Origin of the sequence: Amycolatopsis sp. La24, assembly GCF_029087445.1 — a bacterium.
Classification (GTDB): Bacteria; Actinomycetota; Actinomycetes; order Mycobacteriales; family Pseudonocardiaceae; genus Amycolatopsis; species Amycolatopsis nivea.
The window spans coordinates 1-57,671 of sequence record NZ_JARACH010000012.1; the positions used below are offsets into that span (position 1 = coordinate 1).

Genomic DNA, 57,671 nt, shown 5'->3' on the forward strand with positions numbered 1-57,671 from the left:
CGCCGACCCAGCCCACCACCGACCGGAGAACCCACAGTGGACACGCTGGTGCGACGCCAGCCACACCAACGCGCCCACCCAACAAACACCACCCGCACACCCACCACCAAGATCAGCAAAACCTCAACTCGGTGGATCCAGGCCAGATTCCCTCAAGGAGTCCTTCACGGACCTGCAGGGCTCAGGACAGCGCGAACCGGATGCCGAAGTGGTTGAGCGTCGCGGGGAGCCGTCCTGGCTGGAGGTCGGCGGCGGTGCCTCGCGGCGCGAAACCCGCTTGCTGCAACAGGGCGGCGAGCAGCGTTGACGCGGTGAAGAGCACGACGTCGCGGCCCGGGCACACGCCCGGCCCGGCGCTGAACGGCACGAGCGCGGGATTGGCTTTGGCGCGGCCGTCCAGCCAGATGTCCGGGACGAAGGAATCCGCGTACGGCAACGTTTCCGGGTCGCGGTGGAAGAACGGCGTGTAGATCAGGAACGACGTGCCCTCGGGGCCCCACGCGGTGTCCTCCGTGCTTTCGCGCAGCAGGGCGGGCGTCGTCGGCCAGAGCCGGATGGACTCCAGGACACAGGCGCGCAAGTACGGAAGCTGTTGCGGCTTCGAGAGATCCGCTTCGGCGACTTCCCGGCGGGCCTCGGCGAGCTCGTCGGGATGCGTTGCGAGCAAGGCAAGTGCGCGCAGGGTGGCGATCGCGGCGGCGTCGAAGGCGAACAGCCAGTGCGGCACCTGCCCGGTCGGATCGTCCTCCGCATCGGCCGGCTGGTTCGCCATCGCCGCGCCGAGGCTGCCCGGGCGGTCCAGGCCGAGCTGACGGTCGAGCAGAGACTGGAACTGGCGGCGCTGGTCCTCGCGGCGCGGGTGCGCGAAGGCCCAGTTGGCGTTGAGCCGCAGCTGGTCCAGCAGATCGGTGACGCGCCGGTCGGCCGTGGTGTCGCCGCCGAGCACGATCTTGCGGATGATCGTCCAGAAGTGCTCGGTGAACTGGGTCGCGTCGAGGTCCGGGAAGCCGGAAAGCATTTCGTGCGCTTCGGTGCGGATGGTCTCCGCCCAGGTGCCCGCGAGTTCGTGTGCGGCCCGGCCCGGTTCGAGGACGGTTTCGTTGAGCTTCCGCCGCCGCGCGCGGTTGGCGCCGCCGGAGATCAGGACGCCGTGCGGCTGGAAATGGCGCAGGGCCGCGTCTTTTTCGGTGGTGTCCGGACTGAACGGGCTCGGCGTGCCCGCCAGCAGCGAGCCGACGTGGTTCGCCTCGAGCACCAGGCGGAACGAGCGGCCCGGGACCGGCAGGTCGAGCGGGCCGGGTCCGTAGCGGGCGCGCAGGTCGTGCAGCAGGCGGATGCCCGAGCGGTCGACGTGCAGTTTCTGCGCCGCGGCCATCGCGCGGGGACGGCGTTTGATCAGTCTGATGCCGACGGTGGGGGCGACCACCCGCGCGAGGATGCGTCCGGTGTCGCGGGCCGACGCCCGCTGCGGGCGGATGTCGGCCGGGGGCAGTTCGGACAAGTCCGGGCTCGCGGTCGCGTGGATGGTCGCCATGCTGTTCGGGTACCCGGGCCGGTCCGGGCGAAACCTCGCGCTGCTGGAGTCCATTGTGGACGATCGGAACCGCCAGGTGCGGAACGGTTCCACGGGCGAGGGCGAGGCCCGGACCGTCCACAGTGCCGCCGGCGGGGCCGGGTTCGGGCTGGTCGCGGGCACTGCGCTGCGGTACGGTCGGTTCAGGAGCGGTTCAGCCCACGTGCCGTCGCCTGACCCAAGCGGCCCGTTCGATTCGGGCCCGGGGCCGGGCCGCACTGATTCGGCCCGGTCTCGCATCCGCGAGGAGGGCTCGATGCACGAAACGTTTGCTTGCCTGCCGGGCGCACCGGCGAGAATCGCGATCACCGCCACCGCCGGCGAAACCGTCGTCGCGGTGTCCGACGAACTGGACCGGCGCTCCACCGACCGGCTCCGCGACGTGCTGGCCGAGGAGACCGCGCTGGGCCCGCCGAAGGTGGTCGTCGACGTCTCCGGCCTCACGTTCTGTTCGGTCAGCGGCCTGGAAGTACTGGTCGAAGCCGCGCGGGAGGCGTCCCTGGCGGGCGTCGCGTTCGTCGTGGTCGCCGCACAGCACGCCGTCCTGCGGCCGCTGCGCGTTCTCGGGCTCGACCGGGAGCTGCGGGTGGTCGAACGCCTCTCCGACGCCCTCGCGCCGAGCGCTGCCCCGAGCACGCTGGCGGCTGACGTCCGTTAACCCCGTTCGCCCGGCCCGGCCCGCTCAGCGGGCCGGGCTCGAACTGTGCCCGTGAGCTGGGCGGAGCCGAGCGAGGACCCTGCCGCGCGCCCGAGATCCGAGTACCGTGGCAAGCGCTGGAGAACGTCCGGGCCGAAGGGAGGTAACCGTGGAGGGCGGAACGGTCGATTGCTCGGCCGTGGTGCGGCTGAGCGGCGACCCCACGGGGTTGCGCGGAGAGGTGGGCAAGGCGCTGGCCGCGGAGCCGCGGACGGTGGTTTTCGAGCTGAGCGAGCTGACCTCGTTCTCCCGCGAAGACCTCGCAGCGCTGCGCGAGACCGCCCAGCCGAGCGAAGCGGTCTTCGCCTGCCAGGAGGGCGGGGTGGCCCGCCAGGTGCTCGAGGAGGAGGGCGTCCTGTTCTCCGATTCGGCGTCCGAGGCGCTGGCGTACGACGACAAATCGCTGCGGCCGTCCGGCGAGCGGTTCCGGACTCTCACGGAGATGCTTCTGGCGGCGCGGAGCGTCGGCGATGTCCTGCAGCTGATCGTGGACGCGACGGCTTCGCTGGTGCCCGCCGCCGATCTGGTGTCGATCACGCTGCGCGCGCCGGACGGCAACTTCCACACCGCGGCCTACACCGATCCGGCGGCCGCCGACCTGGACCTGCTGCAGTACAAGCTCGAGGAAGGCCCGTGCCACGACGCGGCGGTGCCGGACCGCCCCGAGTTCCTGGAAGCCGCTGAACTGCGCCGGGACGCACAGTGGCCGCGGTGGTCCCCGGCGGTAGCCGAGCTGGGCTGGCGCGCGGTGCTGGCGACCGCACTGGCCGACGACGCCGTGGCGCGGTTCTCCGGCGCGCTCAACCTCTACTCGCGCACTCCCGGCGGCCTGACCGATGCCGACCGCGACGTCGTGCTGCTCCTGGCCAGCCACGCGACCCTCGCGGTGGCCGAAACGGACGCGGTGACCCGCAACGAGCTGAACCAGGCCCAGTTGCGGCGCGCGCTGGACAGCCGCGACGTGATCGGCCAGGCGAAAGGCATCATCATGGCGCGCCGGGGGCTCGACGCGCAGCAGGCGTTCGACCTGCTGCGCCGGACCTCGCAGCAGCTGAACGTGAAGCTGGTCCACCTGGCGGGCACGCTCGCCGCCCGGCACGAGGAATTGGACGGGCCGATCGCGGAGATGGGGGAGCCCGACCCGGTGTGACGGCCGGAGCGTCGCGGGCGCTGACCGGGCGATCGCGTGGCGGCGATGGGTTTTGCCCGTTGAGCAGCGGCTGGCTTCCGCCTCTCGGCGCGCGGAACGGCCTGGGCCGTGGAGCCGGGTGATCGGGAGTCGAGCACGGGTTTCGTTCGCTGAGCAGCGGTTGGGGCTTTCGGCCCACGTCGCGGGGAACGGGCCTGGTTGTTCGCGTGTCGGCCACGGCTCCTTGCCTGCTGAGCTCCGGCACGGTTTCCCCTGAGCAGCAGACGCACGATGCGGAGCGTGGGCTCGGTTTCCCCGCGCGGGCAGCGGGGCTGGCTGCCGGATCCGACGTGTCCGGAGCCGCTCCGCCGGGTAGCCGGGGACGGAGGATTCGACCGAGGAAGGAGCCCGTCATGGTGCACCCCGTGCCGCCTGGACCGGAGCCCGTCCCGTCGCCGCCGGAGCCGGTGCCGCCGTTCCCGCCGGAGCCCGCCCCGCCGCCGCGTCCCGGGCCGGGGCCGTTGCCGCCGCCGGAGCCGCCCGTCCCGCCGAAGCCGCGGTGACGGGGTAGCCAGCTCGGGGCGGGGCCCGATTGCCGGGCGAGGCGACCGGGTACCTCCCGGGAAAGCGCCGCACGGGAACGGAGGCCGGTGATGGACGAAGCGGACCGGGCCGAACCGGGAGTCGTGGTCGGGGACGACGGATCCGACGGCGCCCGCCTGGCCGTCGACTGGGCGGCCGCCGAGGCGGAGGCACTCGGGACCTGTCTCGTGCTCGTCCGGACGATGATGCTGCCGATGCCGAACGTGGACTTCGTGCCCGGCGTGATCACGCCGGTGGCGGGCGAGATCGTGGCCGATCAGTCCGTGGTGGACTACGCGGAGAAGGAGCTGGCCGAGGTCGCCGCCGAGATCGGCCGGAAACGGCCGGGGCTGCCGGTGCGCACGCGGGTGCGGTTCGGGCGGGCGAGCTGGGAACTGGCGGACATCGGACGGCAGGCGGAGCTGATCGTGGTCGGCGCGTCCGGGCGCGGCGGGCTGCCCCGGCTGCTGCTCGGGTCGACCGCCTCGCAGGTGGTGCACACGAGTGCGCGTCCGGTCGTCGTGGTCCGTCCGTCGGGGAAGAAGACCGGACGCGTGGTGGTCGGCGTGGACGGATCGCCGGCGAGCGTCGCGGCGGTGCGGTACGCGTACGACTTCGCCGACCGCCACGGTTGCGCCTTGCACGCGGTGCACGTGTGGTCGGAACCGCCGGAGGACGTCTTCGGCCCGGCCCGTTCCGGCGGCGAGGGGCAGCAGACCCCGGAGGACGAGGGCGAACGGCTGCTCGCGGAATCGCTCACCGGTCTCGGCGAGCGGCATCCGGACGTCGTGGTGCGGCGGGAGGTCGCGCTCGGCAGCGTGGCCGAGGTGCTGCTGGACCACGCGGAGTCGGCGACGCTGCTGGTGGTCGGCGGGCACGGTCGCGGTGCGTTGCGGGGTGCGTTCCTCGGTTCGGTGAGCCACGCGATGGCCTATCACGCACCGTGTCCGGTCGCGATTGTCCGGGAGGGCGTCGAGGAACACCCGGGCTAGCGCTGCAAGCTCCGCCGCACCAGCGCTGCCGCCAGCCGGGCCGAATCTTCGCCAGGCACCAGTTTCGCCAGACGTTTCGGATCGGTGGACAGACCGGCTTTCTTCGCGCCGGCCAAGGCTTTTCGGTCGAAGTACGGACGCAGCCACGGCCACACCGCCTGTGCCTCGCGGCAGAAGATCTGCGCGCCGGTCGGGCCGATCCGAGGGAACTCGGCGAGGAGCTTTTCCAGCTGTCGCGGGTCGCCGTCGGCGGCGTCGGCCATGCGGCGCAGGTCGTCGCGATACTGGTCGCGGATGAACTCGGTGCCTTCGCCGAGGTGGTGCGAAGTGCTTTCGTCGTAACGGACGTAGTGGGCGCGGCCGAGTGCGTCAACGCGTTGCTGCCACGTGGAATCGCGCATCGCGGCCGGGGACCGCCAGCCCGAACGGGAGAGTTCGCGTGCGGCGGCGACCGCGATGCCGGCGCTGATCCGCGTCGACAGCAGGGTGGCGAGGACCAGCAACCGGTACAGCGGCTGCGGTTTGTCGGCCAGCTTGATCCCGGCTTCCTCGGCGAACGTCGTGCCGTGTTCGGCGAGGAGTTCGTCCACTCGGCGCATGCGGGCCGGTTTCCCGTTCGGGCGGAAGCAAAACTCAGCGCTGGTCAGGGAACGGTTCCTTGGCGAACTCGACGCACAGCCGCCAGCCGTCCGTGCCGGGCGCGGGTTCGGTCCAGGCGTCGAGCGCGTCGGTCAGCGCGCGCAGGATGTGCCAGCCGACCTCGTCCGGTCCAGGCGGGAACGCCCACGACGACGTGGTGGCGACGGTGACTGTCATCCGGCCGGCGCAGCGGAACGCGCATTCGAGAACCGCGCCGTCGTCCGCCCGGCGCGCCTGCGCCGCGACCGCCTCGTCCACGGCCAGCCGGAGATCGGCCACCTCGTCGACGGTGAACTCCGCCGAGGCGGCGACGTCCTCGGCCACCAGCCGGGCCAGGAAGAGCAGTTCCCCGTGTGCCGGCAGACGCAGCTCGACCACGGGAGAAGCCGCGGTCAGCACGCCCGTTCCGTCCGTGTCGCGCTGAACCATGCGTTTCGGGTTACCCCGCCCCGCGCGCCGCCAATCATCCCCGTCCGGCGGCACCCGAACGGCCCGTTTCCGGCGCGGCACGGCGGGTAACCGGGGGATCGGAGCACGCAGGGAAAGGAGTACCCGGCATGAGCACCAACGCATACCTCTCGTTCCTCGCGATCGGGATCGCGCTGGTCCTGGTGGACGGCCAGATCATCTACCGCAGCGGCCGCCGTTACCTCGCGAACGCCTACGGGGACCCCGGAGCCGGCGCGTCGATGACCCGGCTGGTGACCGTGTTGTTCCACCTCGTGACCCTGGGCGTCCTGGCCCTGGTGTCGCTCGTCGACCTCGGCGGCAGCGACTTGCCGGGCGTGGTCGGCCGGGTGGGCGTGCTGTTGCTGATCCTGGCGTTGGCGCACGCGGCGACGCTGGGTGCGCTGGCGCGGATTCGCGGGGAGCAGGACGTGGCGGACGCGATCGCGCATCGGGACGAGCGGCGGGCGCGCCGGTCGGAGACGGACCTGCAGGCTCCGACGGTGACGCCGGTGCCGGGTCAGGAGGGCCGGCATCCGGATGTGAGCCCGTCGTTGGAGCAGCGGTCGCCGTATACGGCTTGAGTTCGAGTGCGCAGCGACCGGTGCGTTTCCGCGGAACACCGCGGGAACGCACCGGTCTCTCTGCGTCGCACTGTCTACAAGCGAGGGTCGACCGGCTCCGATTCCAAGGCCAGCACGGCGAAAACGCACTCGTGCACGCGCCACATCGGCTCGTCGCGGGCGAGGCGGTCCAAGGCTTCGAGGCCGAGGCCGTACTCCCGGAGCGCCAGTGATCGCTTGTGGCCGAGGCCTCGCTGCCGCAGCCGGGTCAGGTGCCGTTCCTCGGTGTAGTCGGGGCCGTAGATGATCCGCAGGTACTCCCGTCCGCGGACCTTCAGCCCCGGCTGCACCAGCCCGCGCGAGCCGCGGACCAGGTTGGCGGCCGGTTTGACCACCATGCCCTCGCCGCCGTTCGCGGTGAGTTCGGTCCACCAGTCGACGGCCGCCGCGACTGAGGCGGGGTCGGTGGTGTTGACCGGCAACCGTCCCGTCGGGGTCAGGAAACCGTCGCTGCTTTCGACGAGCCGGTCGGCCAGGGCGAGGTGCCAATCGTGCGGCCGCTTGTGGTGGGCCTGGCCCGCCGACGCCAGCACCTGGAACGGCGCGAAGCGCACGCCGTCGAGGCCGTCGGTCGGCCAGCAATAGCGTCGGTACGACTCGGCGAACGCGTCCGCGTTGGTGGCGCGGGAACGCGTGCGCTCCAACAAAGCGGACACGTCGAGGCCGGACGTCTCAGCGGCGGCCAGTGCGCTCACGGCAGCCGGGAGCGCCGAGCGGGCAGCAGCGCCGACCGCCGCGTACTGCTCGCGCAGCAACTGCTCGGCCTTCACGCTCCACGGCAGCAGTTCGCCGTCGAGCAGCAGCCAGTCCGAGCCGAGTTCGTCGAACAGACCGGCCTTCTCCGCGGCCGCGCGGATGCGGTCGACCGCTTCGGCCGTCAGCGTTTCGGGGAAGAAATGCCGTCCGGTTCGCGTCCACACCGCGCCGAGGGCGTCGCCGGGTGCGCCGAAGCGGGCGCGGGCCGCGTCGAGCGAGCGGCACACGAGGGCGACGGCGCGCGAACCCATGTGCTTTTCCTCGCACACCACGGAATCCACGCCTTCCGCGCGGAAATAGTCGAACGCCTGCGAAGGGTGTTCCAGCAGCCCGTCGGCCGTCGCGGTGGCGACCGGCGACATCGTCGGCGGCAGGTAGACCAGCCAGCGCGGGTCGATCGCGAACCGCGACATCACCTCCAAAGCCGCCGCGGCGTTCTCTTCGCGGACACCGACCCGCTTCTGGTAGGCAGTCTCGATCACGCGGCGGCCCAGGACGTCGGTGAGGTCGAGAACGCCCGGGTCGCGCCGTGCGACCGGCTCCGCGGCGGCCGGGTTGGCGGGGAACGGCTTGGCGGGCTCGTAATAAACCTCGGCCGCCGGGACGGAGACGATCTCCTTTTCCGGATACCGCAAGGCAGTGAGCGTTCCGCCGAACACGCAACCGGTGTCCAGGCACAGGGTGTTGTTCACCCATTCCGCGGAGGGCACCGGGGTGTGGCCGTAGACGACCATCGCGCGGCCGCGGTACTCGTTCGCCCACGGATAGCGCACGGGCAGGCCGAATTCGTCGGTCTCGCCGGTGCTCTGCCCGTACATGCAGAAGCTCCGCACCCGCCCGGACGCGCGGCCCTGGAAGCGTTCGGTGATCCCCGCGTGCGCGACGACCAGCTTGCCGCCGTCCAGGACGTAGTGGCTGATCAAGCCGTCCATGAATTCCTGTGCTTCGGCCCGGAATTCGGCCGTCTCCGCCGCGAGCTGCTCGATCGACTCCGCGAGCCCGTGCGTGACCTGCACGTTCCGGCCGCGCAGCGCACGCAGCAGCTTGTGCTCGTGGTTTCCGGTGACACAGAAGGCATTTCCGGCGCGGACCATGCCCATGACGAGCCGCAGCACGCCCGGCGTGTCCGGGCCGCGGTCGACGAGATCGCCGACGAACACCGCCCGCCGCTCCGGATGCCGCGCCCCGATCGCACGGCCCTCGTCGTCGCGCTCGACGGCATAGCCGAGTTCGCCGAGCAGCGCTTCAAGCTCTACGCGGCAGCCGTGGATGTCGCCGACGATGTCGAACGGCCCGGTCTCGTGCCGCAAGTCGTTGTACAGCGGGACGCGCGTGATCGTCGCCTCGGCGGTCTCCTCCGGCGTGCGCAAGACGTGCACTGTCCGGAAGCCTTCCTTCTGCAGACTCCGCAACCCGCGGCGCAGCTGATCTCGCTGCCGCCGGACCACGTGCGCGCCGAAGGTCCGGTCCGGGCGCTCGGCGTTGCGCGCGACGCACAGCGATTCCGGCGGGTCCAAGACGATCGCCACCGGCAGGACGTCGTGTTCCTTCGCCAGCGCGACCAGCGATTTGCGCGAGTCGGGCTGCACGTTGGTGGCGTCGATCACGGTCAGCCGTCCGGCGGCGAGCCGCTTGCCGGCGATGTAGTGCAGGACGTCGAAGGCGTCGTTGGTCGCCGACTGGTCGTTCTCGTCGTCGGACACCAGCCCGCGGCAGAAGTCCGACGAAATCACCTCGGTCGGCTTGAAATGCGTGCGGCCGAACGTCGATTTGCCGGACCCGCTCGCGCCGACGAGCACGACGAGGCACAAATCGGGGATTTCAAGCGTGCTCATGCCGCGTCTCCTTTCGTGAACAGAGCCAGTTGCGTCGCCGGACCGACCTCGGGGTCGTCGGAACCGACCGGCAGCATCCGCACGCCGTAGCCGTGACTGCTCGCGACCCGCTCCGCCCACACGCGGAACTCGGCGCGCGTCCACTCGAAACGGTGGTCGCGGTGGCGCAGCTTGCCCGCGGGCAGCGACTCGAAACGCACGTTGTACTCGCGGTTGGGCGTGGTCACGATGACCGCGCGCGGCGCGGCGAACTCGAACACCGTGCGCTCCAGCGCTTCGAGCCGCGGCGGGTCGACGTGCTCGACGACCTCCATCAGCACCGCCGCGTCGAGCCCGGCGAGCCGGTCGTCGCGGTAGGTGAGCGAGGACTGCAGCATTTCCAGCCTCGAACGCTCCATTTCGGACCTGCGCTCCAGCCGCAGCTTCCGCGCCGCGACCTGCAGCGCGCGAGCCGAGACGTCCGTGGCCACGATCCGCTCCACCGACTTCTCGGCCAGCAGGTCGCGCACCAGCGCGCCCTCGCCGCAGCCGAAGTCGCCGACCGAACGCGCTTGCAGAGACCGGAGGACGGCCATGATCGTGCCGCGCCGCTGCTCGGCCAACGGCACCGGACGGTCCGGCGCTTCGAGGATGGCGGGTGCAGCGAGCGCGTTGTCGATTTCCTCGGGCTCGGAATCGTCCACTTCGGCCAGCCGCGTCAACGCAGCGGTCGTCAATGCCCGGCGATGCGCGAGGTAGCGGCGGGTGATCAGCTCCTTCTCGGGATGCCCGGCGAGCCAGTCGCCGCCGGCGCGCAGAAGCTTGTCGATCTCCTCTTCGCTGACCCAGTAATGCTTCGCGTTGTCGAGGACCGGGAGCAGCACGTAGACGTGGTTGAGCGCGTCGGCCAGCCGGAACTCGCCGGTGAGCCGCAGGTCGACATAGCGTGAATCGCCCCACTGCGGGAACTGCGGATCCAGCGGAAGCACGGCGGCCTCGACCGTCCAGCCGAGCGGTTCGAACATCCGGCGCACCAGGTCGGCGCCGCCCGGACAGGCGGGCACCCGGATGTCGAGCGGGATCGCAGCGGCCGCCAGCTCCGGATGCGACTTGCACCGCCCGGCGAGCGCGGTGCGGAAAACTTCCTTGAGCGCCACGGAAAGCAGGCTCGACGCCGCGTAGGGACGGTCGTTGACGTACTGGCCGAGCGTGAACCCGTCGCCGGCACCGGTCTTGCCGCGCACCAGCGCCACGGGGTCGACCTCGAGCATGAGCGCGGCGGTGCACCGCTCGTCGGACGTCTCGGGGTAGAAGACGTGCGCTTGCCCGGCGGAAAGCTCGAACGACTGCACCCGGCCCGGGTGCTTGTGCAGCAGGTACCCCAGGTCGGACGCGGGCTGGTGGGTGGTGGTGACTGTCAGGAACACCAGGGGAGTATTCCGGATGGCATTCGCCCGTGTCGCGGGAGTTTCCGGCGCTTCGTTTCCGCTCGCCCGGACCGCGTCGCGGTGCTGATGGTCGTGAGGGGGCCCCTGAGGGAATCAGATTCCCTCAGGGGCCCCCTCACGAACGGCACCGAGGGCAGGCGGGCGGACAGTCCACGGAGCAGCGAGCACGGCTCCGCTCCGCACACAGCCAATCACCGGGAATAAACTTCCCATTAACTGGGAAAAGCGGCTAGGAACCCGCCCGTCCGCGACGTAGCGTGCCCGCCATGACAAGCGCGGATGCCAACCGGAGAGCCGGGACCAGGGCGGCGCGGATCCTGGCGGTGTTCGCCGAGCGGGAGAGCGCCACGGCGGAGGAGATCTCCGTCGGCACCGGGATCCCGTCCAGTGCCGTGTACCGCTACCTGACGACGTTCGTCGAGACCGGCCTCGTGCACCAGTCGCGCACCCGCGGCCGGTACTGCGCGGGCTCGCTCACCGTCCAGATGGCCGAGAACTACCGCCGCGAGGCGCTCGGCCAGGGCGGCGTCAAGCGGCGGCTCCGGCAGCTCGCCGCGGACACCGACGAGCTCGCCGCGTTCCTCATCGCGCGCGACAACGACGTGCTCTGCGTCGAAGCGGCCGAGGGGACCCGCGTCATCCGGTGCAGTTTCTCGCCAGGGCTGAGCAAGCCGCTCGTCTTCGGGGCGAGTGCGCAGGCGTTGCTGGCGCACCTGCCGGAGGACCGGGTCGCGGATTCGGCGAAGGCGCACGGGCTGAGCGGGGAGCAGGTTGCGAAGCTCGAAACGGAACTGCGCCGGGTCCGGGACCAGGGCTTCGCGGAGAGCGTAGGCCAGGTCGACCCGGGGGTGTGGGGCGTGAGCGTGCCGGTGCTGGACCGGCACCGCAAGCTCGTCGGCGCGGTGAGCACGATGGCCCCCGACTTTCGCGTGCGCCCTCGCCGCGATTCCCTCGTCACGCTCACCCACGCCGCCGCGCAGGACATCAGCCGATTGCAGGAGCACGTGTGAGCACCAGGAAGTGGACCGGACGCGAGGACGGCAGCGGTCCGGAACACCGCCGATGGCACCACGCCGTCAACGAATTCTCCAGCGGCCCCGGGGTTTCGCTGATCGGGTTCGCCAGCGACGCCGGGGTCCGGCGCAACGGCGGACGGCCGGGAGCACGAGGCGGACCGGAAGCGATCCGGCAGGCGCTGGCGTCGTTCGCGATCCGGCCGGAGTTCGTGCTCAGCGACGCGGGGGACGTCGTCGTCGAAGGCGACGAGCTGGAAGCGGGGCAGGAAAACCTCGGCGAGCTGGTCGCGAAGCAGCTCAGCGACGGAAACCTCCCGCTGGTGCTCGGCGGCGGCCACGAAACGGCGTACGGCTCCTACCTCGGCCTCGTCCGCAGCGGCCTGCTGGACGGCCGCCGCCTCGGCATCCTCAACCTCGACGCGCATTTCGACCTGCGGACGGCCGACCGGGCGTCCTCAGGCACCCCGTTCCGGCAGATCGCCGCCGCGGAAGCCGAACGCGGCGCGGAATTCGCCTACGCCGTGGTCGGAATCAGCGAACCCGGCAACACCGCCGCGTTGTTCGAGACGGCCGCCGGGCTGAACGTCCGCCACCTCCTGGACCTCGACTGCCAGGAACGCAGTCTGGAAAGAGTTCTCGACTTCGTCCGGGCCTTCGTCGCGGACGTCGACGCGCTGTATCTGTCGATCGATCTCGACGTCCTCCCCGCCGCGCAGGCGCCGGGCGTCAGCGCTCCCTCGACCCTCGGCGTACCCGCCGCGGTCGTCCTCGAGGTGTGCCGGCTGGTCGCGAGCGACCCGAAGCTCGCCCTCGCCGACCTCACCGAACTGAACCCCGTCTACGACGTCGACCACCGCACAGCCCGGATCGCGGCCCGCCTCGCGCACACGCTCGTGACGAGCCGTCCGGTCCCGGAAGGACAGTGACCATGCCCCCTCAGCGAATCTGGCCGCGGCTCGGCGCCGTGCTGCTGGCCTGCCTGCTCGCGTTCCTGCCCGTGAGCGCGGCGAGCGCGGCCGAGCCGCAGGGCGGGAAGCTCGCCGCGCTGCGGTCCGGGCAGACCGCGCTCCGGGTCGGCACCGACGCCACGTTCCCGCCGTTCGAGTTCACCGACGCGAAGGGCGGTCAGCTCGGCTTCGACATCGACCTGGTCCGGGCGCTCGCGCAGCGCGCGGGCATCAAGAAGGTCGACTTCGTCCAGATGCCGTTCGGGAACATCGTCCCGGCGCTGCAGGCGAACCAGATCGACGTCGGCGCGTCGGCGATCTACATCAGCCCCGCGCGGGAGAAGGCCGTCGACTTCTCGGACATCTATTATCCGGGCGGGCTCGCGGTTTTCGTGTCCGACAAGGACAACTCCGTCACCTCGCTCAAGGATCTCGCCGGCAAGCGGGTCGCGGTCCAGGTGGGCACGAAGTCGGTCGACTGGCTCACCCAGCACCAGCCCGCCGCGCAGCTGATCACGGCGCAGACCAACGAGCAGATGTTCTCGTCGGTGAAACTCGGCCAGGCCGACGCGGTCGTCACCGGGGCTCCCGCCGGGAAGTACTTCATCGCGCAGCAGGGCGGCCTCAAGCAGGTCGGCGACCGGCTGACCGAGGAGAACTACGGCTACGCCTTCCAGAAGGCCGACACCGAACTGCGGACCGCGTTCAACACGGCGCTCAAGCAGATGCGCGACGACGGCACTTACAAGCAGTCCACCGAAAAGTGGTTCGGCGCGGAAAGCACCGCTGCGAAGTCGGGCGGGCACTCGCTGTTCAACTTCTCCACCATCGTCGACTCCTCGGGACAGCTCTGGCAGGGCCTGCTGGTCAGCCTCCAAGTGATCCTGCTCGCGCTGGCGCTGAGCCTGCTGCTCGGCACGCTCGGCGGATTCGCCAAGCTCAGCAAGATCGCGCCGGTCCGGTGGATCGGCAACGTCTACGTGTCGGTGATCCGCGGGACGCCGTTCGTGGTGCAGCTGTTCTTCATCTACTTCGGACTGCCGCAGCTCGGCCTGCAGCTCCCGCCGATGACCGCGGGCATCATCTCGCTCGGGCTCTACAGCGGCTCGTACGTGACCGAAATCTTCCGCGGGGCCGTGCAGTCGATCGACCGCGGACAGCTGGAAGCGGCGCGGTCGTGCGGCATGTCGCAGGCCTCGGCGATGCGGCACGTGATCATCCCGCAGGCGTTTCTGCGGATGCTTCCGCCGCTGGGCAACGAATTCGTGTCGCTGACGAAGAACTCGGCGCTGGTGTCCTTCGTGACCATCCACGAGCTGTTCCTGGTCGGGCAGACCATCATCTCCCGCACCTTCGACGCGCTGACCGTGTACCTGTTCATCGGCCTGCTGTATTACCTGCTCACCAACCTGATCAGCGGCACCACGCGCACCCTCGAGAAGAAGATGGCGGTGTACATCTGATGGCACTGTTGGAAGTTCACGGCCTCGCCAAGTCCTACGGGGACGTCCAGGTGCTCGACGGGATCGACTTCGCGATCGAACCCGGTCAGGTCGTCGCGGTGATCGGGCCCAGCGGCGGCGGGAAGTCCACCTTCCTGCGCTGCCTCAACCTCCTGGAGACCCCGACGTCGGGCCGCGTCTCGTTCGACGGCGAGGAACTGACCGGGCGCGGCGTCGATCTCGACCGGCTGCGGTCCCGGATGGGCATGGTGTTCCAGCACTTCAACCTGTTCCCGAACATGACAGTGCTGCGCAATGTCGTGCTGCCACAGATGAACGTGCTCAAACGGTCCAAAGAGGAGGCCGAGGCGAAGGCGCGCGCCTTGCTGGAACGCGTCGGCATGCTCGACCGCGCCGGCGCGTACCCGAACCGGTTGTCCGGCGGGCAGAAACAGCGCGTCGCGATCGTCCGCGCGGCCGCGATGGACCCGAAGCTGATGCTCTTCGACGAACCGACCTCGGCGCTGGATCCCGAGGTGGTGCAGGACGTCCTCGACATCATGTCCGAGCTCGCCAAGGACGGCATGACGATGCTCGTGGTCACCCACGAGATGGGGTTCGCCCGCAAGGTCGCCGACCGCGTGGTCTTCGTCGACGGCGGGAAGATCGCCGCCGACCTGCCGCCTGCCGAGTTCTTCTCCGCGGGCAACGCGAATCCGCGCGCCCAGGCCTTCCTGGAAAAGGTGCTCTGACCGACGCGTGCTCGCGGGCCGCTTGACGCCCGCGAGCACGCCGCTTAATCTTGCGTTCTCAGACAGGCACAGACGAAGAGCCACTGTCAGCGGTCTTCGTCGTGTCTGTTTTTTGTATGCCGGGATCGCTGACAGCCAGCGCAGAAAGTTGGCGGTCCATGAGTTCACCCACGGTCGCAACGCCGCGATCGATCGCGAATGTTTCGCAGGTCACCGCGCTGATCAACACGTTGTCGAAGTTGCCGCGCAAGGCGAACCTGCTGTGGTACCTGGTCCTGGGCGGGCTGTTCCTCGACGCCTACTCGAACGCCGCGCTCGGCGCCGGCCTCGCTCCGATGACCAAGGAACTGGGGCTCAGCGCGGGCCAGGTCGGCCTGCTCACCGCGACCGCGCCCGCGGTCGCCATCCTGTTCAACCCGGCGGGCGGCTGGCTGGCCGCCCGGATCGGCCGGGTCAAACCGCTGATCGCGGCGAAAGCGATCGCCGGGCTCGGCGCGGTGCTCACCGCGACCGGCGGCAGTTTCGAGGCGGTCTGGGCCGGTCGCGCGCTGGTCGGCGTCGCCTACGGCATCGACTTCGCGGTCGCGATGGCCCTGCTCGCCGAGTACACCCCGGCGAAGCTGCGCGGACGGCTGAACCTGTGGCAGTCCGTCTGGTACGTCGCCACCACGGTGAACCTCGCCCTGACGCTGCTTTTCTACCAAGCCGGCGTTTCGGTGGAGATCTGGCGCTGGTCGGTCGGCTCGGCCGGGGTCTTCGCGCTCGCGCTGCTGGTGCTGCAGATCGCGTTCCTCACCGAAAGCCCGTCCTGGCTCGCGTCCAAGGGCCGCTTGGCCGAAGCGGCGCGCAGCCTCCGCCGGATTTACGGTTTCGACGTGGAGCCGGGAACGGCCAGCGGCGGCGACGTCGCGGCCGAGGAGCGCAAGATCGGGTTCCGGCACGCGGGCGTGCTGTTCCGGAAGCCGTACCTGCAGCGCACCTTCCTGTCCACGGCGATCTCGCTGACCCAGGCGATGCAGTACTTCGCGATCGGCTGGTACCTGCCGGTGATCAGCCTCGCGATCTTCGGCAACGAATTCGAGACGGCCACGCTCGGGTCGATGGTGTTCAACGTCGCCGGGATCGTCGGCGGCGCGCTGTCGGCGTGGTTCGGCCGGAAGATCGGGCTGCGGGTCAGCTCGGCGGTCGGCTACGCCTTCGCGTTCGCCATCCTGCTGGTGATGGGGCTGGGCTTCGGGAAGCTGCCGATCGCGATCGGGTTCCTGCTGCCGTTCCTGTTCATCTTCTTCCATTCCGCCGGCCCCGGCGCGAACGGCAAGTCGATCGCGGCGCTGTCCTACCGCAGCGACGTGCGCACCCTAGGCACCGGCGTGACCGGCATGCTCGGCAGCTTCGGCAGCGTCATCGGGCTGTACGTGTTCCCGCAGATCAAGGAGGCGATCGGCCTCGGCCCGACGATCGCGCTGCTCGCCGCGGTGCCCGCGCTCGGCCTGGTGTCCTGCCTGGTCGTGCGCTGGGACCCGACCCGCAGCGGCGTCGACCCGGACGACGAGGAGATCTCGCTGCCGGGGAGGACGGCGTGACGCGGCGCGGAATCCTGGCGGTCGACGAGGGTTCGACCGGCACGCGGGCAGCGGTGGTCGGCGAGGACGGGATGTCCGGCCCGTCGTTCTACACCGCCGTCGACGTCGTCCATCCGGAACCTTCGCGAGTGGAGCAGGACGCGGCGCAACTGCTGGAGCGCACCGTCGACGTCGCCCGTCAGGCGATCGCGTGGGCGGGGGAGAACGGCGTCGAGATCGTCGGGATGTCGGTGTGCACGCAGCGCGCCACCGCGATCCTGTGGGACCGCGAGACCGGGCGGCCGCTGGCTCCGGCCGTGGTATGGCAGGACACCCGGTACGCGGACGAGCTGGCGAAGCTCGCTCCGGAGTGGGATCCGGTGCTGTGGGAGCGGACCGGCCGCCCGGTCGGCACCCGCGCGCCGTTCCTCTGGGCGGCGCGGCAGCTCGACCAGCTCGACGTGCCCGCCGACCGCGTGCTGTTCGGTTCGGTCGACACGTGGCTCGTGTGGCATCTCAGCGGCCGCACCAGGTATGTCATGTCGGCGACCAACGCCGTCGCGTTCGGCGGGTACCGGCTGCGCGAGCACGCGTGGGACCGGGAATGGCTGGCCGCACTGGGTTTCCCGGCCGAGCTGGCCCCGCCGCCGGTCGACGACGACGGCGATTTCGGGCGCACCGACCCGGGTCTGCTCGGCATCGAGGTGCCGATCGCCGCGGTGATGGGCGACCAGCACGCCTCGCTGATCGCGCTCGGCGCGCTGACCCCGGGCCAGGGCACCTGCGTGCACGGCACCGGCACGTTCGTCGGCGCGCTGGCCGGGGACGAACCGCCGGACGGGCTCGGCCAGGTCGACGGCGTGCTGTGCCTCGTCGGCTGGCGCAGCGCGGGACACAGCCGGTTCAGCCTGGAGGCCTACACCTCCACCACCGGTTCCGCCTTGCGGTGGCTCACCGAGGATCTCGGGCTGTTCCGTTCCGCCGCCGAGATCAGCGAACTGGCGGCGGCCCAGCCGGGAAGCACCTCGACCTGGTTCGTGCCGACGCTGGCCGGGCTGCGCACGCCGGTGCAGCGGCCCGGTGCGCGCGGATTGCTGACCGGGCTGAGCCTGGCCACCACCCGCGACGTGGTGGCGCGGGCGGTGCTCGACGGGATCGCGCACGCGGTGAGCGACACCGTCGACGCGCTGCGGACGACGATGAACCGGCCGGTGACCCGCCTGCGTGCCGGCGGCGGATTGGCCGCCAGCGACGTCTTGTTGCAAAGCCAAGCCGATTTCGCCGGAGTCGAGATCGAGCGAGTGGCCGATTCGGCGACCGCCAGCCTTCGGGGCGCCGCGTATCTCGCGGGCGTCCGGCTCGGCGTGTGGCCGTCGTTGGCCGAAGCCGTTGCGAACCTGGGGAACGGCGAGGTCTTCGAGCCTCGGCTGCCCGAGGACGAACGGCGCGAACTGCGTGCCCGCTGGCAGAGCGTGCTCGCGGCTTCGCTGTCCTGACCGTCCTCTGTGGACGCTTTCAACTGTTGAGTGGAGAGACAAGCTCATGTTCACACTGCCGTCCCGACGGCCGAACGCCGTCGCCGCGAGGGCGACCCTGTCCGCGCCGTTGCGGCTGGACCGCCGCACCGCGCTGACCGACCTCGAAACCGGCACGTTCGACGTGCTGGTGATCGGCGGCGGCGTCACCGGCGCCTACACCGCGCTCGACGCCGCCTCCCGCGGCCTCAAAGTGGCGCTGGTGGAGCGCGACGACTTCGCGTCCGGAACCTCGTCGAAGTCGTCCAAAATGGTGCACGGCGGGCTGCGCTACATCGAGCAGGGCAACCTCGACCTGGTCCGGCATTCGCTGCTGGAACGGCAGCGGTTCCGCCGCAACGCCCCGCATCTGGTGCAGCGGCTGCCTTTCCTGTTCCCGATCCTGGCCAAGGACGGTGTTTTCGACGCGCGCATCGCCAAGGCGTTCGAGAGTCTCTTGTGGACCTACGACCTCGCGGGCGGCTGGCGGATCGGCAAGCTGCACCAGCGGTTGACCGTGGACGAGGTGCTCGCGCACGCGCCCACGTTGCGCGCGGAAAACCTCAAGGGCGGGCTGATGTATTACGACAGCCGCGCTGACGACGCACGGCTGACGCTGGCGATCGTCCGCAGTGCCGCCCGGCTCGGCGCGGTGGTGGTCAACGGCGCCGAGGTGACCGGATTGCGCACCGCGGGCGGGCGGGTCACCGGCGCGACCGTGCAGGCTGACGGCGAGCAGATCGACATCCGGGCGCGCGTCGTGGTCAACGCGACCGGCGTGTGGGCGGACCGGGTCGAGGGCATGGCCGACAGCGGGCACCAGCCGCAGGTCCGTCCGGCCAAGGGCGTGCACATCGTGCTGCCGTGGTCGAAGATCCGCAACGACTGCACGGTCACCGTGCCGATCCCGGGCCGCGCGCGGCGGGCCACCTGCACGCGCTGGGGCGACGTCGTCGTGGTCGGTACGACTGACACCGACTACACCGGCTCGACCGACGACGTGCACTGCACCCGCGAGGAAATGGACTTCCTCCTCGAAGGCGCCCAGATCGCCTTCGACACCAAGCTCGACGCCAGCGACGTGCTGGGCAGCTACGCGGGCCTGCGTCCGCTCGTCGGCGGCAAGGAGGGCGCGACGCTGGACATGCGCCGCGACCACCACATCACCGTGTCCGCGGGGATGGTCACGGTGACCGGCGGCAAGCTCACCACGAGCAGGCACATGGGCGAGCTGGTCGTGGACAAGGCGCTCGGGCTGCTGGGCCGGAAAGCCAAGTGCCGCACCAAGAATCTGCCGCTGATCGGCGGTGCCGGATACGACGCGGAGGCGACGGCCGCGACAGGTGGCGTCGCCGCGCACCTCGGCGGCCGGTACGGCACCGAGGCGCGGTTCGTGAGCGCGCTGGTCGACGAGAACCCGGCGCTGGGGGAGCCGCTCATCGAGGGGCAGCCGTTCCTCAAGGCGGAGGTCGTGTTCGCGGCGCGCTCGGAGATGGCGCGCTCCGTGGACGACGTGCTGTCGCGGCGGACCCGGCTGCGGCTGTTCGCGCGGGACGCGTCGGTCGAGGCCGCTCCGCTTGTCGGCGAACTGCTCGGTGCGGAACTCGGCCTGAGCCCGGAAACCGTTGCGGCGCAAGTGGAGCAGTACCGGGCGGACGTCGCCCGGGAGAAGTCGATCCTGTTCGGAGACAACCTGTTGGGAGCCAACGCATGATCAGCCGTCAGACCGTCACGCACCCGTTCAACCGGGGCAATTACGTGGTCGGCGCGCCGACGCCGCCGCGCTGGGGCGGACGCACCGAACCTGGCAAGGGCGACGCGTCGCTGCAGACCGCCGCGGTGGCCGTGCCCGCCGCGCTGACCGAGGCGCTGCGCGAGCTGGCGGACGCGGTGCACACCGAACGCGACGAGGTCGTGCTGCGCACCCGCGACTGGTGGGCGGGCTCGATGATCGGCGAGACCGCGGGCGCCCCGGCGACCCCGGACGCGGTGATCGCCGAGGTGAGCACCGTGGAGCAGATCCAGGCCGCGGTGCGGCTGTGCGCCGAGCACCGGGTGCCGCTGACCGTGTCGGCGGGCCGCAGCAATGTCACCGGGGCCGCGCTGCCGGTGTACGGCGGGGTCGTGCTGGATGTGTGCGGTCTCGACAAGATCGTGTCGTTCGACGCCGAATCGCAGATCGTCGAAGTGCAGGCGGGCATGTTCGGCGACCTGTTCGAGAAGGAACTGCAGGAGACGCACGGCGCGACCACCGGGCACTGGCCGTCCGCGTTCGCGATCTCCACCGTCGGCGGCTGGGTGGCCTGCCGCGGCGCGGGCCAGCTGTCCACCCGGTACGGGAAAATCGAGGACATGGTCGTCGGCCTCGACGTCGTCCTCGCCGACGGCTCCCTGGCCCGCTTCGGCGACTACCCGCGCGCCGCGACCGGCCCCGACCTGCGGCAGCTGTTCGTCGGCTCGGAAGGCACCCTCGGCGTGATCACCGCGGTGCGGCTGCGCACGCACCCGCTGCCGACGTACTCGAAGGCCATCGCGTACGGCTTCGAGACCTTCGCCGCCGGGCTCGACGCCTGCCGCCGGATCATGCAGCGCGGCGCCACCCCGGCCGCGATGCGGCTGTACGACAAGCACGAGAGCGGCACGCACTTCGGGCAGCCGGACACCAACCTGCTGCTCATCGCCGACGAGGGCGACCCGGTGCTGGTCGACGCGATGATCCAGGTGAGCGCCGAGGAATGCGCCGCGACGGGGTCCGAATTGGACGGTCAGCCGGTGTTCGACCGCTGGCTGGACGAGCGGATGCTGGTCGGCAAGTCCGCCGACGGGTTCACCCAGGGTCCGGGCTTCGTCGCCGACACCCTCGAGATGGCCGGTGCGTGGTCCGCGCTCCCGGCGATCTACGACGAGGTGGTGGCCGCGATCCAGGCGGTGCCGGGGACTTTGGCGGCGTCGGCGCACCAGTCGCACGCTTACACCGACGGGGCCTGCCTGTACTTCTCGCTGCGCGGCGACGTGGAGCCGGAGAAGCGGCGGCACTGGTACCGGTCGGCGTGGGATGCCGCGAACGCGGTGCTGGTACGGCACGGGGCGGCGCTGAGCCACCACCACGGGTCGGGGCTGCTGCGCGGGCCGTACCTGGAGGATGCGCTCGGCAGCGGGTTCGGGACGTTCGTCGAGGTGAAGCGGGCGCTGGACCCGGCCGGGCTGCTGAACCCGGGGAAGCTCGGCCTGCCCACCGACCTCGGCCCGAACCCACTGGACTCGGCCAGCTGACCCGGGCTTGAGGTCCGTGAAGGACTCCTTGCGGGAATCAGATTCCCTCAAGGAGTCCTTCACGGACAGTGGCGGGGCGCGAGTCCAGCGGGTCCCGCGAGCTGACCGCCGCGGCTGACGGGGCTGTGCCGGTCCGTGAGGGAACCCTCACGGACCTTCGAGGCGGCGGGGACGGGGGAGCGGCAGCGGGCATGAAACGGTGGAGGCCATGAACGAGAAGATCACGGCGGCGTTCGAGGACGTCCCGGTGTGCGCGTCGGTCGTCGGCGTCGCGAAGGTGCCGGATTTCGTGGCCGCGGCGTCCCGGGTCGGGATCCTGGCGTCGGTTCCGGTCGGGCAGCTGCCGAAGATCGTGGCGGCGCTCGCCGGGCGGGACAAGCTCGTGTTCGTCAACATCGATTCGTGCCCCGGGCTCGCCACCGACCGCGCGGGCGTGGACTTCCTCCAGGAGATCGGGGCGGCCGGGGTGGTCAGCACGCGGGTCGCGCCGATCGAACGGGCCCGGGCGCTGTCGATGCTGACCATGCACAAGGTGTTCGTCACCGACCGCTCGAACCTGAACCGGAGCCTGGAGGCGGTCAAGCGCAGCGGGCCGGATCTGGTGGAGCTGATGCCCGCCCCGATCATCCCGTGGATGTCCGAGTCCGCGAGGGAAGTCATGTCGCCGTTCGTCGCGGCCGGTTTCGTCACCGACCGCGACGGGGTGGCGCATTCGTTGGCGATGGGCGCGGCGGCTGCCGCGTCCTCCGATCCGGGGCTGTGGTCGCTGACCCGGTCCCGGCTGCGTACAGGAGAAGAATGAGTTTCGTAGTGGTGGCCCGGTATGTAACCGCGGAGCGGGACCGGGTCGTCGAACTGCTCGGCCCGATGGCGGAAGCGTCGCGGCGCGAGCCCGGGTGCCTGCGGTACACCGTCCACACGGGAATCGAGGACGGCGTCGTGGTGATCGTCGAGGAATACGACGGCGAGGCGGACTTCACCGCGCACTGCGCGTCGGAGCACTTCACCCGGATCGTGCTCGGCGAGGTCGTGCCGCTGCTGTCCGACCGGCAGGTCACCCGCTGCGTCCCGGTCGGCGCGTGATGGAGGTCCGCGGCGCGGTCCTGCGCGAGGTCGGGAAACCGCTGGAGATCGAGACGCTGACGCTGGCCCCGCCCGGTCCCGGCGAACTGCTGGTGCGGGTGCGCGCGGCCGGGCTGTGCCATTCGGACCTGTCGGTGATCGACGGGTCGAGGCCGCGTCCGGTGCCGATGGTGCTCGGCCACGAGGCCGCCGGCGAGGTCGTCGAAGCCGGTCCGGGCAGCGACTTCCGGCCCGGCGAACACGTAGTCCTGACGTTCGTGCCCTCCTGCGGCGACTGCGCCCCGTGCACGGCCGGCCGCCCCGCGCTGTGCGGTCCCGCCGCGGCGGCCAACCGCGAGGGCACACTGCTGGGCGGCGACGTCCGGTGGTCGTCGCCGGCCGGGAACCCGTTGCACCACCTCGGGGTTTCGGCGTTCGCCTCGCACGTGGTCGTGTCCGACCGGTCGGCGGTGCGGATCGACGAAGCACTGCCGTTCGACATCGCGGCATTGTTCGGCTGCGCGGTGCTGACCGGCGCCGGAGCGGTGTTCAACGCGGCGGACGTGCGTCCCGGCGACAGCGTGGCCGTGTTCGGTCTCGGCGGGGTCGGCCTCTCCGCGCTGCTCGCCGCGAAGGCAGCCGGTGCCAGCACGCTGCTCGCGATCGATCCGGTCGCGAGCAAGCGGGAATTGGCGCGTTCGCTGGGTGCCACGGTGCTGAGTGACGTCGCGGAGATCCGCGAGCGGACCGATGGCGGGGTGGATTACGCCGTCGACACCACCGGCGTGGTCGCCGCGCTGAGCCAGGCTTACGACGCGACCCGGCCCGGCGGGACGACCGTCACCGTGGGCCTGCCGGACCCGTCCGCCGGACTGACCCTGCCCGCGCAAAGCCTGGTAGCCGAGGAGAAAACCCTGCGGGGGAGCTACCTCGGTTCGTGCGTGCCGCGGCGGGATGTGCCCCGGTTCATCGCGCTGTACCAGGCGGGGTTGCTGCCGGTGGAGGCGTTGCTGACGCATTCGATCGCGCTGGACGAGATCAACGCCGGTTTCGCCCGGCTGCGGGACGGGGGCGCGGTCCGTCAGGTGATCACCTTCTGAACCGCGCCCCCTGTGCCGCTACGAGTTGCCGCGCAGCGAAGCCGTCGCGATGGTCGCCGCGTCGATCGCGGTCTCGGCGGCCTGGGTGGACGAGTTGGCGTCGAGTTCGGTGAGCGATTCCTTGTTCAACGCGTGCACGGCCCACTCGTAGGTGTGGTTCGTCGTGCACGGCCCCTGGTATCCGAAGAAGTTCGCGCTGCCGCGGTAGTAGGCCTGCCGTGACCCGGCAGGAACCGAGGGCTGGTACGCGTGGTCGACGTTCTGCGGCAGTCCGGCGGCGGTCGCCGGGATGTCGTAGATGACCCAGTGGATGATGCCGTTGTCGAGGTCGTGCATGACGATCGCGTAGCTCTTCGCCTGCTCCGGCGCCCCGGACCAGGCCAGCGGCGGCGACTCGTCCTTCTTCTCGGGGTCGCCGTCGCCGCTGCTGGCGCAGTCGTGGACCTTGGGGATCATCCCGCCGTCGGCGAAGGCGGTGCTGGAGAGCGCGAAAGCGGCGCGCCCCGGACTCGCCGACGCGGCGGCGGGGCTCGCGGCGCAGAGGACGAGCAGGGCGAAGAGAGCGATTCTGGTGCGTCTCACTGGAAGCTCCCGAGGCGGCTGGTGGTCTCTTGTCCTTTCGTGGGAAGAGTGTGCGCCGCAATCGGCGAGGACCGGCACGCCAGCGGCAGGGAGTACCACGTTTCCCGCCAAGAGTGACATGCGGCGCGGCGGTAGGGTGCGAAAGTGAGCGAACCCCGGGGGAGGCTCGGCCGTCACGACCTGGCCGAGGTGGCGCGCGCGGCGTTCGGCGCCCGCGAATTGGTGTCAGCGGAACGATTGCGCGGCGGTTCGAAGAAGGGCGTCTACCGGCTGACGCTCGACGACCGCACGTCCAGCGTCGCCTACGTCTGGAACGCTGACGAGGACTACTGGCCGGACGCGGCATCGCCCGACCACAGCGATCCCTTCGGGCACAGCACGGGAATCGGGTTGTTCGAGGCCGCGCACGCCGCGCTGTCCGGGGCTGGCGTCCGGGTGCCCCGGATCCTCCTGCTCGACCGCAGCAAAACCCTCCTCGCCGGTGACGTCGCGGTGGTCGAGGACGTGCGCGGCGGCACGCTGGAAACCCTCGGGGACCGCCCGCGCGTGCTGGCCCGCCTCGGCGACGCGGTCCGGTCCCTGCACCGCACCCGGCGTGCTCACTACGGCCGTCCGGGCGCCGATAAGCCTGGCTTGCCGGTGCAAGACGTTGTGCTGCGCCGCGCATTGGATCACCTCGCCCAGGCCGCCGCCCGGGTGCCGGAGATCGCGGCCGTCGAACACCTCCTCGCCTCGCTGCTCGGGGAACGGCACGCAGCAGTGGAGCCACGCACCGAGTACGGGTTGATCCACGGCGAACTAGGCCCTGACCATGTCCTCGTCGACGAGCACGACCAGCCGGTGCTCATCGACATCGAGGGCGCGATGTTCTTCGACGTCGAATGGGAACACGTTTTCCTGGAATTGCGCTTCGGCGAAAACTATCGCTATTTCCATGTTGCGAGCCTGGACGACCGCCGAATGCGGTTCTATCGCCTCGCGATGTATTTGTCCCTCGTCGCAGGCCCATTGCAGTTGCTCGACGGCGACTTCCCGCACCGGGAAGCGATGCTGGACATCGTGGACCAGAACGTCGTCCGCACTCTCGGCCAGCTTGGCTGACGGCGCAGACATTATTGTGGTGCCCCACAATCCGGCCTTCTCCCGCCCTTCGCGCAGGTATCGTAAGACGACCGGCCGATCCCGGTGACTTCCCGTCAGACGATCAAGCGGAGGACAGGTGCCGGTGGCGACCTCGGCCGCAGCCGCGCGCTCGTTCGACGGCGGCGAATGGTGGCATGCCGGCCGGGTCGCGGCCGGGCTGCTGATTCCCGGGCTGGCGCTGCTCGCGGCGGGCCGTCCGGACTTGATCATTTTCGCCGCGTTCGGTTCGTTCGCCGGGATGTACGGCCGCGCCGAGTCGCGCGCACTCCGCTTCCGGCACCAGCTCCAGGCGGGTGCGGTGCTCCTGAGCGGCGTCTCACTGGGTGTGCTGCTGTCCGCCTGTCACGCGCCGCCTTGGCTGTTGGTCGTCACCGAGGCCACGTTCTCGTTCGGCTGCGCCCTGGTGACGAATCGCCTCGACTTGAGCCCGCGCGGACCGTTCTTCGGCATCTTCGCGCTGGGCGCGATCGCGTTGGTGCCCGCCGGGCGGGTCGAACCGTGGGTCGGAATCGCCTTGTGCGCGGGCACAATCGCCGGTTGTGTCCTCATTGGACTGACCGGTCCGGAACGCCCGCCCACGCCGGGGACGCCCACGTGCGCCCCGGAATGCGGTGCCGCCTGTGCGGTCGTGCACGCCGCCCGGTACGCGCTGGCGATCGCCGCCGCGGGCGCGGTCGGTCTGCTGCTCGGCGTGGATCACGCGAACTGGGCGATGGCGTCGGCGGCGGTCCCGCTGGCAGCGACGGACCCGCGCAGCCGGTTGCATCCCGGCCTGCGCAGCGTGCTGGACCGCAGCGCGCACCGGGTCGTCGGGACGCTCGCCGGACTGGTCGTCACGGCCTTGCTGCTCTTGCCGGGATTCGCGGCCGCGCCGCTGGCGTTGGCGGTGGTCGTGCTGCTGTTCCCGACGGAGCTGTTCATGTCCCGGCATTACGGGATCGCGCTGGGGTTCTTCACGCCGCTGATCCTGGTGATGACGGAACTGGCCGCCCCCGCCGCCCCCGCGACGCTGCTGACGGCGCGGGTGGCGGACACCCTGGTAGGCGTGGCGGCGGGCATCGGGGCGGCGGTGCTGGTCCGCGCCCCGTGCCGGACCGCGGCGGTCAGGCGGAGCGTTCGACCGTGACGTTGCTGTGTTCGCCGGTGGCGCACAACACGTTCATCTCCGGCCGCGCAGCTGCCCGCCACTCGGGCGCGGTGCTGGTCCGTGCCCCGTGCCGGACCGCGGCGCTCAGGCGGAGCGTTCGACCGTGACCTTCAGATGCTTCATCAACGGCTGATCGCTCTGCGTGCTGTAATCACCAATCGCGCACAACACGTTCATCTCCGGCATATACCCCGCCGCGCAGCCGCGCGGGATGTCGTACGGGATCGCCCGATAGCGCTGCACCGAACGCGTCGTCCCGTCCTTCGCCGTGGCCGTGATGTCCACCTCGTCGAACTCGCTCAACCCCCGGTCCCGCATGTCCTCGGCGTTCAAAAACACCAGCGTGCGGAGGTTCTTGATGCCGCGATACCGATCGTCGTCCGAATAAATCGTCGTGTTCCACTGGTCGTGCGAGCGCATCGTGCCCAGCGCCAGCGTCCCGGCGGCGGGGACCACGTCCGGCAACTCCGCGGTGGAGAACTCGGCGCGTTCGGACGGCGTGTGGAAGACCCGTTCGCGCGCGGCCTGGTGGATGCGGAAGCCCAGAGGCTGCCGGACCCGCGTGTTGAAGTCCTCGAAACCGTCCAGCACCCGCGCCATGGTGTCGCGGATCCGGTCGTAGTCGCCGACGTAATCATCCCACGGCGTCGGGCTTTCCGGCAGCGTCGCGCTCGCCATCCCGGCGATGATCGCGGGCTCGGACAGCAAGTGCGGCGAGGCGGGCTTCTTCATGCCGGTAGACAGGTGGACCATGCTCATCGCGTCCTCGACGGACGTCGACTGCAGCCCGGCCGTCTGGAAGTCTTTTTCGGTCCGGCCCAGGCAGGGCAGGATCAGCGCCTGCTTGCCGTGTTCGAGGTGGCTGCGGTTGAGTTTGGTGCTGACCTGCACGGTCAGCTCGCACTTGCGCAGCCCGGCCGCGGTGTAGGGCGTGTCGGGTGCGGCGAGGGCGAAGTTGCCGCCCATGCCGACGAATACGCGCACGTCGCCGCGGTGCATCGCTTCGATGGTGCCGACCGTGTCGAGCCCGTGGTGGCGCGGCGGGTCGATGCCGCAGACCTCGGCGAGCTTGTCGAGGAACTCCGGCGCCGGGCGGTGGTCGATGCCGCAGGTGCGGTTGCCCTGCACGTTGCTGTGCCCGCGCACCGGCGACGGGCCGGTCCCGGGGCGGCCGATGTTTCCGCGCAGCAGCAACAGGTTCACGATCTCGCGGACGGTGTCCACGCCGTGCTCGTGCTGGGTCACGCCGAGGCACCAGCTGATGACCGACCGGTCGGCGTCGCGGTAGATCTTCGCCGCCGCGCGGATTTCGGATTCGGTCAGCCCGGACTGCCGCTCCAGTTCGGCCCAGGACGTGGTTTCGCAGACGACCCGGTACTTCTCGACGCCGCTGGTGTAGGTCTCGAGGAACTCCGAGTCGATTGCCCCGGGATCGGTCTCCGCCATCTCGAGCAGGGCTTTCGCCATGCCGCGGATGAACGCCAGGTCGCCGCCGATGCGCGGCTGGAGGTTGAGCGTGGACGTCGGGGTCGCCTGGAAGGTCGCCATCCGGACGAAGTCGTGCGGGATGATCGTGCGCGTGGCCCCGGCCTCGACCAGCGGGTTGACGTGCACGATCTGCGCGCCGCGCCGGTGCGCTTCGGCGAGCGCGGTGAGCATCCGGGGCGCGTTCGACGCCGCGTTCACGCCCATGATGAACAGCGCGTCGGCGGCTTCCCAGTCGTGGATGTCCGCGGTGCCCTTGCCGGTGCCGAGGGCGGCCTGCAGCGCGCGGCCGCTCGCCTCGTGGCACATGTTCGAGCAGTCCGGCAGGTTGTTCGTGCCGAACTCCCGCGCCCACAGCTGGTACAGGAAAGTCGCCTCGTTGCCGAGCCGCCCGGAGGTGTAGAACGCCGCCTGGTCCGGGGAGTCGAGACCGCGCAGCGTCGCGCCGACCAGCTCGAACGCCTTGGCCCACGAGATCGGCACGTACCGGTCGGTCTTCTCGTCGTAGCGCAGCGGCTCGGTGAGCCTGCCCTGCGCCTCCAGCGCGGTGTCGCTCCAGCCGTCCAGTTCGGACACGGTGTGCGCGGCGAAGAATTCCGCGCCGACGCGTTTCCGCGTCATCTCCCAGGTGACGTGCTTGATCCCGTTTTCGCAAATGTCGAGATGCAGGCCCTTGGTGTCGTCCGGCCACGCGCAGCCCGGGCAGTCGAAGCCGCCGTTCTCGTGGTTCATCTTCACGATCGCGCGCGGTCCGGCGACGAGTTCCCGTTCCCGGACGAGGAACTGCGTCACGCTTTTCGCCGCGCCCCAGCCCGCGGCCGGGTGGTGGTATGGCTTGAACTCCGGCTGGCCCTCGCGCTGCTCGTCCACCGTAACCCTCTCGACCGCGTCTGTGCTTCCCTGTCGATTCAAGCACGACGGCCCGCTCCGGGCATCCGGGCGGGGAATGCGAACAGGCTTATTGTGGAGCGCGACAAACATTTCTGTGCCGGTCCACAAAATGCGCGGGAAAACGGAGAACGTTTCCCCGGGAGGGAAATCCGCGTGGGCGGCCGCTCCGGGACGCGGGTACGATCCCGGACGTGGCCGACCGGGAGGAAAACGCTGTGCGGACCGCCGCCCTGACCGAACTCGTCGCCTGGGCCGACGAGAGGCTGCCCCGGCTGATCGACGACGTCTGCGCGGCGAGCTGCGAGCGGATCGGGATGTACCGGGACGAGAAGATCGTCCCGCGCGCCGACCTGCACCGCTCGATCGCGGTGAACCTCCGGTTCATGGTCGACGCGCTCGGCGGCGGCGAGGCCCCGGACCAGCGCGCGCCGAAGGAGACCGGCCGCCGCCGGGCGCACCAAGGCGCGCCGCTGCCCGAGGTGCTGCAGGTGTACCGGATCGCCTGCGCGATGCTGTGGGACCTGCTCGTGGGCCGCGCCCGCGAAACCGGGAGCACCGACGTGCTGATCGACGTCGCGAGCCTGTTATGGCAGGTCACCGACGAGCACGCGGTCCGCGTCACCGAGGCGTACCGGGCGGCGAGCGCGGAACTGCTGGTCGCGCAGCAGCGGCGGCGGTCCGCGCTGGCCGAGGCGCTGCTGACCGGCGCGCGCGGGTCCGATTCCGGGCCGTGGGAGGCGGGACGGCTGCTCGGCCTCTCGCTGGACGGCAAGCTGACCGTGGTCGCCGCCGAGACGCGCGGGCTGGCCGAAGAAAGCCTGGTCGGCGTCGAGCGGCGGCTCGGCCAGCTCGGCATCGTGTCGGCGTGGCATCTGTCGCCGACGCTGCAGGCCGGCGTGGTGTCGCTGCGCGAGGAGCAGTACGACACGATGCTCGGCCTGCTTCGCGAACTGGCGCTGGCCCGCACCGGCGTCAGCCCGCTGTTCCGCTCGCTGACCGAAACCCCGCGCGCGGTCCACCTGGCGCGCACGGCGCTGTCCGGCATCCCGCCCGAGCGGGGCGAGGTCCGCGCGTTCGACCCGAGCCCGCTGGCCGCGTTCGTCGCCTACGACCCGGACGAGGGCCGCCGGCTGGGGGAGCAGGTCTTCGGGGCGGTGCTGGAACTGCCCGCCGAGGAACGCGACGTGCTGCTGGAGACGCTCGACGCGTACTTCGCGCACGGCGGCTCCTCCGAACGCGCCGGGCAGGTGCTGCACTGCCACGCCAACACCGTCCGGTACCGGTTGCGCCGGATCCGGGAACTGACCGACCGGACGCTGACCGATCCGCGGGACCTGGCCGAACTGGTCACGGCGATGCAGGCGCTGCGGGTCGATTCGGTGCGCTCGATCGATTCTCTTGGGAGCTGACGATGTCTGAAGAGTGGTATTACAACACCCGCACGAACGAGGTCGAGCGCGGCCGCCAAGCGCGCGGCGTCGACCGGCTCGGCCCGTACCCGGACGAGGCCACCGCGCGGCGGGCGCTGGAGCTGGCGCGCGAACGCACGAAGGCGGAGGACCAGGCTGACGCGGAGTGGAACAACCCGCAGTGACGGAACCGGATTTCCGCGGCGCGTCGACCGTCGGCGAGGCGATGCTCCGGACGCCGAAGGTGCTCGACGCGTCGGCGACGGTCGGCGAGGTGCGCGCGCTCTTCGAGGACGATCACGTGCACGCCGCACTGGTCGTTTCCGGGGGAACGCTGCTGAGCGTCGTGGAACGGCCGGATCTGGACGGGCAGCCGGACGCGCTTCCGGCGTACCGGGCGGGCCAGCTGACCGGCCGGGTCGTGGCTCCGGAGGCGGACCTGTACGCGACGTGGCTGGGAATGTCGCGGCGCAGGCTGGCGGTGGTGGACGCGAGCGGCCGGTTGCTGGGGCTGCTGTGTTTGAAGCGCAGCAGCCGCGGCTTCTGCTCGGACGCCGACGTGGCGGCCCGCGCGCAAGACCGGGAGAGCGGCTGCCGGGGCGGCCCGTCGCGGACCGCCCCGGTCAGTTTCAGCGCCAGTCCACTTTGAACACCCACGCGTGCTTCCCGGCCGCACGCGCCGCCGCCGGAACGTCGATGACCAGCCGGCCGTCGCTCTGACTCCAGTGCAGCGGACCGCCGTAACCGAGCATGCTCACGCGGTCGCCGCGGCGGATCGGGACCGGGGCGTCGACCACGAGCTGCGAGCCGGGCGCGACGAGCGACATGACGTAGAACGCCGAACCGGGCCGCACGGTGAACCGCAGGTCGCCGAGCTGCGCCATGCGCGACCAGTAGGTGGTGCCATAGATCGCTTCCCCGTTCGTGCGCAGCCAAGCCCCGGTCTCGCGCAGCCGCTGCTGCATCACCGCCGGGATGGTGCCGTCGAAATCGGGGCCGATGTCCAGCAGGAAGTTGCCGTTCTTCGACACCACGTCGACCAGCGTGTGCACCACGTCGTCGGTGGTCATGTACTTGTCGTCCGGCGTCGCGCGGTTGTAGCCGTAGGAGAACGGGTCCAGGCCCCGGCTCGACTCCCACTTCGCGACGACGGTGTTCGGGTACGTCGTGTACTCCGGCGTGGTGAAGTCGTGGTCCGGGATGCCGCCGCGGTCGTTGTACGTGACGTCCTTGGGGCGACGTCGGTTCTTGGCTCGGTTGAAGTACTCGGTGAGCACTTCGCGGCTGTCGTTCACGCCGCCGATGTCGAACCACAGCACGTCCGGGTCGAAGCCGGAGATCAGCTCCAGCACCTGCGGCGCCTGCAAGTCCTTCACGAAATCGCGTCCGGCGGTGTACCCGGTGTAGGGCAGCGGCGCGCCGGTGTACGGATTGCGCGGCGCGTGGCCCATCCACGGGTTGTCCGGGTTGAACCATTCCGGCAGCGAGAAATACAGGCCGTTGCGCAGGCCCGGCGTGTACTTGCGCGAGGCGGCGAACAGGTCGGCGACGAGGTCGCGGCGCGGGCCGAGCTTCTTCGCGTTGCGGCCGCTGACTTTGGTGTCCCACAAGGCAAAACCGTCGTGATGCTTGGACGTGAGCACGTAGTACTGCGCGCCCGCGTCCTCGATCAGGCGCACCCACGAACGCGGATCGAACCGGGCGGCGGTGAACTTCGGGATGAAGTCGTCGTAGACGAACGATTCGCCGTAGGTCTTCGCGTGATAGGCGTAGGTCGCTCCGTGGGGATCTTGCTGGTTGTTCCAGTACCACTCGGCGTACTGCTGCCCGACCGGAGCCCACGCGGGCACCGAGTACACGCCCCAGTGGATGAAGATGCCGAATTTGGCGTCGCAGAACCAATACGGCGCGCGGTGCGTGGACAGCGACGCGTCGGTCGGCCGGAAATCCGGGATGCCGAGCGGCACCGGCAGGGTCCGGGTGGCGATCGTCGACCGGTCGGCGAGCACCCGGATCCGGCCGGTCGCCGGAGTCCCCGCGGGCAGGCCGCGGTCAGCGGTGAGGCCGAGCCGCACCGTGGTCTGTTCGCCGGGCGCGAGGCGGGGGATCGGCGCGGGCGTGCGCACCCGGCCGCCGGGTACGTCGAGCGTGACGGTGATCCGGTCGCGTGTTTCGAGCCAGACGGTGCCGGTGTTGACGATCGTCGCCTCGACCGCCTGCGGACCGCCGTCCTGCAGCAGGTTCGCGGTCGCCCGGGCGTCGAGGACCGTCGCCGAACGGCCTTGCGCGATCGGCTGCAGCGTCAAAGCGAACACGTGCAGGCTCGCCACGTTCACCGCCGGTGCGGCGGTCTTGGGCAGAGTCAGCGCGACCGCCTCGCGCGCCGGGTCGATCCACACCTGCGCGGTGCTGATCGACACCGGGTTCTGGTCGGTGACGCCGCCCGGGCCGTAGCGGAAGGTCGAGACGACAGCGCCGCCGGAGCCCCACCAGTCGGAGCCGGACAGGGTGGCGGTGCTGGTGCTGCCGTCGGCGTAGTGGACGGTCGCGTCGCCTCCGGTGCTGCCGTAACTGCACGCGACGAGGAACGCGGCGCCGTAGTACCGGCCTTTCGGCAGGTCGATGCGCTGGCCGAGCGCGATGACGTTGTTCTTCGCCCCGGCGGCCGCCGAGCCGAGCAGATACGGCACGCCGCCCGCGGTGACCGTGCTGCCCGGCGGGATCTGCTCCGCCGGGAAGGTGTAGCCGGAGCCGTCGAAGTTCCCGTCGTGCGCGCTCGCGGAGTCGATGCCGTCGTTGTCGAACCACGCGTCGAGCGGGACGGGGACCGGCGGAGGCGGCGGCACGACCGGCGTGCCCGTCGCGTCCGTCAACACCGGCTGCGCCGGCCCGCCCGCCGCTGCCGCGGTGCTCGGCAGTCCGAGCAGCACCGCGCCGCCGAGTGCCATGCCGAGTGCGTGCCGACGAGGATAGGTCGTCATGGAACCTCCACAGTGAAGTCCAGTGGTCCGATGCCTAGCGCGGAATTTCGCGATCATCCGGGGAATCAGGGCAAGCGAGTGGCCGATACATCTGATGAATCATCGTCGGCGCGCACTGGAGTGCTGTCAAGGAGATCCCGCTCAGCGGAGCACCGCGAAAAGCCGACCACCGCAGGGGTGATCGGCTTTTCGCGAGCGAGGGTCAGGAGCGCAGCCAGACCGCCGTGTCCGTCGGCAGTTCGGCGGTCACCGGGTCGCTGGCCAGCAGGATTTCCGCGTGCGGCGGCAGCGGGACCGGGGAACTGGAGAAGTTGAGGACGAACGTGAATCCCGGTCCCCGGCGGAAAGCCAGCACGCCGTCACCGAGCGAAAGCCACTCGAGCTCTCCGCTGAGATTCGCGCGCAGCCGCAGTCCGGCGCGGTACAGGCTGAGCATCGACGCCGGGTCGCCCGCCTGCGCTTCCGCTGTGTACGCCTGCCATTCCGCGGGCTGCGGCAGCCACGCGCCGCCGGGGCCGAAGCCGAACGGCGGCGCGTCGCCGGACCACGGCAGCGGCACCCGGCAGCCGTCCCGGCCGGGATCGGCGCCGTTCGTGCGCGTCCACACCGGGTCCTGCCGTAGTTCGGCGGGAATGTCCTCGACCTCCCACAGCCCCAGCTCTTCGCCCTGGTAGACGTACATCCCGCCGGGCAGCGCCATGGTCAGCAACGCCGCCGCGCGGGCGCGCCGGGTGCCCAGCACCAGGTCCACCGAACTGCCGTGCAGCCGGTCCGCGAACGAGAACCCGGTGTCGCCCGCTCGCCCGTACCGCGTGACGTGCCGGGTGACGTCGTGGTTCGACAGGACCCAGGCGGGCGGCGCGCCGACGGCGTCGTGCGCGTCCAGCGTCCGCTCGATGACCTCCCGGAAGCGCGCGGAGTCCCACGGGCAGACCAGGAAATCGAAGTTGAACGCCGAATGCAGTTCGTCGCGGCGCAGGTACCGCGCGGTGCGGGACATGTCCGGCAGCCACATCTCGCCGACCAGCACGCGCTCGCCCGGGTAGCTGTCGGCGATCTTGCGCCACGACCGGTAGATCTCGTGCAGCCCCTCCTGATCGGAGAACGGCGTCTCGTCGCCCGCCTCGACGTCCGGCAGCCGCGCGTCCTTCACCAGCCCGTCGGCGACGTCGATGCGGAAGCCGTCCGCGCCGCGGTCGAACCAGAACCGCAGGACGTCCTCGAACTCCGCGCGCACGTCCTGGTTGTCCCAGTTGAAATCCGGCTGCCGCGAGCTGTAGAGGTGCAGGTACCACTCGCCGTCCGGCACCCGCGTCCAGGCGGATCCGCCGAAGCGCGACTTCCAGTTGTTCGGCGGCTCGGCGCCGTCCGGACCGCGGCCCGGACGGAACCAGAACCGTTGCCGCTCAAGCGAACCCGGACCGGCGGCGAGTGCCTCGCGGAACCAGCGGTGCTCGTCGGAACAGTGGTTCGGCACGATGTCGATGATCACCCGCAAGCCGCGTCCGTGCGCCTCGGCGATCAATGCCTCGGCCTCGGCGAGCGAACCGAAAAGCGGGTCGATGTCGCGGAAATCGGCGACGTCGTAGCCGCCGTCGTCCATCGGCGACGGGTACCACGGGGTGAACCAGAGCGTGTCGACGCCGAGCGCGGCCAGGTGGTCGAGCCGGGCGCGGACGCCGGCGAGATCGCCGATGCCGTCGCCGTTGCCGTCGGCGAAACTGCGGACGTAGATCTGGTAGATCGCCGCGGTGCGCCACCAGCTGTCTTGTCTTCGCGATGCGGTCACGGAAAAAACCCTCCTCGTGGTGGGGGAAAGCGAGAGGTGCGGGACGGGCTCAGCCCTTGAGCCCGCCCGCGGTGAGCCCGGACAGGATCTGCCGCTGGAACACCAGGAACAGCGCCACCATCGGCAGGCTGGCGAGCACCATCCCGGCGGTCAGCACGTTGAGCGGCATGTCGATCGCGACTCGTTGCAGCATCACCGAAAGCGTCTGCTTGCCGCTGTCCGGGAACACCAGCAGCGGCCAAATGAAGTCCTTCCACGCGGTGACCACCGCGAGGATCGACACCACGGCCAGGATCGGCCGCGAGATCGGCAGCACGATCCGCCACAGCGTGCGCACCGGTCCGGCGCCGTCGAGCCGCGCGGCCTCGATCAGCTCGTCCGGGATCCGGTCGAAGAACCGTTTCAGCACGTAGACGTTGAACGCGTTCGCGGCGGCAGGCAGCCAGACCGCGGCGGGCGAGTCGATCAGGTTCAGGTGCAGCAGCGGCAGATCGGTGATGGTGACGTAGGTCGGCACCAGCAACGCGGCCGCGGGCAGCATCAGGGTGGCGAGCATGATCCCGAGGACGGCGTTGCCGAACTTCGGCCGCAGCTTCGACAGCGCGAAGGCGGCGGGCACGTCGATGGCCATCTGCGCCAGCCACGCGCCGCCCGCGACGACCAGGGTGTTGAGGAAGTACTTGCCGAGGTTCAGCTGGTCCCAGGCCTCGCCGAAGGTCTCCGGATGCCACTCGTGCGGGACGAGGGTCGCCGGGGTCTGCGCCAGTTCCTGGGGCGTCTTCATCGCCCCGGTCACCGCCCAGTACAGCGGGAACAGGAAGGCGAGCACGAACACCAGGAGCGTGCAGGCGAAAACGACGCCGTAGACCACCTTGCCGCGGCGGCTGCGCAGCGCGCCGGGCGAGACGAGCGTCCTCATGCCTGGTCCGCCTTCCTGGTCAGCCGGACGTACAGCGCCGAGAACACGCCGAGCGCCAGGAACAGCAGCAGGCTCATCGCGCTCGCCGAGCCGAAGTCGTTGTAGACGAAGGCATAGCGGTAGAGCAGCAGGAGCACGGTCACCGTCGAATCGTCCGGGCCGCCGCCGGTCATCACGTACGGTTCGGTGAACACCTGCATGGTCGCGACGATCTGCAGCAGCAGGAGCATCAGCAGGACGAACCGGGTCTGCGGGAACGTCACGTGCCGCAGCCGTTTCCACATCCCGGCCCCGTCGAGTTCCGCGGCCTCGTACAGTTCGCCGGGGATCGTGCCGAGCGCGGCCAGGTAGATCAGCGTGGTGCTGCCCATGTTCGCCCAGGTCGACACGAACACCAGCGACAGCATCGCGGTGCCGCTCGAATCGAGCCACTGCGGCCCGGACAGGCCCAGCGCGCCGAGCGCGGAGTTGAACAGGCCGGAACCCGGGTCGTAGAACCACTTCCACATCAGCGCGGTCACCACCGGCGGCAGCATCACCGGCAGGTACACCGCGAGCCGGAAGAACGCGCGGGCGTGCCGCATCTCGTTGAGCAGCACCGCGGTCAGGAACGGGACCGCGAACCCGAAAACCAGCGCGAGACCGGTGAACAGCAGCGTGTTCCGCCAGGCGACGCCGAACAGCGGGTCCGCGAACAGCCGGGCGAAGTTGTCGAGCCCGACCCAGGTGGGCGGGTTCACGAAGTCGACCTGCTGGAAGCTCAGCAGGACCCCGCGCACGATCGGGTACCAGGAGAACATCGCGAACACGACCAGCGCGGCGCAGAGCAGCCCGTAGGCGGTGAGGTTCTCCTTGAGCTTGCGGCGCAGCCGGGCCCGGCGCCGCGCGGCGGGGGAGGCGGCCGGTCGCCTGGCCGGCGACGAGGACGTCGCGGGCCAGGCGAGGAGGCTACTTGACCTGGGCGAGGACACTGGTGACCTTCGCCGCGGCGGACGAGAGCTGCTGGTCGATATTCGCGTTCCGATCGGTGAGCACCGCCTGCATCACGCTGTCCAGGATCGCGTAGACCTGCTGTGCGTTCGGCGGTTCGACGCTGCCCTTGATCGTGCCTGTGGAGTCCACATAGGACTGGTAGTTCCGCGCGGGGACGTTGGCGTACTTGGCCTTCAGCACCAGCTGCTGGTCGCGCACCGCGCCCTGCCAGACGTCCGGGGTCGGCTCGGCCGGGAGCCCGACCGGCTGCTTGCCGTCGACGTACTGCTTGATGTGCTTCTCGAACCGGTCCGGGTTGAGGTACTTCCACTGGATCCACTCGAGACCGGCCTTGATCTTCTCCGGCGACGCCTTCGGGTTGATCATGTAGCCCTCGCCGCCGAGCAGCGTGCCCTTGCCGTCCGGCATCCCGGCGATGCCGTAGTCCTCGTACTTGCCGTTGAACTGCTTGACGAGCACGGGAACGTTGTCCGGGGCGGCCATGTACATGCCGAGCTGGCCCGCGCCCATCATCCGCTGCACGTCCTGGGCTTCCAGCAATTGCTTGCTGCCCATGGAATCGTCGGTCCAGCGCAAGTCGTGGAGCATGGTGAGCGAGGCTTTGCCTTTTTCGTTGTCGAAATCGGCGACCCATTTGCTGCCGTCCTTGCGCGCGACGGAGCCGCCCATCGACGCGAGCCAGCCGGTGAGGTGCCAGCCGCCCTGGTTGTTCTTGCTGTAGTCGGCGTATCCGACGATTCCGTTGCCCAGCGCGGAAATCTTCTTGGCCGCCGCGCGCACCTCGTCCCAGGTCCGCGGCGGCTTGTCCGGGTCGAGCCCGGCCTTCTGGAACAACGGGCGGCTGTAGAGCAGGCCCATCGTGTAATTCATCGTCGGCAGGCCGTAGAGCTTGCCGTCCGGGCCGCGGAAATTGTCGAGCAGTTCGGGTTTGAGGTCGTTGATGTGCGGGACTTTCTTGACCGCTTCGGTGATGTCGGCGGCCTGGTGCCGCGCGATGATCTGCGCGGGATCGGTGAAGTAGACGTAGTAGACGTCTTCGAGCTGCCCGCCCGCCAGCTTCGCGCCGAACGTCTTCGGGTCCATGAACCCTTCGTGCGGTTCGATGCGGATATTCGGGTGCGACGCCTCGAATTCCTTGACGTCGGCGTCGAAAACGCCGCGTTCGAACGGCTGGCTTGTCGGCGGCTGGCCGGTGACGGTGATGGTGACCTTGCCCCCGGCGGAGCTCCCCGGATCGCCGCCGCCCCCGCACGCGCTGGCGCCCAGGAGCAGGCCCGCCGCGGCGAGCAGGGCGAACGTCCGGCGGGGAACGGCGGGGGACCAGGGTCTGCTCATCTCAAGCCTCATCTCGCGGGGGGAGCACAGCAGGTGATGGCGGTCACCCTAGAGCCGCGGACGGCGTCTCCGCAAGAATCAGATGAGAATCTGCAATTTATGAACAGCCGCTCACGCTGTCCGGCGGGCCGTGGACCCGCGCACCACCAGTTCCGGCGCGAACAGCAGCTCCTCCACTGCGACCTCGCCGCCGTTGATGCGTTTCACCAGCAGTTCGACCACCGCCCGGCCCATCGCCTCGATCGGCTGGCGGGTCGTGGTCAGCGGCGGGTCGGTGCAGTTCATGAGCGCCGAGTCGTCGTAGCCGACCACCGAAATGTCGCCCGGCACGGACAGCCCCTGCCGCCGGGCCGCGCGGATCGCGCCCAGCGCCAGCGGATCGCTCGCGCACAGCACCGCCGTGGCCCCGCGCGGGTACAGCCGGGCCGCGGCCGCGTGCCCGCCTTCGATGGAGAACATCCCGTGCTCCACCAGCTCGTCGAGCACCGGGAGCCCGAGTTTCGCGGCGTGCACCCGGAACGCCTCGAGCTTGCGCCGCGACGGCACGTGATCGCTCGGCCCCAGCACCAGGCCGATCTTTTCGTGGCCGAGCGAGCTCAAGTGCCCGACCGCCTGCTCGACGGCCACCGCGTCGTCGCACGACACCTGCGGCAGCCCGAGGTGGTCGACCGCCGCGTTGATCAGCACCGTCGGCAGCCGGCGTTCCACGAGGTGGTGGTAGTGCGTGTGCGCGGCGTCGGCCTGCGCGTACATCCCGCCGGCGAACACCACGCCGGACACCTGCTGCTGCAGCAGCATCTCGACGTACTCCGCCTCCGACACCCCGCCCGCGGTCCGCGTGCACAGCACCGGCGTGAAGCCCTGCTGCGCCAGCGCGTTGCCCATGACCTCGGCCAATGCCGGGAAAATCGGGTTCTGCAGCTCGGGCAGCACCAGCCCGACGAGCCGGGCCCGCTCGCCGCGCAGCTGCGTCGGCCGCTCGTAGCCCAGCACGTCCAGCGCGGTGAGCACGGCGGCCCGGGTGCTCGCGGACACCCCGGCCTTGCCGTTGAGCACCCGGCTGACCGTGGCTTCGCTGACCCCGACCTGGCGGGCGACTTCGGCAAGACGACGTGTCATGAGTGAAAGTTACCGCAAACAAGCGCAAGTTTCCGACGAGGCGGGCGGTTTGCTTGCTCTCCCAGTGAAACCGCTGGTCGCGCGCGCCGCGGATCGACGAACGGCGTTGACTTACCGGCGGCGGTCGGCTGTAATTCTTGAACGAATCAGTGAAAATACCTGACGATATCCCGGGCAATCGCGCCAGCGTCCTGCCCAGCCTCAACGAAGAGGTGCCATGCCGACTGCTCCGCGCTGTTCTCGTGCGCCCCCGGACCCGGCGCCCCGCCGGTCCGCTCCCTGGTCCCCGCCGTCCCGCGCCACGCGGGGCGCTTCTGCCCGAGTCGTCTCCCTCCTCCTTGGATCAGAGGAACCCCATGAGAACGAAGCGACTGCTCGCGCGCGCCGCGATCGCCGCCCTGTCCCTGCTCCTGACCGCGCCCGCCTGGCCGGCGAGCGCCGCGCCGCCCCTCGCCGCCAAGCCAGCTGTCCAGCCCGCCGCCCAAGCCGCCACCGCGACGTACACCGCGAGCAGCCAGCTCCCGGGCTATCCCGTCGCCAACGTGGGCGACGGCAACCAGGCCACTTACTGGGAAAGCACGAACAACCAGTTCCCCCAATGGATTCAGGCCGATCTCGGCGCCGCGACGAACGTCGCCCAGCTCGTGCTCAAACTCCCCGCGAACTGGGAAGCCCGCACCGAAACCTTCGCGGTGCAGGTCAGCGCGAACGGAGCGAGCTTCAGCGACCTCGTGCCGTCGGCCGGTTACCGGTTCGACCCGGCGACCGGCAACACGGTCACGGTGAACGTCACCGGCAACACGCGCTACGTCCGGCTGAACATCACCGCCAACACCGGCTGGCCCGCCGCGCAACTGTCGGAATTCGAGGTGCACGGCCCGGCGGGCGGCGACACGCAGCCGCCGTCCGCGCCCGGCAACCTCGCCTACACCGAACCGGCGAGCGGCCAGATCCGGCTGACCTGGTCGGCGTCCACGGACAACACCGGTGTCACCGGCTATGACGTGTACGCCAACGGCCAACTCCGCGGCAGCGTCGCGGGGGATGTGCTGACGTACACCGACAATCAGCCAGCCAGCGCGAGCGTCGCGTATTACGTCCGGGCTCGCGACGCGGCGGGCAACCAGTCGGCGAACAGTGCCACCGTGACCCGCAACGGCACCCAGAGCGGCACGAATCTCGCGCTGCACAAGCCGATCACGGCCTCGTCGACCCAGCAGACCTACGTCGCGGCCAATGCGAACGACGACTCGGCGACCACGTACTGGGAGGGCAGCGGGGCGTACCCGAACCTGCTGACCGTCGCGCTCGGCGCGCACGCCGACCTCGACCGGGTCGTCGTGAAGCTCAACCCGGACCCGGCGTGGAGCACGCGGACGCAGACGATCGCCGTCGAGGGCCGCGACCAGGGAGCGACTGACTTCACCACGCTGGCGCCCGCGCAGCCGTACACCTTCGACCCGGCGAGCGGCAACCTCGTGACCATCCCGGTCAGCGGCCGGGCCAGCGACGTCCGCCTGCGCTTCACCGCCAACTCCGGCGCGGGCGGCGGCCAGGCGGCGGAATTCCAGGTCTTCGGCGTGCCCGCGCCGAACCCGGACCTGACGGTCTCGGCCGTGTCCTGGACGCCGCAGAAACCGGTGGAGACCGACGCGATCACGGCGTCGGCGACCGTCCGCAACGCCGGGACGGCCGCCTCGGGCGCGACCGAGGTCAACCTGTACCTGGGCAAGACGAAGGTCGGCACGGCGGCGGTCGGCGCGCTCGCGGCCGGAGCGTCCGCGACGGTGTCGGCGGACATCGGCGCCCGGGACGCGGGCAGTTACGACGTGACCGCGAAGGTCGACGAGGCCAACACCGTCGTCGAGCAGAACGAGGACAACAACTCCTACACCAGTTCGGCGCCGCTGGTCGTCAGCCCGGTGCAGAGTTCCGACCTCGTCGCGGCCACCGCGTGGTCGCCGAACAATCCGGCGGCGGGCAACACGGTGGCCTTCACCGCGACCCTGCGCAACCAAGGCACAGTCGCCTCGGCGGACGGTGCCCACGGCGTCACGGTCACGGTCGCCGACCAGAATGGGACGGTCGTCAAGACGTTGAGCGGTTCCTCCGCCGGTGTTCTCGCGCCCGGAGACACCGCATCGGTCAACCTCGGGAACTGGACCGCCGCGAACGGCCGGTACACGGTGAAGACCGTCGTCACGAACGATGCCAACGAGCTTCCGGCTAAGCAGGGCAACAACACCAGTACGCAATCGCTGTTCGTCGGCCGCGGCGCCAACATGCCGTACGACATGTACGAAGCCGAAGACGGCGTCGTCGCGGGCGGTGCGGCGGTGATCGGTCCGAATCGGACGATCGGCGATCTCGCGGGCGAGGCGTCGGGCCGCAAAGCCGTGACGCTGAACGCGACCGGCTCCTCGGTCGAGTTCACCACGCGCGCGGCGACCAACACGCTCGTCACCCGGTTCTCGATGCCGGACGCCGCGGGCGGCGGCGGGCAGAACTCGACGCTGAACGTCTACGTCGACGGCACGTTCCTCAAGGCCATCGACCTGACCTCGCATTACGCGTGGCTCTACGGCGCCGAAGCCTCGCCGGGCAACTCGCCGGGCGCCGGACCGGCCCGCCACATCTACGACGAGGCCAGCATGCTGCTCGGCACGACGGTCCCCGCCGGGCACAAGATCAAACTGCAGAAGGACGCCGCTAACAGCTCGAACTACGCGATCGACTTCGTGAACTTCGAGCTCGCCGCCGCGACCGCGAACCCGGATCCGGCGCACTACGCGGTCCCGGCCGGGTTCAGCCAGCAGGACGTGCAGGCCGCGCTGGACAAAGTCCGCCAGGACCCGAATCTGACCGGCGTCTACCTTCCGGCCGGGCAGTACCCGATGACGAGCAAGGTCACCGTGTACGGCAAGCCGGTCACGGTGCTCGGCGCCGGGCCGTGGTTCACCAGGTTCACCGCGCCGACCGGGCAGGAGAACACCGACATCGGATTCGACGCCCAGACCAGCGCGAGCGGGTCGACCTTCAGTGGGTTCGCCGTGTTCGGGAACTACACGTCCCGCATCGACGGCCCGGGCAAGGTCTTCAACTTCACCGGCGTCACGAACATGACCATCGACAACATCTGGGTGGAACACCAGATGTGCCTGCTCTGGGCGACCAATGTGGACAACTCCACGGTGAAGAACTCCCGCATCCGCGACACCTTCGCCGACGGCGTCAACTTCACCAACGGCAGCACCGGAAACCACGTCACGAATAACGAGGCCCGGTCCACCGGCGACGACAGCTTCGCGTTGTTCGCCGCCACGGACCTCAACCAGGGCAACCAGTACGACAACGTGTTCGAGAACCTCACCGTGCTGCTTCCGTGGCGCGCGGCGGGCATCGCGGTGTACGGCGGGTACAACAACACCTTCCGGAACCTCTACATCGCGGACACGCTGACGTACTCCGGGATCACGCTCAGCTCGCTCGACTTCGGCTACCCGTTCCTCGGGTTCGGCCCGCAGCCGACGACTGTCCAGAACGCCTCGCTTGTCCGCACCGGCGGCCATTTCTGGGGCAAGCAGACGTTCCCGGCGATCTGGATGTTCTCCGCGTCCAAGGAGTTCCGCGGCATTCGGGTGTCCGATGTGGACATCCAGAGCCCGACCTACAGCGGCATCATGTTCCAGACCAAATACGACGGCAGCCAGCCGGAGAACCCGGTCCAGGACACGGTGCTGACGAACGTGTCGATCAGCGGGGCGCACCGCAGCGGCGACGAGTTCGACGCCAAGTCCGGCATCGGGATCTGGGCCAACGAACTGCCCGAACCCGGCCAGGGCCCGGCGGTCGGGTCGGCGACGTTCACCGGCCTCGCGTTGAGCGACAACGACCAGGACATCCGGAACACGACGACCACGTTCACGATCAACCGCAGCTGAGCGCGCGGGTGCCCGTCCGGTCCTCCCGGCGGGCACCCGCCCTTTCTCCCCGTCCCCGCGAAAGAAGAGATGCCATGACACGCATGCGTTTGTCCCGGCTCGTCACCGGATTCCTCGCCGCAGGGCTCCTCGCGGCAGGCCTCACCCCCGCCGCCGCGGCCGGCGGCCCCTCGCCAGGTCCGGCTCCGAACGCCGCCGACGTGCCGTTGACGCGCACGGTCTCGGCGAGCAGCGTGCAGCCCGGCTACCCGGTCGCCAACGCCTTCGACGGCAACCAAGCCACCTACTGGGAATCGGCCAACAACGCCTTCCCGCAGTGGATCCAAGCCGACCTCGGCTCCGTCAAGCCGCTCTCGCGGATCGTGCTGAAACTGCCTTCCGCCTGGGAATCCCGCACCCAGACGCTCACCGTGCGCGGCAGCGCGGACGGCACGTCGTTCACCGACCTGGTCCGCTCGACCGGCTACACGTTCGCCTCCGGCACGGTGACCATCCCGGTGACCGCGTCCGCGCGTTACGTACGGCTGGACGTCACCGCGAACACGCAGTGGCCCGCCGCGCAGCTCTCGGAGTTCGAGCTGTACGGCCCGGACACTGGCGACACGCAGGCACCGACTGCCCCCGCGAACGTCACGCTGACCGAACCCGCGTCCGGACAGGTCAAGCTGACCTGGTCGCCGTCGACCGATGACGTCGGCGTCACCGGCTACACCGTCTACCGCGACGGCACGCCCGTCACCACCGTAACCGGCACTGCGTTCACCGAGAACCGGCCAGCGGGCACGCGGATCGAGTACTTCGTCCGCGCCAAGGACGCGGCCGGGAACGAGTCCGCGGACAGCAACCACGTCGTCCGGGCCGGGACGCAGACCGGCCAGAACCTCGCCGCGGGCAAGCCGATCGAAGCGTCCTCGACGGTCGGCGCGTTCGCGGCCGCCAACGCGAATGACAACAACACGGGTACTTACTGGGAGTCTTCCGCAGGCTACCCGAACACCCTGACAGTAAAGCTCGGCGCCGACGCAGACCTGTCTTCCGTCGTCGTGAAGCTCAACCCGGACCCGATCTGGGGCGCGCGGACGCAGAACTTCGAGATCCTCGGCCGCGCCCAGGGCGCAGGGGAGTTCACCACGCTGTCCGCACGCGCCGACTATCGCTTCGACCCGGCCGCCAACCAGAACATCGTGACGATCCCGGTCACCGGCCGCGCCTCGGACGTGCAGCTGCGGTTCTTCGCCAATTCCGGCGCACCCGGCGGACAGGCCGCCGAATTCCAGGTAATCGGCACGCCCGCGCCCAACCCGGACCTGGTCGTCACCGACACGACCTGGACCCCGTCGAACCCGACGGAAAGCAGCGACCTCGCCGTGTCGGCGACCGTGCGAAACGCGGGTTCGGCCGCTGCCGCCGCGACGACGGTCAACGTCAGCCTGGGCGGCACCGTCCTCGGGTCCGCGCCGGTCGGTGCACTCGCCGCCGGAGCGTCCACCACGGTGACCGTGCAGGCGGGCAAGCGACCGCAGGGCACCTACCGCGTGGCCGCCACCGTCGACCCGGGCAACTCGGTGATCGAGCAGGACGAAACCAACAACACGTTCACCGCGCTGACGCAGCTGGTGATCGCGCAGGCCCCGGGACCGGACCTCGAGGTCACCGGCATCACGTCGAACCCGCCGAACCCGGCCGTCGGCGCGCCGGTGTCGTTCACCGTCGCCGTGCACAACCGCGGCACGAGCGGCGCGGGAGCCTCGGTGACCCGGCTGACCGCCGGTGAAACCACTCTGAACGGCGACACCCCCGCGATCGCAGCCGGGGCCACGGCGAACGTCGCGCTGCCCGGCACGTGGACCGCCGCGAACGCGAACCTCACCGCGACGGCCGACGCGACGGACACGGTCGAGGAAACCAACGAAGCCAACAACACGCTTTCGCAAGCGATGGTGGTCGGCCGAGGCGCGGCGCTGCCGTACGTCGAGTACGAAGCGGAAGCCGCGCAGTACCAAGGCCAACTGCTGGAGACCGATCCGCTGCGGACGTTCGGGCACACGAACTTCGCCACCGAATCGTCCGGCCGGAAGTCCGTGCGCCTGGCGAACCAGGGCCAGTACGTGGAATTCACCTCGACGAACCAGGCGAACTCGATCGTGGTCCGCAACTCGATCCCGGACGCGCCCGGCGGCGGGGGACAGGACGCGACGATCAGCCTGTACGTCAACGGCGCCTTCGCGCAGAAGCTGAACCTGTCGTCCACGCACAGCTGGCTCTACGGCACCACCGACGATCCCGAAGGCCTGACGAACACTCCCGGCGGCGACGCGCGGCGGCTGTTCGACGAATCGCACGCGTTGCTGACGCAGTCGTACCCGCCGGGCACGAAGTTCAAGCTGCAACGCGACAACGGCGACACCGCCGCGTACTACGTCATCGACCTGATCGACCTCGAACAGGTCGCACCGGCCCTGCCGAAACCGGCCGGATGCACGTCGATCACCGACTACGGCGCCGTGCCCGGCGACGGGATCGACGACTCGGCGGCGATCCAGCGCGCGGTCACCGACGACCAGAACGGGGTGATCAGCTGCGTCTGGATCCCGCCGGGCCAGTGGCGGCAGGAACGCAAGATCCTGACCGACGACCCGAACGTGCCCAACGGCGGCGGGCAGTACAACCAGATCGGCATCTCGAACGCCACGATCCGCGGCGCCGGGATGTGGTACTCGCAGCTGTACTCGCTGATCCAGCCGCAGGACGCGGGCGGCATCAACCATCCGCACGAGGGCAACTTCGGGTTCGACATCGACAAGAACGTCCAGATCTCCGACCTGGCGATCTTCGGCTCCGGCCGGATCCGCGGCGGCGACGGCGGGGCGGAAGGCGGCGTCGGGCTGAACGGCCGGTTCGGCACCGGCACGAAGATCTCGAACGTGTGGATCGAGCACGCGAACGTGGGCGTGTGGGTCGGCCGGGACTACAGCAACATCCCGGCGCTGTGGGGCCCTGCCGACGGACTGGAGTTCAGCGGCATGCGGATCCGCGACACCTACGCCGACGGCATCAACTTCACCAACGGCACCCGGAACTCGCGGGTGGTGAACTCGTCGTTCCGCACCACCGGCGACGATTCGCTCGCCGTCTGGGCGAACCAGTACGTGAAGGACCCGGCCGTCGACATCGCGCACGACAACGTGTTCCGCAACAACACCGTCCAGCTTCCGTGGCGGGCCAACGGAATCGCGGTCTACGGCGGGTACGGGAACAAGATCGAGAACAACCTGGTCTCCGACACGATGAACTACCCGGGCATCATGCTGGCGACCGACCACGACCCGCTGCCGTTCTCCGGGCAGACGCTGATCGCGAACAACGCCCTGTACCGCTGCGGCGGAGTGTTCTGGGGCGAGCAGCAGAAATTCGGCGCGATCACGTTCTTCGCCCAGGGCAAGGACATCCCCGGCATCGTGCTGCGGGACACGGAAATCCACGATTCGACCTACGACGGAATCCAATTCAAAACCGGCGGCGGCTCGATGCCGGACGTGACGATCAGCAACGTCAAGATCGACAAGTCGAACAACGGCGCGGGCATCCTCGCGATGAGCGGCGCCCGGGGCAGCGCGACGCTGTCGAACGTGACGATCACGAACTCGTCGGCCGGCGACGTGGTCCGCGAACTGGGCTCGCAGTTCACGATCACCGGAGGCCCAGTCCCGGCGGCGGCGCGGGGCCGGCGCGGGACGCGGTAAAGGGGGAGCGGTCCGGCGCTGGGACGGGTGACCGTTCCGGCGCCGGGCGTGCGCGAGCCAGGGTATTTCCGCGGATCCGCCGGTACCGTGTCGAAATCCCGCGGCCAGGTTCGTACCTCGAGGTGAACGTCCCGCCCGATCCGAAGGAGAACCCGATGAAGACCGGCGAACTCGACGAGAAATTCACCGCGACCCTGCGCAAGAGCCCGGCCAAAGGCGGCCACACGTACCTGATCTGGCCCGGGTCCGCGGAGTTCTTCGGCACCCGCGGCCTGGTTAAGGTCCGCGGCACCGTCGACGGCGAACCGTTCCGCAGTTCCTTCATGGCGCTCGGCGACGGCACCCACAAACTCCCGGTCAACGCCTCGCTGCGGAAAGCGATCGGCAAGGAGGCCGGGGACACGGTGACCGTCGTCCTGCTCGAACGCCTCGCCCGCTGAGCCGTTGGGCTGATCGGGTGGTAGTCCGGCCGCCGGGTAAACGCCCGGCGGCCGGGCGAGCGTTTACCCCATCAGACGTGTGCGAGGGGACGCACACCGAACTCCTGGGGGAGACATGGGGATTCTCAGCGGCCGTCCGGCATTGCCGATCGCCGAAGCGACAGAAGCACGTCCGGAAGCAGCGCTGGAAACCGGAGCGTTCGATCCGCACCAGCGCTGGAGCAGGCTCGTCGGCGGAGGCGACGGGATCGTCTACGCCGTGCAGGCGGACGGCGCCCTTTACTGGTACCGGCACCGGGGCTGGGCCACCGGCGCGTTCGACTGGGCCAACCAGGGCAGCGGGCTGCTGATCGGGTCCGGCTGGCAGGACTTCGTCACGGTGCTCGGCGATTTGAACGGCGTCCTTTACGGCGTGCGCGCGGACGGGACGGTGCTGTACTACCAGCGGCTCGTCACCAACCTGGACACCGGCGCGGGCAGTTGGGCCAACAACGGCACCGGGGTCGTCGTCGGGACCGGATTCAACGCCTTCCCGCGCATTTTCGGCGGCCCGGGCGGCGTCATCTGGTGCGTGGACGCCAACGGGATCCTGTACCGGTCGCGGCGGATCAACGGCACCTTCGAAACTCCGCAGGCGCTCGGCGACGGGTTCAACGTCGCGCGCTATCTGTTCTCCGACACCGCGAACGTCATCTACGCGGTCAGCGGCACCGGCGCGCTCACCTGGTTCCGCTACCGCGACGGCAGCGGATGGGCGAACAACGGGCAGCCCATCGCGATCGGCGACAACGACTGGTTCGAGCTGTTCCGCCGGGACCTGTTCTCCGGAGGCGGCAACGGCGCGGTCTACCTCATCCGGATCGACCACTCGACGGTGCCGGGCGACGACGGCGATCTCGTCGAACTGCGCCTCACCAACCACGAGACGGTCGACACCGACGGCGGGCCGCGCTGGATCAACAACGGCACCGGGATCGTCGTCGGGCACGGGTTCACCGTCGAACGCAGCGCCGGGCTGCAGGGGTACCCGCAGCAGCAGAGCGTGCCCGCCGGCGGGCGGGTGTCCATCGCGCTGTCGACGGCGTTCAGCACGGTCACCGCGCAGCTCGTGCGCGTCGCGCCCGGCGGGGACACCCCGGAGGCGGTCACCGGGACGACCACTGTCACCGGCGGCCTGCAGATGGTGGGCGCGAACTACCGGTCCGCCGGATGCGGCTGGGCCGAGCGCTACGCCGCGGACATCCCCACGACCTGGCCGTCCGGGGTGTACGCGGCGCGGCTGACCGGCCGGTTCGGCCGGGTGCAGCACATCCCGTTCGTGGTGCGGCCCGCGGCGCCCGCGCAGAAGATCGCCGTTGTCCTGCCGACCAACACCTACCACGCGTACAACGGCTGGAGCGGGCACGACCAGTACTCCGAGGGCCAGGACGGCGTCCGCCGCGTGATCTCGTTCCTGCGGCCCAGCTACACCTGGCTGATCGCGCCGAAAGGCCAGTACGACCTGGAGCTCTACAGCGATCTGGAACTGCTGCGCTGGCTGAGTGCCGAGCAGGTCGGGTTCGACTGCTACACCGACCACGACCTGCACACCGGCGGCTGGCTCGAGGACTACAGCGCCGTCGTGCTCGGCTCGCACCCGGAGTACTTCTCGATGGCCATGCGCACCAACCTGGCCGGCTACCTCGCGGCCGGCGGCAGCGTGATCGCCACCGGCGGCAACCAGATCTACGAACGCGCGGAGTTCGACGCCGCGGGCACCACGCTGACGTTCCGTGCCGCCGACGGCAGCCGCGACCTGTTCCTAGACCACTACGACCTGCCGGAGTCGCAGCTGCTCGGGGTGAATTTCGAATACGACGGCTGGATGACCTTCGCGCCGTACCGCGTGCTGCGCGACCACCCGTTCCTGGCCGGGACCGGCCTGACGGTCGGCAGCGAGTTCGGCGCGCACGGCCGCAACGGCGCGGCGAGCGCCTGGGAGTTCGACACCCTCCAAGGCCTCGACGGCGAGGTGCCGCCGAGCGGGGTCATCGCGCAGGGCACGAACCCGACCGACCGCGCGGGCGCCGCGATGGCGTGCAAGGAACTGCCCGGCGGCGGGTTCGTGTTCAGCGCGTCGTCGCTGACGTTCAACGGCGCCGTCCGGGTGGACCCGGTGGTGGCGCAGGTGTTGCGGAACGTGGTCGACCGGGCACTCAGCCGCCCCGCACCGGCACGTTCCGGCGCCGCGGCGGCGGCCGGGGAATGAGACGGGGTAGTTGAACGTTTGACGATGCGTGAAGGACATTGGCTTCCTGTCGTTCGGCCACTGGTCGCCGAGCCCGCACTCCGAGACCCGGTCGGCCGCCGACTTCCTGCACCAGTCGATCGACCTCGCGGTCGCGGCCGAGGAGCTGGGCGTCGACGGCGCGTACTTCCGCGTGCACCACTTCGCGCGGCAGGCGGGCAGCCCGTTCCCGCTGCTCGCGGCCATCGGCGCGCGGACGTCGAAGATCGAGATCGGCACCGGCGTGATCGACATGCGGTACGAGAACCCGCTGTACATGGTCGAGGACGCCGGCGCCGCCGACCTCATCTCGCGGGGCAGGCTCCAGCTCGGCGTGAGCCGGGGATCCCCCGAGCAGGTGATCGACGGCTGGCGGTACTTCGGCTACGCCCCCGCGGAGGGCGAGACCGACGCGGACATGGCCCGCGACCGCGTCGAGGTCTTCCTGAAGCTCCTCGAAGGCGAGGGCTTCGCGAAGCCCAACCCGCGGCCGATGTTCGCCAACCCGCCGGGCCTGCTCCGGCTCGAACCGCACTCCGAGGGGCTGCGCGACCGCATCTGGTGGGGTTCGGGCTCGAACGCGACGGCCGTCTGGGCGGCGAAACTCGGCATGAACCTGCAGAGTTCCACGCTCAAGGACGACGAGACGGGCGAACCGCTGCACGTCCAGCAGCGCAAGCAGATCGAGGCCTACCGCGAGGCGTGGAAGGAGGCGGGCCACGAACGCGAGCCGCGCGTTTCGGTCAGCCGCAGCATCTTCGCGCTGACCAACGACCTGGACCGCGCGTACTTCGGCAGCGACCGCAACTCGCGCGACCAGATCGGCATGATCGACGAAAACACCCGGGCGATCTTCGGCCGCTCGTACGCCGCCGAACCGGACGAACTGGTGCGGGAACTGAAGGAGGACGAGGCCGTGCAGGCCGCGGACACCTTGCTGCTGACCGTGCCGAACCAGCTGGGTGTCGACTACAACGCCCATGTGCTGGAGAGCATCCTGACGCACGTCGCTCCGGAGCTGGGCTGGCGTTGAGCACACGCTGATCGAGGGGGCGGCGGCTGGAACGGGCCGCCGCCCCCTCGGTTTTGTGTTGCTGGTGAAAATGCTTTTTGCACTGTGCCAATAAAGCGCTTTTCTCGCCGAAGTGCCGTGTCAACACTTTCGAACCGGTAATGGCTCGAAAGAAGGAGAACGGCGTTCTCCGGTGTTTCTTTCCTGTTCCGCTCCGTGCTGCCGCTCCTAGGCTCGCCGCATGACCATTCCTTCCGAACCCATCGGCAGCATTCCGCGTTCGCCCGAATTGCTCGGCGCTCTCGCCGCGCGCCAAAGCGGGCAGCTCGGCGACGCGGCCTTCGCCTCCGTTCTCGACCGGGCCGTCCGCGAGACCATCGAAACGCAGGCGGAGCTGGGCGCGACCGTGGTCACCGACGGCGAGCAGCGCAAACCCAGCTTCGTCACCTACCCGATCGCGGGCTCGGGCAACCTTTCCGCGGACGGCGTCGTCATCCCGTTCGCCGACGGCCACCAGCGGCAGCTGCCCTGTTTGACCTCCGGGCCGTTCCGTTACCAGGAGCACGCCGAGCAGTATGTGCGGGCCGCGCGGCAGTGCACGAATATTCCAGTGAAACAAGCGGTTATCGCGCCTTCCGCGCTGTCGCTGCTTTACCCGGCCTCGGGCATCGACGGCTATTCGCGCGAGAAATTCCTCGAAGACCTGGTCGACGGGGCCGAGGCCGATATCCGCGGGTGCCTCGACGCGGGCGCGCACGTCGTCCAGCTGGATTTCACCGAGGGACGCCTGTCGCTCAAACTCGATCCCAGCGGCCAGGTGCTGCGCGATTTCGTCGAGCTGAACAACCGGGTCCTGGCGAGGTTCAGCGAATCCGAGCAGGCGCGCATCGGCGTCCACACCTGCCCCGGCGGCGATCTGGACTCGACGCACAGCCTCGACGTCGACTACGCCGACCTGCTCCCGACGCTGTTCCGGCACACCGTCGGCAATTTCTATGTTCAACTGGCCAGCGAGCCCGATCCGGACCGGGTCCTGCGCGTCATCGCGGATCAGCTCAGGCCGGGAGTCCGCGTGTTCGTCGGGGTGATCGACCCGATCGACCCGCGCGTGGAGACGGCCGAAGTGGTGCGCGACCGGGTTCTGCGCGCTGCTCGTCATATCCCGGTGGAGCAGCTCGGAACCTGTGACGACTGCGGCTTTTCCCCGTTCGCGGACGACCAATCGACCTCGCGGCAGACCGCGTTCGCCAAGATCCGCGCGCGGCTGGAAGGCACCGCGCTCGCGGCGGATCAGCTCGGCGTCGGTTTTCCCGCTGCCCGCACCGGCCAGGATGCGCACCAGGCCGCCGCTGTCGACTGATTATCGCGCGCGGTAAGGGAAATCGCCCCGCGGTCGCTACGCACAGTGTCTTTCCATGCCTGGATCGGGGCAGGCGAGGGTACGGCTGAGGCGGCGGCGGTGACCCGCGGCCGACCATGCGCAGGAAACCGGGCCGGATTCCCGGCCACGAAAGGGAAACGGCTTGCCCGGCCGGGTGTTTCTGGCCCGGTTTCGCTGGAACGGATGGTCCTGTAGTAACAGGGTGCATTCGCCGCGCTACTGGTTGTAATGTCGGGGGCCTTCATCCGTATCGGAGATCGCCCGAGCCATTCCCGAGAACATCGGCCGAACCAAGCACCGCCAACCTGTGCGCCGCGGCGAAGACAACTGCCTCGTCCGCCCCAGCCATCCGCGTCGGATCTTCCGGGCTGACCAGCGCGGCAAAAGCAGCCGCAGCGGGCAGTCCGGCCCGCTGGCACAGGTCGACCCCCGCTTCGGGGATGCCGTAAACCCCGTGTGGACGGATGGCGTACGGCAGCACGTGCCCGGGCCGGTTGAGGTCGTCCGGCCGGGTCGCGCGGTCGGCGAGGCGGCGGATCGTCTCGGCCCGGTCCGCGGCGGAAATCCCGGTGGTGACGCCTGTCGCGGCGTCGACCGCGACGCACCAGCCAGGGCCGCCGTCGTGGCGGAAGGTCGGTCGCATCGGCGGCAGTTCGAGTGCGTCGCACCGGTCGCCGGGCAGTGCGACGCCGACCAGTCCGGACGAGTGCCGGATGACGAACGCCAGCGCCCTCGTGGAGGCCTCCGCCGCGGGCAGGACGAGGGCCGCGTCGCCGGGGGTGGTGAGCACGATCGGCTGTCCGGCCGAGAGCGCGTCGAGGGCGGCGTCGACGGGGCGTGCGTCGAGCGAGAGCGTCATGCGACCGTCCGGATCTCTGCGGTCGCGAACCGGGCGACCTGCTCGGCGACGGTCGCGAGCTGGGCGGCGAGTTTCCGGTCGGTGACGCGGCCGTCGGCGGCGAACGGCTGGGTCGTCGAGTCGACCACGACGCCGAGCGGGGTCGGCCAGCCGCGCAGGGCGTGCACGGTCGAGCGCAGCGACGTCAACGTCGTGACCCCGGCTTGCGGCCCGTACGCGCTGACGATGCATCCGACGGCGCGTCCGTGCAGGTAGGGGCGGTCGTCGTCGGCGAGATCCTGGAGGTAGTCCAGCGCGTTCTTGAGCAGGCCGGACAATCCGCCGTGGTATCCGGGCGTCGAAATCAGCACGCCGTCGGCGCGGCGGACGGCGTCGAGGAACGCGGTCGCGGACGGGGAGCGGTGCGCGAGATCCGGTTCGTACATGGCGAAATCGAGCTCGCGCGCGGTGAACAGTTCGGTGCGGGCCCCGTGTGCCCGCACGTTGTCGAGCACCGTGCGGAGGGCTCGTTCGGAGGAGGAATCGGGGCGGACAGTGCCGCCGATGCCGACGATCAGGGGTGTATGCATGGCGAACCGGCTTCCTGCGGCGAGAGGGAGTGAGTCATCGAGCGGAGTCGGGGAAATCGAAGCGGGCGACTTCCGCGAGCTGGTCGCCCAAGGTGGCGACCATCGACTTGAACCCGCTCGCGCCCGCTTCGACGCTGGCCAGGGTCGGGTCGCCGAGGTAGCCCTCGGCGCCGAAATCGTTGGCCAGCCAGCCGAAAGCGACACTGCCGCCGAAGCGGGCGTGGACGTTGTCGGCCATCTGCGCGGGGATCCGCCGTTCTGCCGCGGAGAGGTCGACCAGGTCGGGGCGCAGGTGCAGCATCAGGGACGTTTCCGCGGCGCCGCCGTGGATTCCGAGACCGGTTTCGCTCGCGGCCCAAGCCGGGTCGTGCTCCTCGGGGAGGAAGACGTTGATACTGAAAGTCAGCAGGCCGTAGGCCAAGCGCAGATCGCGCAGCGCGGTTTGGATTTCGGACACGTTCCCGCCGTGGCCGTTCACCAGGACGATCCGGCGGATTCCGGCCGCGGCGACTGAACGTCCGATGTCGTCGAGTACCGCGGCGAAGGTCGCCGTGGACAGAGACAGGGTACCCGCCGCCCAGGTGTGTTCGACGGAGCGGCCGTAGCTGAGGGTCGGCAGCAGCCAGAGGTCTTCGTCGTGCGTGGCAACGATTTCCTTCGACACCGCTTCGGCGACGAGCGCGTCGGTGGCCAGCGGGAGGTGCGGGCCGTGCTGTTCGATGGCGCCGACGGGCAGCACCGCGACCGAGGACGGGCCGCAGGCGGACTCGACCTGCGACGCCCGAAGTTCGGCGAAAAACCGTGAAGCCATAGGGAATCTCCTTCAAGCACCGAGATAGGCGACGACCCGGATTTCCACCCGCATCTCGGGGGTGGCCAGCGGGGGATAGATCAGCAGCGACGCGTACGAACGTTCGGACAGCAGCTTCGGTGCGTGCTCGGCCAGCCATTCGTCGCGCACCCGCATGTACTCCGCGCGGTCGGCGGGATCGGCGAGGAACTGGTCGAACTGCACGATGTCCTCGAACTCCGCGCCCGCGTCGGCGAGCAGCCGGTGCACCCGGTTGAGCGTCACCAGGGTCTGCGCGGCGACGCCGTGGGCGGGCCGGCCGTGCTCGTCGGTGACGCCGTCGATTCCGCTGAGGAAGACGAAGCCGCCCGCCGCGGCTCCTCTGCCCCAGGGCATGACCGTGGTGCCGTATTTCAGGGGGCCAAGCGCTTGTTTCGTCACTCGTCGGCCTTCCGGTAGCGTCGGATGAGGTAGTAGGCCAAGGCGGCGACCGCACCCGCGACCCACGGGGTGAGGTCGCCGAACTGCGGGAAACGGGCCGCGAAAACGCCGGTGTAAAGGCTTTGGTCCATGAACGGCACGGAGACCGCGATGGCGATCACGAACGTCGCCAGGCCCGGCCGGAACCGCCGGGTTCGGTCGAAATACCGCTGCGGATCGATCTCCTGGCGGCCGAAGACCACTGCGTCCACGACGACGATCCCGAGCCAGGGGCCGATCCAGTAACCCATCAGGAACAGGAAATTCTGGAAGGTGCCGAAGACCGATCCGGCGTTGTGCCCGGCGATGAAACCGACCGCGGTGCCCAGTACGCCGATGATGATCGCGGAGATCCAGCGGCGCACCTTCGCGCCGACCATCAGCAGTCCGAGCGAAGCGGTGTAGATGTCCAGGACACTGCCGGAGATCGAAGCCGCGAGCAGCGCCACCAGGATCACGGCGGCGAGGCCGGCCGGGATCAGCTTCGCCACCAGGTCGGTCGGACTGTCCACAGTGATCACAGTGCCGATCGCCGCGCCGACGACCGCCATCCACAGCCCGGCCAGCGACGCGCCGGAGAACGCCGCGAGCAGCACGCGCCGCCGGGACGTGTCGCGCGGCAGGTAACGCGTGTAGTCCGAGCCGCCGATCGACCAGCCGAACGTCCTGGTCGAAGCGAGCGCGACGGTGGTCAGCATGCCGCCGGCGACCCCGCCCGCGCCGCGGTGCAGGACGTCTCCGGACGCGGCGAGATCGCCTTTCGCCAGGCCGTACCAGGTGAGGATCACGAAGAGCACGGACGCGACGATCGCGAGGAAACGTTCGGCCTGGTGCACCAGATCGTGCCCGACGATCGCGATGACGATCTGCACCGCCGCCACCGCGACGAGCGAAACCAGGAACGGCAGCCCGAACAGCTCGCGGACGATGTAGGCGCCGAGCACGGTGTTGACCGCGAAGTAGCCGAGCCCGGTCAGGCACAGGAGCAGCACCGGCAGGAAATTGCCGTAGTAGCCGAACGGAATCCGCGACTGGATCATCTGCGGCACGCCGGCGCGCGGGCCCATCGACGCGGCGAAGCCCAGCAGCACGCTGCCGATCAGGATGCCGATGGCCAGCGAGAGGACGGCTTCGCCGAACCCGAGGCCGAGGAACGCGGTGGGAATGGCGCCGACCGCGAGCGCCGAGTACTGCAGATTTCCCGCGAACCACAGGGAAAAGGCGGAGCGCGGCGAACCGTGGCGCTGGTCGTCGGGAATCCTTTCGATGCCGTGGTGCTCGACGGACACGGCGGGTGGGCGGACTGCCTGGGCGTCTTTGACCATCTGTCCTCCAGCGGAAGAGCCCCCTGCGGCGGAAGTGTTGATATAGGTAACACGGATGCCACAGCCTGCGCTGCGGCTTCCCGAGATGTCAAGAGGCTGCTTGGGGCTTGACACTCCGCAGGTCGCGCCGCACAGTGTTGATATTACTTACATTCTTTGCGGACGACCCGGCCGAGCCCGGGCGGGATGGAGGCGCTGTGCGGCACGGAGTGTTTTTCTTCGGCTCGGTCGAGATGCCGGACGTGCTGGCCGGGAACCCGGTGCCCGCCGCGCGCCGCCGCGCCACCCGCGAGCAGGTGTGGCACGCGCACGAGCGGCTGGTCGGGATGGGCGAGCTGGCCGAGGAGCTGGGATACGACAGCTATTGGCTGGCCGAGCACCATTTCCAGCACGAGGGCTACGAGGTCGTGCCGAACGCGATGCTGCTCGAAGCGCATCTGGCCGCGCGGACGTCGCGGATCCGGCTGGGCTCGATGTTCAGCATCGTCCCGCAGTGGAATCCGCTGCGGCTGGCCGAGGATTTCAGCAGCCTGCTCAACCTCTCCCGCGGACGGGCGGTGCTCGGCGTCGGGCGGGGCACGGTGTCGCGCGAATTGCGCAGCCTCACCGCGCATCAGGCGGACATCGGCGTGATGACGTCCAGCGAGGAACGCAAGGTCATCGACGCGCACAACCGCGAGGTGTTCGCGGAGTACATGGACATCGTGCGCACCGCGTTGAGCCAGGAAACCTTCTCGTACAACGGGAAGTTCTTCGAACTGCCGCCGCCGGACAACCGCGACCCGGACCACGAGGCGGACACGCTGACGCTGGTGCCGGGTCCGCTGCATCCGGTCGAGATCTGGCAGGCGGTCACCAGTCCGCCCACTTTGGACTACGCGGCCGAGGTGGGCCACGGCTGTGTCTGGTGGAACCAGTACCACGGATACATCCGCGAGCAGTGGGAGCGCTACGCCGAACTGTACGAACAGCGCCACGGCACCCGGCTGGCCCCGGGGCAGAACCGCATTCTGGTGCTGCCGGTGCACATCGCCGACACCCACGAGGAGGCCTGGCGCACCGGGCGGATCGGGCACGACGAGTTCTGGAACCTGCTCGCCCCGTTCGGCTGGAGCAGCGGCTACCGCGGCGACGACGGCAACCGGGCCCCGGCCGGGCTGGTGCCGACGCTGGAGCAGTCCACGCGGCAGAAGTGCTGGGCGGTCGGCACGCCGGAAGAGGTCGCGGAGATCGTGCAGCACCACAAGGACACGCTCGGCCTCGAACAGCTCGTGGTGTTCCCGCATTTCCCCGGGCACACCTACGACATGGCCGCCGAGCAGATGCGGCGCTTCAGCGAGCAGGTCGTGCCGCTGCTGCGCTGAGCCTGGTTTTTCCGGACCGCGCGGCTTCTCCCGGCCGCGCGGTCATTCCCCGGCGTTGATCAGCAGGACCCGGACCGGTTCGTCGCCCAGCCTGCGCCAGCGATGCGGCCGCGACCCGGGATAGGTGGCCACGTCCGCCTCGCCCAGCTGCTCGCGGCGCCCGTCGGCGAAATCCAGCTCGATCCGCCCGGTGACGACGTACAGCATCTCCTGCCCGACGTGCTCGAAATACTCGCCGAACTCCGCCGGCCCGCCGGTGTATTCGATGGGCTGCACCGGAAACCCTGCCCTGGACAACGCCCGCGCGGTGGACCCGGTCGGGATTTCGGCCCCCGGCATC

General features: G+C 69.9%; 47 protein-coding genes (1 of these 47 running past the window's edge). 28 read left to right on the forward strand and 19 right to left on the reverse strand.

Annotation, left to right across the window (positions count from 1 at the left end; genetic code table 11):
- Positions 1-181: 181 nt before the first annotated feature.
- Positions 182-1,534 (reverse strand): cytochrome P450, encoded by a 1,353-nt coding sequence (locus PUT80_RS14450; protein WP_275292229.1) that lies wholly within the window; start codon positions 1,532-1,534, stop codon positions 182-184.
- 295 nt (positions 1,535-1,829) lie between these two features.
- Between PUT80_RS14450 and PUT80_RS14455 the strand changes: the two genes are divergently transcribed.
- The 4 genes from PUT80_RS14455 to PUT80_RS14470 all read left to right on the forward strand — a co-directional run bounded on the left by PUT80_RS14455 (position 1,830) and on the right by PUT80_RS14470 (position 4,973).
- Complete coding sequence (locus PUT80_RS14455) at positions 1,830-2,231, forward strand: STAS domain-containing protein (protein ID WP_051728945.1); 402 nt, start codon at positions 1,830-1,832, stop codon at positions 2,229-2,231.
- A gap of 148 nt (positions 2,232-2,379) precedes the next feature.
- Positions 2,380-3,420 carry a GAF and ANTAR domain-containing protein gene (locus PUT80_RS14460; RefSeq protein ID WP_275292230.1) on the forward strand — a complete coding sequence of 347 codons (1,041 nt, stop codon included), beginning with the start codon at positions 2,380-2,382 and terminating at the stop codon, positions 3,418-3,420.
- Between the two features lie 392 nt (positions 3,421-3,812).
- Positions 3,813-3,962 carry a hypothetical protein gene (locus tag PUT80_RS14465; protein WP_200864586.1) on the forward strand — a complete coding sequence of 50 codons (150 nt, stop codon included), beginning with the start codon at positions 3,813-3,815 and terminating at the stop codon, positions 3,960-3,962.
- 90 nt (positions 3,963-4,052) lie between these two features.
- Complete coding sequence (locus PUT80_RS14470) at positions 4,053-4,973, forward strand: universal stress protein (protein WP_275292231.1); 921 nt, start codon at positions 4,053-4,055, stop codon at positions 4,971-4,973.
- On the opposite strand, the gene PUT80_RS14475 is transcribed toward PUT80_RS14470, so the two are convergent.
- Complete coding sequence (locus tag PUT80_RS14475; RefSeq protein WP_275292232.1) at positions 4,970-5,572, reverse strand: endonuclease; 603 nt, start codon at positions 5,570-5,572, stop codon at positions 4,970-4,972. The two genes, PUT80_RS14470 and PUT80_RS14475, sit on opposite strands and share 4 nt — an antisense overlap.
- A gap of 34 nt (positions 5,573-5,606) precedes the next feature.
- On the reverse strand, positions 5,607-6,041 hold the full coding sequence (locus PUT80_RS14480) for an anti-sigma factor (RefSeq protein ID WP_275292233.1): 435 nt from the start codon (positions 6,039-6,041) through the stop codon (positions 5,607-5,609).
- 128 nt (positions 6,042-6,169) lie between these two features.
- Between PUT80_RS14480 and PUT80_RS14485 the strand changes: the two genes are divergently transcribed.
- Positions 6,170-6,643, forward strand: a complete 474-nt coding sequence (locus PUT80_RS14485) for a hypothetical protein (RefSeq protein ID WP_037812946.1) — start codon at positions 6,170-6,172, stop codon at positions 6,641-6,643.
- Between the two features lie 74 nt (positions 6,644-6,717).
- Here the strand turns inward: PUT80_RS14485 and PUT80_RS14490 are convergent, their stop codons facing one another.
- The gene (locus PUT80_RS14490; RefSeq protein ID WP_275292234.1) at positions 6,718-9,273 is read right to left on the reverse strand and encodes a polynucleotide kinase-phosphatase; all 2,556 of its coding nucleotides are present in this window, start codon (positions 9,271-9,273) and stop codon (positions 6,718-6,720) included.
- Positions 9,270-10,679 (reverse strand): 3' terminal RNA ribose 2'-O-methyltransferase Hen1, encoded by a 1,410-nt coding sequence (locus tag PUT80_RS14495; RefSeq protein ID WP_275292235.1) that lies wholly within the window; start codon positions 10,677-10,679, stop codon positions 9,270-9,272. The genes PUT80_RS14490 and PUT80_RS14495 overlap by 4 nt, the downstream gene beginning before the upstream one ends.
- 287 nt (positions 10,680-10,966) lie before the next feature.
- On the opposite strand from PUT80_RS14495, the gene PUT80_RS14500 reads away from it, so the two are divergent.
- From PUT80_RS14500 to PUT80_RS14550, 11 genes are all read left to right on the forward strand, one after another.
- Positions 10,967-11,710, forward strand: coding sequence for an IclR family transcriptional regulator (locus PUT80_RS14500; RefSeq protein WP_037812938.1), 744 nt, complete (start codon positions 10,967-10,969; stop codon positions 11,708-11,710).
- On the forward strand, positions 11,707-12,642 hold the full coding sequence (hutG, locus tag PUT80_RS14505; RefSeq protein WP_275292236.1) for a formimidoylglutamase: 936 nt from the start codon (positions 11,707-11,709) through the stop codon (positions 12,640-12,642). The genes PUT80_RS14500 and hutG overlap by 4 nt, the downstream gene beginning before the upstream one ends.
- 2 nt (positions 12,643-12,644) lie before the next feature.
- Positions 12,645-14,126 carry an ABC transporter substrate-binding protein/permease gene (locus PUT80_RS14510; protein ID WP_275292237.1) on the forward strand — a complete coding sequence of 494 codons (1,482 nt, stop codon included), beginning with the start codon at positions 12,645-12,647 and terminating at the stop codon, positions 14,124-14,126.
- Positions 14,126-14,857 (forward strand): amino acid ABC transporter ATP-binding protein, encoded by a 732-nt coding sequence (locus PUT80_RS14515; protein WP_134730131.1) that lies wholly within the window; start codon positions 14,126-14,128, stop codon positions 14,855-14,857. The genes PUT80_RS14510 and PUT80_RS14515 overlap by 1 nt, the downstream gene beginning before the upstream one ends.
- Before the next feature lie 158 nt (positions 14,858-15,015).
- A complete protein-coding gene (locus PUT80_RS14520) occupies positions 15,016-16,440 on the forward strand; it encodes an MFS transporter (protein ID WP_275292238.1) in 1,425 nt (474 codons plus the stop codon).
- On the forward strand, positions 16,437-17,915 hold the full coding sequence (locus PUT80_RS14525; protein WP_037812935.1) for an FGGY family carbohydrate kinase: 1,479 nt from the start codon (positions 16,437-16,439) through the stop codon (positions 17,913-17,915). The genes PUT80_RS14520 and PUT80_RS14525 overlap by 4 nt, the downstream gene beginning before the upstream one ends.
- 46 nt (positions 17,916-17,961) lie before the next feature.
- The gene (locus tag PUT80_RS14530) at positions 17,962-19,647 is read left to right on the forward strand and encodes a glycerol-3-phosphate dehydrogenase/oxidase (protein WP_037812933.1); all 1,686 of its coding nucleotides are present in this window, start codon (positions 17,962-17,964) and stop codon (positions 19,645-19,647) included.
- Complete coding sequence (locus PUT80_RS14535; protein ID WP_275292239.1) at positions 19,644-21,206, forward strand: FAD-binding oxidoreductase; 1,563 nt, start codon at positions 19,644-19,646, stop codon at positions 21,204-21,206. The genes PUT80_RS14530 and PUT80_RS14535 overlap by 4 nt, the downstream gene beginning before the upstream one ends.
- Positions 21,207-21,414: 208 nt before the next feature.
- The gene (locus PUT80_RS14540) at positions 21,415-22,008 is read left to right on the forward strand and encodes a glycerol-3-phosphate responsive antiterminator (protein ID WP_134662227.1); all 594 of its coding nucleotides are present in this window, start codon (positions 21,415-21,417) and stop codon (positions 22,006-22,008) included.
- The gene (locus PUT80_RS14545) at positions 22,005-22,289 is read left to right on the forward strand and encodes a putative quinol monooxygenase (RefSeq protein WP_275292240.1); all 285 of its coding nucleotides are present in this window, start codon (positions 22,005-22,007) and stop codon (positions 22,287-22,289) included. The genes PUT80_RS14540 and PUT80_RS14545 overlap by 4 nt, the downstream gene beginning before the upstream one ends.
- Complete coding sequence (locus tag PUT80_RS14550; protein WP_275292325.1) at positions 22,289-23,368, forward strand: zinc-binding dehydrogenase; 1,080 nt, start codon at positions 22,289-22,291, stop codon at positions 23,366-23,368. The genes PUT80_RS14545 and PUT80_RS14550 overlap by 1 nt, the downstream gene beginning before the upstream one ends.
- A gap of 18 nt (positions 23,369-23,386) precedes the next feature.
- Here the strand turns inward: PUT80_RS14550 and PUT80_RS14555 are convergent, their stop codons facing one another.
- The gene (locus PUT80_RS14555; protein ID WP_275292241.1) at positions 23,387-23,950 is read right to left on the reverse strand and encodes a YbhB/YbcL family Raf kinase inhibitor-like protein; all 564 of its coding nucleotides are present in this window, start codon (positions 23,948-23,950) and stop codon (positions 23,387-23,389) included.
- Between the two features lie 144 nt (positions 23,951-24,094).
- Here PUT80_RS14555 and PUT80_RS14560 point away from each other — a divergent pair, with 144 nt between their 5' ends.
- Complete coding sequence (locus tag PUT80_RS14560; protein ID WP_275292242.1) at positions 24,095-25,051, forward strand: phosphotransferase; 957 nt, start codon at positions 24,095-24,097, stop codon at positions 25,049-25,051.
- 118 nt (positions 25,052-25,169) lie between these two features.
- Positions 25,170-26,219: an FUSC family protein gene (locus tag PUT80_RS14565; RefSeq protein ID WP_275292243.1), complete on the forward strand. Its 1,050-nt coding sequence runs from the start codon at positions 25,170-25,172 to the stop codon at positions 26,217-26,219.
- Positions 26,220-26,324: 105 nt separating this feature from the next.
- Here PUT80_RS14565 and PUT80_RS14570 read toward each other — a convergent pair whose 3' ends face one another.
- A complete protein-coding gene (locus tag PUT80_RS14570; protein WP_134730119.1) occupies positions 26,325-28,595 on the reverse strand; it encodes an FdhF/YdeP family oxidoreductase in 2,271 nt (756 codons plus the stop codon).
- A 212-nt stretch (positions 28,596-28,807) separates the two neighbouring features.
- Here PUT80_RS14570 and PUT80_RS14575 point away from each other — a divergent pair, with 212 nt between their 5' ends.
- Genes PUT80_RS14575 through PUT80_RS14585 form a run of 3 tightly spaced genes read left to right on the forward strand, consistent with a single transcriptional unit; the run spans position 28,808 to position 30,674 of the window.
- On the forward strand, positions 28,808-30,025 hold the full coding sequence (locus tag PUT80_RS14575) for a helix-turn-helix domain-containing protein (protein WP_037812920.1): 1,218 nt from the start codon (positions 28,808-28,810) through the stop codon (positions 30,023-30,025).
- A gap of 2 nt (positions 30,026-30,027) precedes the next feature.
- On the forward strand, positions 30,028-30,210 hold the full coding sequence (locus tag PUT80_RS14580; protein ID WP_037812919.1) for a hypothetical protein: 183 nt from the start codon (positions 30,028-30,030) through the stop codon (positions 30,208-30,210).
- Positions 30,207-30,674, forward strand: a complete 468-nt coding sequence (locus tag PUT80_RS14585) for a CBS domain-containing protein (RefSeq protein ID WP_275292244.1) — start codon at positions 30,207-30,209, stop codon at positions 30,672-30,674. Before PUT80_RS14580 ends, PUT80_RS14585 begins: the two co-directional genes overlap by 4 nt.
- Here the strand turns inward: PUT80_RS14585 and PUT80_RS14590 are convergent.
- The 6 genes from PUT80_RS14590 to PUT80_RS14615 form a co-directional block, all read right to left on the reverse strand.
- Positions 30,655-33,006: an alpha-L-fucosidase gene (locus tag PUT80_RS14590; RefSeq protein WP_275292245.1), complete on the reverse strand. Its 2,352-nt coding sequence runs from the start codon at positions 33,004-33,006 to the stop codon at positions 30,655-30,657. The two genes, PUT80_RS14585 and PUT80_RS14590, sit on opposite strands and share 20 nt — an antisense overlap.
- Before the next feature lie 202 nt (positions 33,007-33,208).
- A complete protein-coding gene (locus tag PUT80_RS14595; RefSeq protein ID WP_275292246.1) occupies positions 33,209-34,795 on the reverse strand; it encodes an alpha-amylase family glycosyl hydrolase in 1,587 nt (528 codons plus the stop codon).
- A gap of 49 nt (positions 34,796-34,844) precedes the next feature.
- Positions 34,845-35,714, reverse strand: a complete 870-nt coding sequence (locus PUT80_RS14600) for a carbohydrate ABC transporter permease (protein WP_037812911.1) — start codon at positions 35,712-35,714, stop codon at positions 34,845-34,847.
- On the reverse strand, positions 35,711-36,685 hold the full coding sequence (locus PUT80_RS14605; RefSeq protein WP_134730113.1) for a sugar ABC transporter permease: 975 nt from the start codon (positions 36,683-36,685) through the stop codon (positions 35,711-35,713). Before PUT80_RS14605 ends, PUT80_RS14600 begins: the two co-directional genes overlap by 4 nt.
- A complete protein-coding gene (locus PUT80_RS14610; protein WP_275292247.1) occupies positions 36,663-38,042 on the reverse strand; it encodes an extracellular solute-binding protein in 1,380 nt (459 codons plus the stop codon). The genes PUT80_RS14605 and PUT80_RS14610 overlap by 23 nt, the downstream gene beginning before the upstream one ends.
- Positions 38,043-38,153: 111 nt before the next feature.
- Positions 38,154-39,161, reverse strand: coding sequence for a LacI family DNA-binding transcriptional regulator (locus PUT80_RS14615; protein ID WP_037812904.1), 1,008 nt, complete (start codon positions 39,159-39,161; stop codon positions 38,154-38,156).
- Positions 39,162-39,517: 356 nt separating this feature from the next.
- Between PUT80_RS14615 and PUT80_RS14620 the strand changes: the two genes are divergently transcribed.
- The 6 genes from PUT80_RS14620 to PUT80_RS14645 all read left to right on the forward strand — a co-directional run bounded on the left by PUT80_RS14620 (position 39,518) and on the right by PUT80_RS14645 (position 51,923).
- Entirely contained in the window at positions 39,518-43,102 is a 3,585-nt protein-coding gene (locus PUT80_RS14620) for a discoidin domain-containing protein (protein WP_275292248.1), read from the forward strand.
- Positions 43,103-43,176: 74 nt separating this feature from the next.
- Positions 43,177-46,845 carry a CARDB domain-containing protein gene (locus tag PUT80_RS14625; protein WP_275292249.1) on the forward strand — a complete coding sequence of 1,223 codons (3,669 nt, stop codon included), beginning with the start codon at positions 43,177-43,179 and terminating at the stop codon, positions 46,843-46,845.
- A 155-nt stretch (positions 46,846-47,000) separates the two neighbouring features.
- Positions 47,001-47,285 carry a DUF1905 domain-containing protein gene (locus PUT80_RS14630; protein WP_037813387.1) on the forward strand — a complete coding sequence of 95 codons (285 nt, stop codon included), beginning with the start codon at positions 47,001-47,003 and terminating at the stop codon, positions 47,283-47,285.
- 115 nt (positions 47,286-47,400) lie between these two features.
- Complete coding sequence (locus tag PUT80_RS14635; protein WP_275292250.1) at positions 47,401-49,533, forward strand: N,N-dimethylformamidase beta subunit family domain-containing protein; 2,133 nt, start codon at positions 47,401-47,403, stop codon at positions 49,531-49,533.
- A gap of 28 nt (positions 49,534-49,561) precedes the next feature.
- Positions 49,562-50,584: an LLM class flavin-dependent oxidoreductase gene (locus PUT80_RS14640; RefSeq protein ID WP_275292251.1), complete on the forward strand. Its 1,023-nt coding sequence runs from the start codon at positions 49,562-49,564 to the stop codon at positions 50,582-50,584.
- Positions 50,585-50,804: 220 nt separating this feature from the next.
- The gene (locus PUT80_RS14645) at positions 50,805-51,923 is read left to right on the forward strand and encodes a cobalamin-independent methionine synthase II family protein (RefSeq protein WP_275292252.1); all 1,119 of its coding nucleotides are present in this window, start codon (positions 50,805-50,807) and stop codon (positions 51,921-51,923) included.
- Positions 51,924-52,185: 262 nt separating this feature from the next.
- Here the strand turns inward: PUT80_RS14645 and PUT80_RS14650 are convergent, their stop codons facing one another.
- The 5 genes from PUT80_RS14650 to PUT80_RS14670 are packed head-to-tail and all read right to left on the reverse strand — an operon-like array spanning position 52,186 to position 55,967.
- Positions 52,186-52,803, reverse strand: a complete 618-nt coding sequence (locus PUT80_RS14650) for a 3,4-dihydroxy-2-butanone-4-phosphate synthase (RefSeq protein ID WP_275292253.1) — start codon at positions 52,801-52,803, stop codon at positions 52,186-52,188.
- Positions 52,800-53,372 carry an NADPH-dependent FMN reductase gene (locus tag PUT80_RS14655; protein ID WP_275292254.1) on the reverse strand — a complete coding sequence of 191 codons (573 nt, stop codon included), beginning with the start codon at positions 53,370-53,372 and terminating at the stop codon, positions 52,800-52,802. Before PUT80_RS14655 ends, PUT80_RS14650 begins: the two co-directional genes overlap by 4 nt.
- A gap of 34 nt (positions 53,373-53,406) precedes the next feature.
- Positions 53,407-54,183 carry a creatininase family protein gene (locus PUT80_RS14660; RefSeq protein WP_275292255.1) on the reverse strand — a complete coding sequence of 259 codons (777 nt, stop codon included), beginning with the start codon at positions 54,181-54,183 and terminating at the stop codon, positions 53,407-53,409.
- 12 nt (positions 54,184-54,195) lie between these two features.
- On the reverse strand, positions 54,196-54,603 hold the full coding sequence (locus PUT80_RS14665; protein ID WP_238606821.1) for a RidA family protein: 408 nt from the start codon (positions 54,601-54,603) through the stop codon (positions 54,196-54,198).
- Positions 54,600-55,967, reverse strand: coding sequence for a cytosine permease (locus PUT80_RS14670; RefSeq protein ID WP_275292256.1), 1,368 nt, complete (start codon positions 55,965-55,967; stop codon positions 54,600-54,602). The genes PUT80_RS14665 and PUT80_RS14670 overlap by 4 nt, the downstream gene beginning before the upstream one ends.
- A 197-nt stretch (positions 55,968-56,164) precedes the next feature.
- On the opposite strand from PUT80_RS14670, the gene PUT80_RS14675 reads away from it, so the two are divergent.
- On the forward strand, positions 56,165-57,331 hold the full coding sequence (locus tag PUT80_RS14675; protein WP_275292257.1) for an LLM class flavin-dependent oxidoreductase: 1,167 nt from the start codon (positions 56,165-56,167) through the stop codon (positions 57,329-57,331).
- Positions 57,332-57,373: 42 nt separating this feature from the next.
- Here PUT80_RS14675 and PUT80_RS14680 read toward each other — a convergent pair whose 3' ends face one another.
- Positions 57,374-57,671, reverse strand: partial view of a cupin domain-containing protein gene (locus PUT80_RS14680; protein ID WP_051728933.1) — the 3' portion only. Its footprint extends 287 nt past the window's final position; only the last 298 of its 585 coding nucleotides appear in the window; the start codon falls outside the window, past its right edge; its stop codon occupies positions 57,374-57,376.

Coding starts and splice junctions, on each gene's coding strand:
- PUT80_RS14450 (WP_275292229.1), bottom strand. CDS start 1,534: ATGGCGACCATCCACGCGACCGCGAGCCCGGACTTGTCCGAACTGCCC.
- PUT80_RS14455 (WP_051728945.1), top strand. CDS start 1,830: ATGCACGAAACGTTTGCTTGCCTGCCGGGCGCACCGGCGAGAATCGCG.
- PUT80_RS14465 (WP_200864586.1), top strand. CDS start 3,813: ATGGTGCACCCCGTGCCGCCTGGACCGGAGCCCGTCCCGTCGCCGCCG.
- PUT80_RS14470 (WP_275292231.1), top strand. CDS start 4,053: ATGGACGAAGCGGACCGGGCCGAACCGGGAGTCGTGGTCGGGGACGAC.
- PUT80_RS14475 (WP_275292232.1), bottom strand. CDS start 5,572: ATGCGCCGAGTGGACGAACTCCTCGCCGAACACGGCACGACGTTCGCC.
- PUT80_RS14480 (WP_275292233.1), bottom strand. CDS start 6,041: ATGGTTCAGCGCGACACGGACGGAACGGGCGTGCTGACCGCGGCTTCT.
- PUT80_RS14485 (WP_037812946.1), top strand. CDS start 6,170: ATGAGCACCAACGCATACCTCTCGTTCCTCGCGATCGGGATCGCGCTG.
- PUT80_RS14490 (WP_275292234.1), bottom strand. CDS start 9,273: ATGAGCACGCTTGAAATCCCCGATTTGTGCCTCGTCGTGCTCGTCGGC.
- PUT80_RS14500 (WP_037812938.1), top strand. CDS start 10,967: ATGACAAGCGCGGATGCCAACCGGAGAGCCGGGACCAGGGCGGCGCGG.
- PUT80_RS14510 (WP_275292237.1), top strand. CDS start 12,645: ATGCCCCCTCAGCGAATCTGGCCGCGGCTCGGCGCCGTGCTGCTGGCC.
- PUT80_RS14515 (WP_134730131.1), top strand. CDS start 14,126: ATGGCACTGTTGGAAGTTCACGGCCTCGCCAAGTCCTACGGGGACGTC.
- PUT80_RS14520 (WP_275292238.1), top strand. CDS start 15,016: ATGAGTTCACCCACGGTCGCAACGCCGCGATCGATCGCGAATGTTTCG.
- PUT80_RS14530 (WP_037812933.1), top strand. CDS start 17,962: ATGTTCACACTGCCGTCCCGACGGCCGAACGCCGTCGCCGCGAGGGCG.
- PUT80_RS14535 (WP_275292239.1), top strand. CDS start 19,644: ATGATCAGCCGTCAGACCGTCACGCACCCGTTCAACCGGGGCAATTAC.
- PUT80_RS14540 (WP_134662227.1), top strand. CDS start 21,415: ATGAACGAGAAGATCACGGCGGCGTTCGAGGACGTCCCGGTGTGCGCG.
- PUT80_RS14545 (WP_275292240.1), top strand. CDS start 22,005: ATGAGTTTCGTAGTGGTGGCCCGGTATGTAACCGCGGAGCGGGACCGG.
- PUT80_RS14550 (WP_275292325.1), top strand. CDS start 22,289: ATGGAGGTCCGCGGCGCGGTCCTGCGCGAGGTCGGGAAACCGCTGGAG.
- PUT80_RS14580 (WP_037812919.1), top strand. CDS start 30,028: ATGTCTGAAGAGTGGTATTACAACACCCGCACGAACGAGGTCGAGCGC.
- PUT80_RS14590 (WP_275292245.1), bottom strand. CDS start 33,006: ATGACGACCTATCCTCGTCGGCACGCACTCGGCATGGCACTCGGCGGC.
- PUT80_RS14600 (WP_037812911.1), bottom strand. CDS start 35,714: ATGAGGACGCTCGTCTCGCCCGGCGCGCTGCGCAGCCGCCGCGGCAAG.
- PUT80_RS14610 (WP_275292247.1), bottom strand. CDS start 38,042: ATGAGCAGACCCTGGTCCCCCGCCGTTCCCCGCCGGACGTTCGCCCTG.
- PUT80_RS14615 (WP_037812904.1), bottom strand. CDS start 39,161: ATGACACGTCGTCTTGCCGAAGTCGCCCGCCAGGTCGGGGTCAGCGAA.
- PUT80_RS14620 (WP_275292248.1), top strand. CDS start 39,518: ATGAGAACGAAGCGACTGCTCGCGCGCGCCGCGATCGCCGCCCTGTCC.
- PUT80_RS14625 (WP_275292249.1), top strand. CDS start 43,177: ATGACACGCATGCGTTTGTCCCGGCTCGTCACCGGATTCCTCGCCGCA.
- PUT80_RS14630 (WP_037813387.1), top strand. CDS start 47,001: ATGAAGACCGGCGAACTCGACGAGAAATTCACCGCGACCCTGCGCAAG.
- PUT80_RS14635 (WP_275292250.1), top strand. CDS start 47,401: ATGGGGATTCTCAGCGGCCGTCCGGCATTGCCGATCGCCGAAGCGACA.
- PUT80_RS14645 (WP_275292252.1), top strand. CDS start 50,805: ATGACCATTCCTTCCGAACCCATCGGCAGCATTCCGCGTTCGCCCGAA.
- PUT80_RS14650 (WP_275292253.1), bottom strand. CDS start 52,803: ATGACGCTCTCGCTCGACGCACGCCCCGTCGACGCCGCCCTCGACGCG.
- PUT80_RS14655 (WP_275292254.1), bottom strand. CDS start 53,372: ATGCATACACCCCTGATCGTCGGCATCGGCGGCACTGTCCGCCCCGAT.
- PUT80_RS14660 (WP_275292255.1), bottom strand. CDS start 54,183: ATGGCTTCACGGTTTTTCGCCGAACTTCGGGCGTCGCAGGTCGAGTCC.
- PUT80_RS14670 (WP_275292256.1), bottom strand. CDS start 55,967: ATGGTCAAAGACGCCCAGGCAGTCCGCCCACCCGCCGTGTCCGTCGAG.